Annotated in this window: 45 protein-coding genes, 1 tRNA gene, 1 pseudogene and 1 riboswitch; of the genes and pseudogenes, 34 read left to right on the top strand and 13 right to left on the bottom strand. The window is 32.3% G+C overall.

Features of this window, described 5'->3' with window-relative positions; genetic code table 11:
* Positions 1-38: 38 nt before the first annotated feature.
* The 5 genes from CN925_RS21165 to CN925_RS01945 all read right to left on the bottom strand — a co-directional run bounded on the left by CN925_RS21165 (position 39) and on the right by CN925_RS01945 (position 4,702).
* On the bottom strand, positions 39-179 hold the full coding sequence (locus CN925_RS21165; RefSeq protein WP_180232796.1) for a hypothetical protein: 141 nt from the start codon (positions 177-179) through the stop codon (positions 39-41).
* A gap of 260 nt (positions 180-439) precedes the next feature.
* Complete coding sequence (locus tag CN925_RS01960; protein ID WP_098844191.1) at positions 440-2,734, bottom strand: ATP-dependent helicase; 2,295 nt, start codon at positions 2,732-2,734, stop codon at positions 440-442.
* 182 nt (positions 2,735-2,916) lie between these two features.
* Positions 2,917-3,348 (bottom strand): GNAT family N-acetyltransferase, encoded by a 432-nt coding sequence (locus tag CN925_RS01955; protein ID WP_098844189.1) that lies wholly within the window; start codon positions 3,346-3,348, stop codon positions 2,917-2,919.
* Positions 3,345-3,860: a YjcG family protein gene (locus tag CN925_RS01950; protein WP_098844187.1), complete on the bottom strand. Its 516-nt coding sequence runs from the start codon at positions 3,858-3,860 to the stop codon at positions 3,345-3,347. The genes CN925_RS01955 and CN925_RS01950 overlap by 4 nt, the downstream gene beginning before the upstream one ends.
* Positions 3,861-3,973: 113 nt before the next feature.
* Positions 3,974-4,702, bottom strand: coding sequence for an alpha/beta hydrolase (locus CN925_RS01945; protein WP_098844185.1), 729 nt, complete (start codon positions 4,700-4,702; stop codon positions 3,974-3,976).
* Positions 4,703-4,818: 116 nt separating this feature from the next.
* On the opposite strand from CN925_RS01945, the gene CN925_RS01940 reads away from it, so the two are divergent.
* The 6 genes from CN925_RS01940 (at position 4,819) to CN925_RS01915 (ending at position 9,783) form a co-directional block, all read left to right on the top strand.
* The gene (locus CN925_RS01940) at positions 4,819-5,733 is read left to right on the top strand and encodes a DMT family transporter (protein ID WP_098844182.1); all 915 of its coding nucleotides are present in this window, start codon (positions 4,819-4,821) and stop codon (positions 5,731-5,733) included.
* Positions 5,734-5,878: 145 nt separating this feature from the next.
* Positions 5,879-7,195 carry a potassium transporter TrkG gene (locus CN925_RS01935; RefSeq protein ID WP_098844179.1) on the top strand — a complete coding sequence of 439 codons (1,317 nt, stop codon included), beginning with the start codon at positions 5,879-5,881 and terminating at the stop codon, positions 7,193-7,195.
* 14 nt (positions 7,196-7,209) lie between these two features.
* Positions 7,210-7,866 (top strand): potassium channel family protein, encoded by a 657-nt coding sequence (locus CN925_RS01930; RefSeq protein WP_098844176.1) that lies wholly within the window; start codon positions 7,210-7,212, stop codon positions 7,864-7,866.
* A 99-nt stretch (positions 7,867-7,965) separates the two neighbouring features.
* Complete coding sequence (locus CN925_RS01925; RefSeq protein ID WP_098844175.1) at positions 7,966-9,171, top strand: DUF6944 family repetitive protein; 1,206 nt, start codon at positions 7,966-7,968, stop codon at positions 9,169-9,171.
* Positions 9,172-9,382: 211 nt separating this feature from the next.
* Positions 9,383-9,577: a hypothetical protein gene (locus CN925_RS01920; protein WP_098844172.1), complete on the top strand. Its 195-nt coding sequence runs from the start codon at positions 9,383-9,385 to the stop codon at positions 9,575-9,577.
* Between the two features lie 133 nt (positions 9,578-9,710).
* Positions 9,711-9,783 (top strand) — tRNA-Val (locus CN925_RS01915).
* Positions 9,784-10,103: 320 nt separating this feature from the next.
* Here CN925_RS01915 and CN925_RS01910 read toward each other — a convergent pair.
* Positions 10,104-10,481: a hypothetical protein gene (locus CN925_RS01910; RefSeq protein WP_098844170.1), complete on the bottom strand. Its 378-nt coding sequence runs from the start codon at positions 10,479-10,481 to the stop codon at positions 10,104-10,106.
* A 944-nt stretch (positions 10,482-11,425) separates the two neighbouring features.
* On the opposite strand from CN925_RS01910, the gene CN925_RS01895 reads away from it, so the two are divergent.
* The 9 genes from CN925_RS01895 to CN925_RS01855 all read left to right on the top strand — a co-directional run bounded on the left by CN925_RS01895 (position 11,426) and on the right by CN925_RS01855 (position 19,185).
* Positions 11,426-12,139 carry a response regulator transcription factor gene (locus tag CN925_RS01895; protein WP_098844164.1) on the top strand — a complete coding sequence of 238 codons (714 nt, stop codon included), beginning with the start codon at positions 11,426-11,428 and terminating at the stop codon, positions 12,137-12,139.
* Complete coding sequence (locus CN925_RS01890) at positions 12,140-13,075, top strand: sensor histidine kinase (RefSeq protein WP_098844161.1); 936 nt, start codon at positions 12,140-12,142, stop codon at positions 13,073-13,075.
* A gap of 97 nt (positions 13,076-13,172) precedes the next feature.
* Entirely contained in the window at positions 13,173-14,096 is a 924-nt protein-coding gene (locus tag CN925_RS01885) for an ABC transporter ATP-binding protein (protein WP_098844159.1), read from the top strand.
* The gene (locus tag CN925_RS01880) at positions 14,089-14,784 is read left to right on the top strand and encodes an ABC transporter permease (protein ID WP_098844156.1); all 696 of its coding nucleotides are present in this window, start codon (positions 14,089-14,091) and stop codon (positions 14,782-14,784) included. Before CN925_RS01885 ends, CN925_RS01880 begins: the two co-directional genes overlap by 8 nt.
* 444 nt (positions 14,785-15,228) lie before the next feature.
* Positions 15,229-16,695, top strand: coding sequence for an alanine/glycine:cation symporter family protein (locus CN925_RS01875; RefSeq protein ID WP_098844153.1), 1,467 nt, complete (start codon positions 15,229-15,231; stop codon positions 16,693-16,695).
* A gap of 329 nt (positions 16,696-17,024) precedes the next feature.
* Positions 17,025-17,939, top strand: coding sequence for a hypothetical protein (locus CN925_RS01870; RefSeq protein ID WP_098844151.1), 915 nt, complete (start codon positions 17,025-17,027; stop codon positions 17,937-17,939).
* A 65-nt stretch (positions 17,940-18,004) separates the two neighbouring features.
* Positions 18,005-18,196, top strand: a complete 192-nt coding sequence (locus tag CN925_RS01865; protein ID WP_098844149.1) for a hypothetical protein — start codon at positions 18,005-18,007, stop codon at positions 18,194-18,196.
* Positions 18,197-18,263: 67 nt separating this feature from the next.
* Positions 18,264-18,446, top strand: coding sequence for a hypothetical protein (locus tag CN925_RS01860; RefSeq protein ID WP_098844146.1), 183 nt, complete (start codon positions 18,264-18,266; stop codon positions 18,444-18,446).
* A gap of 403 nt (positions 18,447-18,849) precedes the next feature.
* The gene (locus CN925_RS01855; protein ID WP_098844143.1) at positions 18,850-19,185 is read left to right on the top strand and encodes a dockerin type I domain-containing protein; all 336 of its coding nucleotides are present in this window, start codon (positions 18,850-18,852) and stop codon (positions 19,183-19,185) included.
* Between the two features lie 272 nt (positions 19,186-19,457).
* On the opposite strand, the gene CN925_RS01850 is transcribed toward CN925_RS01855, so the two are convergent.
* Positions 19,458-20,366, bottom strand: coding sequence for a LysR family transcriptional regulator (locus CN925_RS01850; RefSeq protein ID WP_098844141.1), 909 nt, complete (start codon positions 20,364-20,366; stop codon positions 19,458-19,460).
* Between the two features lie 291 nt (positions 20,367-20,657).
* Between CN925_RS01850 and CN925_RS01845 the strand changes: the two genes are divergently transcribed.
* The 6 genes from CN925_RS01845 to CN925_RS01820 all read left to right on the top strand — a co-directional run bounded on the left by CN925_RS01845 (position 20,658) and on the right by CN925_RS01820 (position 28,834).
* Entirely contained in the window at positions 20,658-22,175 is a 1,518-nt protein-coding gene (locus CN925_RS01845; protein ID WP_098844138.1) for an aldehyde dehydrogenase family protein, read from the top strand.
* Between the two features lie 57 nt (positions 22,176-22,232).
* Positions 22,233-23,441 carry an iron-containing alcohol dehydrogenase gene (locus CN925_RS01840; protein WP_286138236.1) on the top strand — a complete coding sequence of 403 codons (1,209 nt, stop codon included), beginning with the start codon at positions 22,233-22,235 and terminating at the stop codon, positions 23,439-23,441.
* A gap of 92 nt (positions 23,442-23,533) precedes the next feature.
* Positions 23,534-25,051, top strand: coding sequence for a long-chain-fatty-acid--CoA ligase (locus tag CN925_RS01835; RefSeq protein WP_098844136.1), 1,518 nt, complete (start codon positions 23,534-23,536; stop codon positions 25,049-25,051).
* Between the two features lie 37 nt (positions 25,052-25,088).
* Positions 25,089-26,993 carry an alkyl/aryl-sulfatase gene (locus CN925_RS01830; RefSeq protein ID WP_098844133.1) on the top strand — a complete coding sequence of 635 codons (1,905 nt, stop codon included), beginning with the start codon at positions 25,089-25,091 and terminating at the stop codon, positions 26,991-26,993.
* A 137-nt stretch (positions 26,994-27,130) separates the two neighbouring features.
* Positions 27,131-28,402, top strand: coding sequence for an MFS transporter (locus CN925_RS01825; RefSeq protein ID WP_098844131.1), 1,272 nt, complete (start codon positions 27,131-27,133; stop codon positions 28,400-28,402).
* Positions 28,403-28,444: 42 nt separating this feature from the next.
* Complete coding sequence (locus tag CN925_RS01820; protein ID WP_098844128.1) at positions 28,445-28,834, top strand: YidH family protein; 390 nt, start codon at positions 28,445-28,447, stop codon at positions 28,832-28,834.
* Between the two features lie 259 nt (positions 28,835-29,093).
* Here CN925_RS01820 and CN925_RS01815 read toward each other — a convergent pair whose 3' ends face one another.
* The gene (locus CN925_RS01815) at positions 29,094-29,882 is read right to left on the bottom strand and encodes a DUF6270 domain-containing protein (RefSeq protein WP_098844126.1); all 789 of its coding nucleotides are present in this window, start codon (positions 29,880-29,882) and stop codon (positions 29,094-29,096) included.
* A 256-nt stretch (positions 29,883-30,138) separates the two neighbouring features.
* Between CN925_RS01815 and CN925_RS21750 the strand changes: the two genes are divergently transcribed.
* Complete coding sequence (locus CN925_RS21750; RefSeq protein WP_483295156.1) at positions 30,139-30,339, top strand: hypothetical protein; 201 nt, start codon at positions 30,139-30,141, stop codon at positions 30,337-30,339.
* An 874-nt stretch (positions 30,340-31,213) separates the two neighbouring features.
* Complete coding sequence (locus CN925_RS01810; protein ID WP_180232795.1) at positions 31,214-34,519, top strand: CDP-glycerol glycerophosphotransferase family protein; 3,306 nt, start codon at positions 31,214-31,216, stop codon at positions 34,517-34,519.
* A 237-nt stretch (positions 34,520-34,756) separates the two neighbouring features.
* Here the strand turns inward: CN925_RS01810 and CN925_RS01805 are convergent, their stop codons facing one another.
* The 3 genes and pseudogenes from CN925_RS01805 to CN925_RS01795 all read right to left on the bottom strand — a co-directional run.
* Positions 34,757-36,190 (bottom strand): right-handed parallel beta-helix repeat-containing protein, encoded by a 1,434-nt coding sequence (locus tag CN925_RS01805; protein WP_180232794.1) that lies wholly within the window; start codon positions 36,188-36,190, stop codon positions 34,757-34,759.
* A gap of 613 nt (positions 36,191-36,803) precedes the next feature.
* Positions 36,804-37,250, bottom strand: a complete 447-nt coding sequence (locus CN925_RS01800) for a YndM family protein (RefSeq protein ID WP_098844118.1) — start codon at positions 37,248-37,250, stop codon at positions 36,804-36,806.
* 94 nt (positions 37,251-37,344) lie between these two features.
* Positions 37,345-37,836, bottom strand: a pseudogene (locus CN925_RS01795) (DUF3231 family protein); the annotation flags it as partial.
* Positions 37,837-38,420: 584 nt separating this feature from the next.
* A riboswitch (SAM riboswitch) is annotated at positions 38,421-38,527 on the top strand.
* A 75-nt stretch (positions 38,528-38,602) separates the two neighbouring features.
* On the opposite strand from CN925_RS01795, the gene CN925_RS01790 reads away from it, so the two are divergent.
* The 6 genes from CN925_RS01790 (at position 38,603) to CN925_RS01765 (ending at position 44,197) form a co-directional block, all read left to right on the top strand.
* Positions 38,603-39,637, top strand: coding sequence for a methionine ABC transporter ATP-binding protein (locus CN925_RS01790; RefSeq protein ID WP_098844115.1), 1,035 nt, complete (start codon positions 38,603-38,605; stop codon positions 39,635-39,637).
* A gap of 31 nt (positions 39,638-39,668) precedes the next feature.
* Positions 39,669-40,268, top strand: coding sequence for a methionine ABC transporter permease (locus CN925_RS01785; RefSeq protein WP_098844376.1), 600 nt, complete (start codon positions 39,669-39,671; stop codon positions 40,266-40,268).
* Between the two features lie 34 nt (positions 40,269-40,302).
* Entirely contained in the window at positions 40,303-41,139 is an 837-nt protein-coding gene (locus tag CN925_RS01780; RefSeq protein WP_098844112.1) for a MetQ/NlpA family ABC transporter substrate-binding protein, read from the top strand.
* Positions 41,140-41,230: 91 nt separating this feature from the next.
* Positions 41,231-42,280, top strand: a complete 1,050-nt coding sequence (locus CN925_RS01775) for an LLM class flavin-dependent oxidoreductase (RefSeq protein WP_098844110.1) — start codon at positions 41,231-41,233, stop codon at positions 42,278-42,280.
* A gap of 13 nt (positions 42,281-42,293) precedes the next feature.
* Positions 42,294-43,250, top strand: a complete 957-nt coding sequence (locus CN925_RS01770) for an ATP-grasp domain-containing protein (RefSeq protein WP_098844107.1) — start codon at positions 42,294-42,296, stop codon at positions 43,248-43,250.
* Positions 43,251-43,483: 233 nt separating this feature from the next.
* Positions 43,484-44,197 carry a hypothetical protein gene (locus tag CN925_RS01765; protein WP_098844104.1) on the top strand — a complete coding sequence of 238 codons (714 nt, stop codon included), beginning with the start codon at positions 43,484-43,486 and terminating at the stop codon, positions 44,195-44,197.
* Positions 44,198-44,640: 443 nt separating this feature from the next.
* On the opposite strand, the gene CN925_RS01760 is transcribed toward CN925_RS01765, so the two are convergent.
* Positions 44,641-48,834 carry a S8 family serine peptidase gene (locus tag CN925_RS01760; RefSeq protein ID WP_098844102.1) on the bottom strand — a complete coding sequence of 1,398 codons (4,194 nt, stop codon included), beginning with the start codon at positions 48,832-48,834 and terminating at the stop codon, positions 44,641-44,643.
* 396 nt (positions 48,835-49,230) lie between these two features.
* Between CN925_RS01760 and CN925_RS01755 the strand changes: the two genes are divergently transcribed.
* Positions 49,231-50,475, top strand: a complete 1,245-nt coding sequence (locus CN925_RS01755) for a helix-turn-helix domain-containing protein (RefSeq protein WP_098844100.1) — start codon at positions 49,231-49,233, stop codon at positions 50,473-50,475.
* Positions 50,476-50,735: 260 nt separating this feature from the next.
* Here CN925_RS01755 and CN925_RS01750 read toward each other — a convergent pair whose 3' ends face one another.
* Positions 50,736-51,920: a Ger(x)C family spore germination protein gene (locus CN925_RS01750; RefSeq protein WP_098844098.1), complete on the bottom strand. Its 1,185-nt coding sequence runs from the start codon at positions 51,918-51,920 to the stop codon at positions 50,736-50,738.
* Between the two features lie 1,229 nt (positions 51,921-53,149).
* On the opposite strand from CN925_RS01750, the gene CN925_RS01740 reads away from it, so the two are divergent.
* The 4 genes from CN925_RS01740 to CN925_RS01725 form a co-directional block, all read left to right on the top strand.
* Positions 53,150-54,577 carry an amino acid permease gene (locus tag CN925_RS01740; RefSeq protein WP_098844094.1) on the top strand — a complete coding sequence of 476 codons (1,428 nt, stop codon included), beginning with the start codon at positions 53,150-53,152 and terminating at the stop codon, positions 54,575-54,577.
* Positions 54,578-54,652: 75 nt separating this feature from the next.
* Positions 54,653-55,798, top strand: coding sequence for a Glu/Leu/Phe/Val family dehydrogenase (locus tag CN925_RS01735; RefSeq protein WP_098844092.1), 1,146 nt, complete (start codon positions 54,653-54,655; stop codon positions 55,796-55,798).
* Between the two features lie 361 nt (positions 55,799-56,159).
* On the top strand, positions 56,160-57,344 hold the full coding sequence (locus CN925_RS01730) for a CaiB/BaiF CoA transferase family protein (RefSeq protein WP_098844090.1): 1,185 nt from the start codon (positions 56,160-56,162) through the stop codon (positions 57,342-57,344).
* Between the two features lie 12 nt (positions 57,345-57,356).
* Positions 57,357-57,671, top strand: a 315-nt coding sequence (locus tag CN925_RS01725) for an acyl-CoA dehydrogenase family protein (RefSeq protein ID WP_142339173.1), incomplete at its 3' end; no start/stop codon positions are given.

Here is a 57,671-nt window from a genome sequence, read left to right as displayed (position 1 = left end):
TGAATATTCCTTTCATATACTATGATGAATAGACTTAATTAGGAGGGAAGATATGTATAATCAAGGTCAAGGTCAAATGACTCCTTTTCAATGGCAACAACTCCAACATCAACAACAGCAATACCAGCTGCAACAACAACAAATGCAGCAACAAATGAATCAAGCGAACTATAACCCATATTATCAAGGCGCTCCGGACGGCTATGTGAAAAAATCAGGTTGTGGCTGCAGCGGAAGAACAACTAGACGTTAATCCATAAAAAAAGGTGAGCAAAACTGCTCACCCCAGACTGCCCGAAAACGCTCGCTTTCTTCGTTGCTTCGCCTGCCTGCGGTGCTCATTACCGTCNNGAAAATCAAGTTTTTTGTACATTGTCTACACACTGAGGTGAGTAAAAAATGCTCACCTTTATTTTTTGAACAATAGTTAAATTCAATCTCATTTCTTATTAATAAAACGTCGAATTAATCTAGATGAATTAGCTTTTTTTCCTCTTCTTTTTTGAAGAATCGATAAGTATAATAGCTTTCTAGCTCGTGTACAAGCAACATATAGAAGACGACGTTCTTCTTCTAGTTGATCTAAGTTACCATTTTTTAAAGATTCTAAAGCATAATCATGAGGGAATCCCCCGTCTACTACACCGAGAATATAGACATAATCGTATTCTAATCCCTTTGATCGGTGAGCGGTTAAAAGCGAAATATTCCCTTGTGATGATTGATTTTTTTTCTGCTTATATTCTTTAAATTTAGCAGAGATATGAAATGCGTGTTCCACAAACTCTCTAATTGATTTGAAATTTTTACTTACGACCTTTAAATCTCTCAAATCATCAGAAGGTCGTTCGATTTTATTCGATTCATTTCCACGCTTTTTAATATAGTCAGTAAATGCTGAACTTTCTTCAATTCGCTCAATTGCTTCTAAAGGAGATGCATGTTTTAAATAGCGTAAAGTTTTAATCAGGTTTTCAATTTTTTTAATTTGAAATGGCGCCGCACTTTTAATCGTCGTAAAGGCTTCTAAGAAAGATAGATTTTGTAATACACTGTTCATCTTTGCATCTTGAAATGCTTGTTGTTTTAGGAAAAAGACAGGTAATATTTCTTTTAATGCTCCTTGGTGATCCTCATCCCCTATTAATAGTAAGAAAGAAATCATTTTTCGAATAATCGGTCGATCATAAAATGAGTCACCATCTTGGTCGATTGTAAATGGTAAGCTTGTTCCAATTAATCGCTCAAAAACGGCCCTTGAAGCAGTATTTGTGCGATATAAAATTGCAAATTGTCCTGGATTTGCACCATTATTAATTTTTTCTTTAATATCATTAATAATCATCGTTGCCTCTTCTTCTTCATCGTATGGAAAGAAGAATGAAGGTACTTGATCGTAATCATATTGGGCATGCATTGATTTTACAAAACGGTTTTTATTAGGCTTAATGACTTCGTTTGCCAATGATACGATCCCGTGGGTGGAGCGATAATTTTCACTTAAATGATAAATTTTAGATCCTTGGAAATGCTCTTTAAAATCTAAGATAAACCTCGGGTCACTTCCTCTAAAAGCATAAATTGATTGATCGTCATCACCAACAGCCGTAATATTTTCGGTATGTTGAAAAAGGATTTTTAGAATATTAAACTGGATTTTATTAATATCTTGAAACTCATCCACTAATAAACATTTAAATCGATTTTGATAATGTAAAAGTAATTCATTATTTTCATTTAACATTTCAAAGCAACCGAGTAACATATCGTCAAAATCAAATTGCCCATTTTGTTTTTTTAAAGATTCATAGCCTTCATAAAGAGAAGCGACTTGTTCTTCCCAAGCATCTTTTGATCTAATTTCATGTGGATAAATACAAGAGTTCTTCCATAAGCCGATTTGTTGAATAGCCTGGTCGTAAGCAAATGACTTTTCATCAATTTCAAGTCGTCGACCAATTTGCTTTAACATGATCTCCTTTTGAAAATCTGATTTAATTAAACGACTCGAATCCCATTTTGCACGATTGAATCGTAAAAGCATTTTATAGAAAATACTATGAAACGTACCAATTTCCATCTGTTGAATAGGGTAACCTAGACCTTTCAGCCTTTCTTTCATTTCTGCAGAAGCTTTTGATGTGAATGTTACGAGCATCATTTCATGAGGGAGGATACCGTTATTCATTAAATGCATTGCTCTAGTTGTTATGACTCGAGTTTTACCACTTCCAGCACCAGCAAGTACAAGTAATGGTGAACCGATATGTGTAACAGCCTTCCATTGCTGTGAATCTAATGAAATTTGATTGATTACAAATTCATCCGTCTTTTGTTCATTTTTTTTATATGGTGGGATATTGTAAAAAGGTAATCTGTTAATAAATTGATTTTCATCTGTTTTTTCGATTGTAGCTGTATTTGAGATTGAACGTTGAGTAGGTAGTTTAATAATACGATCATTCGTATTTTCGGTAGTAGAATGATTATGTTCAAATCTAGCAACTATTTCTTGCTCCAACTCTACGTTATGATTTTTACATGCTAGATTTTGCTCTTTGTTTATATGATAAAAATGAGGAATATCATAAATAGTTAAAGTGAAACTTAATTTTTGGTGGCAATTAACACATTTAACTTCCCCACGAATACTGGCTTGATATATTTCCTCATATCTTGAACGAGGGAATTCAGGTAAATAGATTGATTGATTTTGATAGTTTGCAATTTTCATTATTTTCCCCCTTAAAATTAAAGCAGACTCATCTATGTTACCAAAAAGATTTGTGTACGAAAAGTGAATTTTAATGGGAATAAATTATCTTTTCATATGGATTGAACGAAATACATTAAACACATAGTTTCCAAATCCCCATGAAAAAACTATGATTCAATTGAATCATAGTTTTAGTTTGTTTAATTTAATTTTAGTTTCATTTCTGCATGTGGAATGCCAGCTTCAAAAAATAGTTCGGAAGAGATTTTATAACCTAATTTTTCATAAAAAGGAATTGCAGATTCTTGTGCGTGTAGGACTAATTGATCTAATCCTTTTTCCTTTGCAGTTTTATGAATTAAGTACATAATTTCATTCCCAATTTTTTTTCCTCGATAGTTACTTAAAACGCAGATTCGCTGAACTTTACCAGTCGATTCAATTATTCTAAGTCGACCTGCAGCAATCGGTTGTTCTCCATCGTATGAAACAAAATGTATACATTTTTCGTCTAGGCCATCAAACTCTAATTCTCTTGAAATTTGTTGTTCCTCTACAAAAACTTCTACTCGTACTTTAAGAGCGTCTTGTATACTTTCATCTGTTTGAGCTACTATAGTGCGAAAGCTCATTTTTTTGCTCCTAATTTAAATGTTTCATATACTTCCCAAGCACCGTTTTCTAATTGGTAAACTAGTTTAAAGTTATCTACTACTTCATTGTAATTAAATTGAATCATGCGTAACTGACCTAGAATATCAGCAAATTCAGCATCTTGTAGTTGCTGACCAATTGTAATATGCGGTACGAATGCATAGTCTTTTATTTCTGGGAACGCGCCAGAGTGCATTTTTTCATGAAGCTCTTTTAATGCCTCAACAGGTGTAACTTTTAAATAAATGACATTATTTACTGGTGCAAAAGAACTTACTTTATTAATTTCCAATTCGAATGGTTCAATTTGACTCGCAATTTCATTTAATTGTGAAATAATCGTTGGAAGTTGGTCTTCACTTATTTCGAATCCACTTCTTACTGTTACATGAGGAGAGATTAACGTATAAGCTGGATCAAAACGTTTTCTATACTCATTAGCCTTATCTTGAACGAAATTAGATGGGAAAATAACAACGCCACATTTCATAAAAATTACCTCCTGTTTTCGATACTATATATTTTAATTTGAAAAAATTAACGAAGGAAAAATACCTAATATTAATTATACCAAATTTTTTGAAAATCGCTAAGTTTCATGAATTATTTTGCTAAACTAATTTTTAATACGTCTTCAAGCTGCTTTTCCCAGTTTGTCCATGTATGGTCCCCATCATATTCTGCATAATGTAATTCTACAGGGAATTTAGCTAGATAATCTTTTAATTGTAATCCACCTTTGACAAAATTAACCCATTGCTTACTCGGTGTGAAAACATTTTCTTCTTGTTTTCCAACAGTTTGAACAATGGATAGAATTGAATTTAATTTTGTTTTCTTTAAAAATTCGATCACATCATCGTTCACAAATGGTGATTGCATAATGACTTGTCCAAATGTATTAGGATATGTAAAAGCAGCTTGTAATGAAACTGTACCACCTAATGAATCACCGATTAATGTTCTGCTATGGGCTAAGCCAAGTAAAGGTAAGTGATCATCTAAATATGGAAGTAATTCCTCAGCTAAAAAACGAATATAATTTTTTTGTCCAACTTGAGAAGGGTGATATAGTTTAAAACGCTCCTCTGGTGAAGAATATGGAATTCCTACAATGATTGTAGGTTGAATTGAACCTTCTTTTGTTAATTTTTCAATTACACGATGAACTTTTCCTAAATTAAAATAGTCTTGTCCATCTTGGGCAATTAATAAGTGATGTTTTATTAACGGTGTGTACATGCTTGAATAGTATATTGTAAATGTAATTTCTCTTTTGATGTGTTCACTATATAATGTATGTTCTTCTCTAGTACCATTTGTTTGAATCATAAAATGTCTCCTCTTCTTTTCCCTAGGATGATATAATTAGATGTTACTTCATAGTAAAAATTTAGAAAAGTAAAATGTATTAAACGCTTACAAAATAAGTGTAAAAGAGGTGAAACATGAATAAAAAACAACCTAATGCAATGATGTCTCTATTATTTTTGTCCATTATTGCAATTTCAACTTCAGCTATATTAGCGAAATGGACAAATGCTTCTCCATCTGTTTTAAGCATGTATCGCCTCTGGTTTACGTGTATATGGATGCTTCCATTTGTATTGAAGCGAAAAAATGAATTAAAAGCTTTAAAAAAATCACATTATAAATCATTTGCTTTAGGTGGTTTAATGTTAGCAGTCCATTTTATTTTATGGTATGGTTCATTAGTTTTCACTTCAGTGGCGAGCTCAACGATTATACTAGCTCTCCAGCCATTAGTTGCAATGATTCTTGGATTCTTTGTCTTTAAAGAACGTACGTCTATGCAATCTAAAATATGTATGATTATTGCTATTATTGGTGTATGTCTAATAGGATTCGGTGATATCGGCTTAAGTATGTCAGCGTTTAAAGGTGATATTCTTTCATTTTTAAGTGTAATTGCTGCAGTACTCTATTTAATGGTTGGACAAACAACCGTAAAAAATACATCTCATTGGGTGTATAGTTTTTGGGTATTCGCATTTTCGGCTGCATTTTTAACAATCTATAATCTCGTAACGATGGATAATTTCTTTCATTACCAATCAAAAGATTGGATCATTTTTATCGCATCTGCCATTATTCCTTCATTAGCACATATCATAAATAACTATTTATTAAATTATGTAAATGCTACAACGATCTCAATGAGTATACTCGGTGAACCAGTCGGTGCATCTATTTTAGCATTTTTCCTTCTTAACGAAATGTTAACCTCGTTTCAGTTAATTGGGGGTACAATCGTTATTGTGAGTGTATTCTTGTACTTATATCAACAACAAAAAGAAGTAACATCAATACAAGTCAAAAAAGATAATTCTTCATCAGCTTAAATAATTTCAATAAGGCTTTCAAAACTTTCATTTCGTTTGAAAGTTTTTTTGTTTTTTAACTAAAAATAGGTAGAATAGATAATAGCGATTTGAAAAATATTCCATATATTTTTATTAAGCAATTAAAGGAGAAAAAGAGCTACATATGAAAAAAAAGAAGAAAAAAGCCAAAAATCCTCTCCATTACATATTTATTTCTTATATAATCATTATATTTTTATTTTCATTCTTATACTATCTTCCTTTTACGCGAATTTCGCCTATCAATTATATCGATAGTTTATTTGTTTCAACGAGTGCTATTAGTGTAACTGGATTAACAACAGTTAACTTAGTTGAGACGTTTAATGTTTGGGGGAAGATACTATTAATGATCCAAATGGAAATTGGTGCAATTGGAATTGTTGTATTTATTAGTTATGGTTTTATGATACTTGGTATTCGGATGACGATTTCAAATTTACTAGTTGTATCAAAGGACCAAAACCAAAGCAGCATTAAGTCAATTAGAAGATTAAGTTTGTCAGTTTTATATACAACTTTATTTTTTCAATTTCTAGGCGGTCTCTTTTTTTATAGTCAATTTAGAGGGAAATATGATACTGCATTAGAAACTTTATTAGTTACTGCTTTCCATTCAATTGCAAGTTTTACAAATACAGGTTTTGATTTATTTGGAAATAGTTTAATTTCATTCCAAAAAAATAATTTAGTGTTAATTGTAACGGCAGTATTAATTTTTATAGGTGGACTAGGATATCCAACGATTATGGAGTATATCTATAAATACAATAAGAAAAAATCCTTATTTACAAGGATCAATATGCGTTTGCATTTTTCATTTATGGTTCTTGGAACAATTGTATTTTGGCTTTTAGAAAAAGGACATGCGTTTAAACAATTAAATTTCTTTGATCAACTTACTAATTCATTATTTTTATCAGTAACTAGTCGAAATGGAGGATATGCACCTCTTGATATTGGTGAACTAACATTGCCAGCAATCTTAATCATTTTAGTATTAATGTATATTGGTGGAGCTTCATCGAGTGCAGCAGGAGGGATTCGTTTAACGACAGTTTCGGTATTAGCAGCAAAAATGTTTTCAGTTATTAAGTCACAAGAGGATACAATTATTTTTAGAACAAGTGTAAAGAAGGAAGTTGTTGACCGTGCATTTGTTATAGCGATGAGCTTTATTATATTAATCACTGTAGCAACGATAACAATATCAATTTTTGAACCATTTCAGTTAGATTTTATTTTACTAGAGGTCATTTCGGCAATTACAAATACCGGATTATCATTAGGGATTACAGCAAATATTCATACTATGTCAAAAATAATATTAATTTTATTAATGTTTATTGGTAGAATTGGGATTTTCACGCTAATTTATTTTGTATTAAGAGTTGAGAATCAAAAATTAAAATATGTTGAAAAAGACTTAGCTATTGGGTAAGGAGGAGTGTATGTATGCCAAAGCAATATTTAGTAATAGGTGCTGGACGTTTTGGGCGAGGCATTGTAAAAGAATTTGATCGGTTAGGTCATGAAGTAGTTGTATGTGATATAGATAAAAAAACGTTAGATCAATTAGAAGAATACACAGAATATGCAGTTATTGGTGATTTGCGTGATGAGTCTATTTTAGAGGATTTACATGTCAGTCAATTTGATGCAGTATTTGTAGCAATTGGAACGGATTCATTAGCATCTATCTTAATTACGAGAAGATTGAAAGAGAGAAATGTAAAAAGGATTATATGTAAAGCAAATAATCGTGAAGTTGGTGGCATTTTAGAAAGTATTGGAGCGGATTTAGTAATTTATCCAGAAGAAGAAGCTGGACATAAAGCAGCACGTATGGAAGCGATGAGTGGAATCATCGAATACATCGAAATTACCAAAAATATTGCGGGAGTTGAAACAGTCATCCCTGAGAAATTAGTTGGCAAAACACTAAGAGAAATGAGTTTTTCAATGAAATATGGCATAACTGTTGTCTTAATCATCCGCGACGGTGAGCCAATGGTATCACAAATTGGAGATGTAGTTTTTCAAAGTGGTGATTTAATTTTTATTGTAGGCGAAAAATCAAAAATTGAATGGTTTAAGAAGAAAGTGGGATAAATTTATTAGGGCTCAATTACATTTCCCTAAATGGAACGTTTAAACATCATAGATGAATATACTAATCTTAAATGACATATCAAGGATTGGTGTTTTATTATGAGCCAAGTTATGGAGGTAATTGGGGCCTGGGTGAATGCCATTGGAACAATCAGCTCAGCAATTAGTAGTACACCCATGAGAGGATTAAAAGGAGAAAACCGAAAAAGATGGGAGGATATCAGTTTTCATCTAGATTTTGGTGGGAATTCCTTTCAAGCAATCGGTAACATAATAGAAGCATTTTTAGGCGAACCAAGTATATTAGAAGATTCAGGGGAAATTATCCAAGCATCAGGTAATGTCACAGTATTATTTAGTTTATTAGCTGCAGAAGCGGAGGAAGGAAAAGAAGAAGAAGAAAAAAATGTCGATCGAGCAATAAAACTAAATATGATAGGGAATGCCCAACAAGCATTTGGGGGATTAATTGCAGCCTTAGAAGAAGTAAGCCAAGAAGAATTTGATGTATCTGGATTTATGGGGAATCTCTTACAATCGATTGGAAACACTTTACAAGTATTAGGAGGGGTCGTAGAGCTAGAAATAGAAGATTTAAAAGACTATTTAAAAGAAACCACCGGGCAAGTAGGAGAACCTAGCGATTTATCAGATGGGGTCATATTTGACGTACTTCAAGAATATCATGGCAGTGCACCAGAATCAGATGCTAGTGAACTTTCGGACGGAATTATTTTTGATGAATTGCAAGAATCTCTAGGTAGATTGCCAGAAGATGATACCGTTAAACTTACAAATGAGATGGAAGAGGAAAATGAAAAAATATATGATCGATCAAGTGAATCGTCTAATGAAGAAATAGAATATCTTTTTGGTAGAATACCAGATTACGAACCTGAAGAACCAGATGAAATAATTCCAAGACAACAGGATGAATCAATTTCTAGCAAACAAAGCGTGCCAAGTGAACTATCAGATGGAATCATTTTTAATGTACTCCAACAAGTTGCAGAAGAAACCGAAACAAACCCATTAATTAAAGAATACGAAGAATTAGCATTGCTATTAAAATATAGCGGAAGTTGGATTCAAGCTGGCGGTTCAATCATATCCGTCTACTCTGAACAAAAAGAGTTATTAGAGGTGAATGCAAAACTAAAGGAACAGGAGAAAAAAGAACTAGAAGAGAACGAGAATTCCAAAAGAAGAAATAAAAAGAGAAAAAATTCTGAGGAAAATAGGGTCGAATCAAATCAAAAGAAAAGCAAAACCTCGGAATATACAGAGAGAAAGAAAAAGAGCTAACAAAAATAAGCTATAGTGTGGATGTTAGTTCTAAATACATAAAAGAATGACCAAGGAACTTAAAATAATCTTGTGAAAATAATAATAGTACTGATATTCTAAATTTTTGTTTACATAATAGGCAATCAGGAAAATATTAATAATAAAGGGAGTACATCTTCACCATTTATGGTTAAGGAATATTAATATTTAACTATTGGAGCGATCGCCTATGAAAAGTAGAATAATTAAAATCGTTAAAAACTATAAAGTTCAGACATTTGTATTTAGTGTGGGTGTGTTACTATTGTTCTTAACAATTGTAGTTGGAAGTATTCTATTAAGCAATATACCAAGAGACAAAGATATGAGATGGAAAGATCTAATGCATACAATAAACGAAATAGAAGCAAAATCAGATAGATGAGTATTTTTTCAAAATGAAATCTATATTCTAGTGGATTAAATTCGAAATTTTTTGTTAAATATTGGTTGAAGAGTAGGAGACAAAACAGTATAATAGACTTAATAAGAGAGAAGTATTTCTCCTTAAATATTACGATTCCATAGCTCAGCTGGGAGAGCACTACCTTGACAGGGTAGGGGTCGCTGGTTCAAGTCCAGTTGGGATCATATCTAAACCTCTTGTATATCAAGAGGTTTTTTGTTTTATAACAGAGAAGAGTTAATGGCAGAACAGCTAATCGGGGCAGAATATTGTGTTTATAAAACAGTTCCATACAAAAGAAAATTTCAACAATTTACTGGTTTTTAAATATAGTTACTATCTTCCTATGAAACGGTAAGCTATTTCGGTGTAGTACGCCTAAACACGTCGTGATTTGATCTAGCTTATTATGGGGGAATACTACAAAACAAATCGTACAAATCCCACCTGTTGTTTCTCTTAAGTAATATTTTGGTGATTTATACTGTAAAAAATACTTTTTTAACTATTTTTTCTGAATTATGGTTTTAACAGACATTCCATTAATTTTTTCATTATCGATAGCGGTTTGGTTAGTTTCTTGTTGTAGCATTTCATCAACTTTAATTTTAGTTCGTTCATCTATTCTTAATTCTTTATTAAATATAGGTTTATGAGCGGCTATTAGAAGTATTTCTAATACATCTCGAGCTGCGAATCCTTCGTTAGAGTTTTCAAGTAACCAAACAGTGACCGATTCAATAAATACTGTATTATCATAATTATTTATAAATGCCTCTTTTCTATATTCATCAAATTTAATGTATATTTTGAAGCCATCATTTTGAGCATTATTACGGATGGTTGAATTTGGAGTATCGTAATATTGGCCATTCCCCGACATGATTAATAATTGAAACTTAAGTATACTTTTTCAATTGAAATTACCTCTTTTTAACTTTTATAAATATTATTTGTTTTCATGGTTTTACTAATCTGTAAAATGTAGCTTTAGTCAGGTAGCTATCTTTCATTGCTTGTACCGCTATTATATTGCCTTTTTTCCATTCGTTATAGGCGCTGATAAATTCGTCTGTTATTTAAGTTTTGGATCTACCTAAAATCTCGCTATTAGGGGGCAAAAAAAATTATAAATGATTTATGAATAATTCCAATCTCTGAATTTTCTACTTAATTTTTCTTATGCAACGAAATGGCAGTTTACTTGAACAAGAGGTTTTAAATAATAACTAAATGTATTCCAAAATATGGTAAAATTAATCAGTCAGTAATTAATTTTTAGGAGTTTATTAACTCTCCTTTTACAATTTTGTTTGGATTGAGGTTAAAACCCGGTTTTTGGGCAGTAATTTTGAGATGTCTATGGTTTTGTGGTTATTCAAGTAACTGCGAGTCATTGAATGACGCAAAAATTAGAGCTGAAAAAGCATCAAAATTATTAATAAAATATGCCCAAGACCATACTGATATTGTGATATTGTATTGGTCGGAGATGGATTTTTTAATATTTTGATCGCTAAAGAACTTAAAAAGACTGGTTGGAAAGCAAATAAAAAACAAGTTCGAAACATTGGGATATAACCACATTTTCAGCCAAAAGTTAAAAAATTTTACGATTACTTCTTAAGCAACTAAAGCTAGTCACATATAGAATGTGTATGTAGAATATCAAAAAATAAAAATTACTCTGGATTTCAAAAGTGGAGTAATTTACATGTGAAATATTGTATTCTACAACTACTCCTTAAGATATTTTTATCTTGGGAGTATTTTAGTTTATTAATATAGTTTTTATGAAAAACCAGAATAAAAGTTAAGGATGGGATTATGAACAATCGAATCTTAATTGTAGAAGATGATCATTACATTAGTGAGATGTTAAAGGATACTTTGGTGAAACATGGGTATGCAGTTTCCACCGTCTTTGATGGTGAAGAGGCATTACAGATAGTAGAAGTGAAAAAATTTGACTTAGTTTTACTTGATATTATGATTCCGAAAATTGATGGGATGGAATGCTTAAAGATTATAAGAACAAAAAGCATGATCCCAGTTTTAATTATGTCTGCAAAAGGAGAAGACGTCGATAAAGCGTTAGGTCTAGGGTTTGGTGCAGATGATTACATTGCAAAGCCTTTTTCAATGATTGAACTTGTCGCTAGAGTGAAAGCCATTCTTAGAAGAGAAAAACATTATATGGACTTAACCAATCAAGTGGTAAATCCGACTTACCAAGAAGAAACTATTCAACTAGGTGATTTGATCATTGATATGAAAAATTATTCTGTAAAAAAATGTGGTCATGACTTAAAGCTTACGTTAAAAGAGTTTAATATATTAAAACTCTTTATTACAAGACCAAATCAAGTATTTACAAAAGCACAGGTATACAGTCTTGTTTGGCAAGAAGAATACTATGGTGATGAAAATGTTATTAATGTACATATTCGACGTCTCAGAGAAAAAATAGAAGATAATCCTTCTAATCCAAAATATGTAAAGACTTTATGGGGGATTGGTTATAAATTGGGGGAATTTTAATTGATTTATATTCTTGTATTATTTCTAGTAGCTTCCTTAATTTTTAATATTTATTTAGTTCAACATCAAAGAGTGGCGAATCAAGAAATTTCCTATGTCGAAAAGAAGCTTCAATCCATCATTGAACAAGAAACTGATGAAAATGTTCTACTTTACACAAGCAACTCTCAAATGAAATCTTTATTAATTCAAATCAATAGCCTATTAGAACACAACCAGAAAACAGTGGCCAATTTTCATTCTGTTGAACGCTCAATGAGAAAAATGCTTTCGAATATCTCGCACGATTTAAAAACGCCCCTTACTGTCATTTTAGGTTATATTGAAATCATTTTACACGATGAAACAATCAATCAAGAAAAAGAAAAATCCTTATTACAAACTGTTCATTTAAAAGCAGAAGAAGTTTTAGAGTTAATCAATCGCTTTTTTGATCTTGTTAAACTTGAATCCAATGATGTTCATCTTGAAATGTCCAAAATCGAATTAGGAGAGATTTGCAAAAAAACAATACTGGATTATTATGAGATACTAACAAAAAAAGAATTTGACGTATCTATTAATATTCCGAATGAACAGAATTTTATTTGGGGAAATAAAGGAGCGGTTGAGCGGATTTTAAATAATTTAATCTCTAATGCACTTCAATATGGTTCAGATGGAAAGGTAATTGGGTTACACCTAAGAAGTACAGAGGATAAGGTTTACATAGACGTCTTCGATCGGGGAAAGGGCATTCTGGAAAATGGTAAAGATCGAGTCTTTGAACGATTATACACAATGGAAGATTCAAGAAATAAATTCTATCAAGGTAGCGGATTAGGTTTAACTATAACGAAAAGATTAGTCGAACAACTGGGTGGAAAGATTGCATTAGAAAGCATCCCAAATCACAAGACCACTTTCACCATTGAATTGAAGCGTATGACGTATTAGTCGAAATTGTAATACTTAAGAATTTTGTAAGAAATGGTTAAGAGAAAAGAAAACATTCATCGATAGAATGAAATCAAAAGATGAAGGAGTTAAAAATATGACCTATATAATTCAAACAAATAATCTTACTAAAAATTATAAAGGAACCACGGTCGTTTCCAATGTGAATATGCATGTCAAAAAAGGTGAAATATATGGCTTCTTAGGTCCGAACGGTGCAGGAAAAACAACCGTTATGAAAATGATTATGAACTTAATCAAACCAACGAGTGGGGAAATTATTATTTCTGGCGAAACAATAACCCCAAAATCTTATGAAATATTGAAGCGCATGGGGAGCATAATTGAATATCCTGTTTTTTATGACAAGTTAACAGCACGGGAAAACTTAGAGCTACACTCCGATTATATGGGTTACTACAACAAAAGTGCGATTGATACGGCTTTTGACATGGTACAACTAAAAAATTTTGAAGGAAAAGCTGTCAAAGATTTCTCTTTAGGGATGAAGCAGAGGCTTGGCTTAGCTAGAGCAATTATTACAAAGCCTGAAATCCTTATTTTAGATGAGCCAACAAATGGCTTAGACCCTGTAGGAATTAAGGAATTTCGAAATCTATTTCAAATGTTAAGTAAGGATTATGGAATAACACTATTAATCTCCAGCCATATTCTTGGAGAAATCGAACAAATTGCCGATACCATCGGAGTAATCAAGGACGGAACGTTAGTAGAAGAAGTATTAATGGAGACAATTCGTCTTCAAAATACAGAGTATATAGAATTAAAAACGAATGATGTGAAAAAAGCGTCATACGTCATAAAAGAATTATTGTATATAACGAATTTTAAAATACTCGATGAGGTTACCATTCGTATCTATGACTTGAACACGGTTCAAGGGAAGATATCTAAAACCCTTGTGTTAAATGGTGTATTAGTGGAGTCAATCAATAAAAAAGAGAATACATTAGAAGATTATTTCTTAAAGATGATCAATGGGGGTGTAATCCATGCTTAAACTTATTAATCTTGAAATAAAAAAATTTAAATTATGGCACTACTGGAAAGCTGTTTCTATTTGCAATATCGCATTTATTGCACTTCTCAGTATGATGTTTTTTATAGAGATAGACGGTGAGAAAATAATACCTTTTGAAAGTTTCGATATGGCGGTCAGCATAATAGGTGCAATGGTACGGACAACGTTTACAATTTTTGCATCAGTAATTATTGTGAAATTAATAATAGATGAATTTAGAAATAAATCAATAGATGTATTATTCACTTATCCCATTAAACGTAAAAAAATTATTTCCGCAAAGTTAACAATCGTTTTTGTTTTTACTTTTGTCAACGTCTTGTTTTCAACATTATATCTAGATGGCCTCGTTCATTTAGCGGACGTGAATTTTAATATTCTACCGGGAGCAATCGAATTAGAAGATATCTCAAGACATTTATTGACTGCTTTTATGAATGCTATTGCGACAGCAGGTATCAGTCTTATTCCTCTGTTCTTTGGCATGCATCGTAAATCGTCGCCTGCAACCATTGTATCTTCAATTCTGATTGCTACAATCTTAAATTCAACAAGTGAGGACTTTACCTTATTTTCAATTATAGCAGTTCCTTTATCACTAGGATTGATCGGTTTGTATATCGGATACTATTCAATTCGAAACATAGAAAAGAAAGATTTAGTATAATTCATTGATGATACATATCAGTTAATTATAATTGTCAAATCCGAATCCCAAATACAAAGATTTATGGTTTATAAATTTCCTTCTTAGTGATAATAGAGTGAATTTCTTGCAAACAGTCATAAAGTGACTGTTTGTTTTTATTTATGCAATAGAAAACAAAGCGAAGACGGACACTAAAATTGAAGTATTTAGTGATAATCACATTATAGATGTTGAATTATTATAGAAGATTAGTAATCATATCCCAATCCCAACCAGTTTTTCTTATTAACCTATCAAACTATTGGTTATTAAACCTATCTCTTTTTAACATAATACTAGATGATTAAATAAGGTAATTGACTAAATATTTATTTTGGAATATTGAAAAAATACAAAATATTCCTTTTTTTAATCAATACCCTGTAATATAATAGAAAAAAATCAAGTAAAAGGAGAGATGATATGGAGCAAATAGTAAACTGGCTAAACGGTATAATTTGGAGTCAAGCACTTATCTATTTATGTTTAGGAGTAGGTTTGTTTTATTCTTTAGCAACTAGATTTCTGCAAATAAGGCATATGAAAGATATTTTCAAACTAATGTTCAAAGGTGGAAAATCAGAAGCAGGTATCTCATCTTTTCAAGCGTTGAATCTTGCATTATCAGGAAGAGTAGGAACAGGAAATATTGCCGGAGTTGCAACAGCGATTGCCTTTGGTGGACCAGGAGCAGTTTTCTGGATGTGGGTGATGGCTTTCTTGGGAGCTGGATCGGCATTTATTGAATCAACTTTAGGACAAGTGTATAAGTCAAAAAAGGATGGTCAATTCCGAGGTGGCCCTGCGTTTTACATAGAAAAAGGGCTAAAAATAAAATGGTATGCAATCTTGTTTGCGGTTGTGACAGTTATTTCGACAGGTTTACTTTTACCTGGTGTACAAGCAAATAGTATTGCCCAAGGTGTTGAAAGCGCCTTCGGAATTAGTCCTTCGATAACGGGTATTGTTTTAGTTGCTTTACTCTCTTTCATTATATTTGGAGGAGTAAAACGTATAGCTCGTGTAGCTGAATTTGTCGTGCCATTTATGGCGCTTAGTTATATTTTAGTAGCTATTATTATTATAGTATTAAATATTTCTGAACTACCAGGCATTTTAAAGCTGATCTTTTCAAGTGCTTTTGGTACAGATGCTGCATTTGGAGGAATCCTAGGTGCCGCTATTTCTTGGGGAGTTAAACGTGGAATATATTCTAATGAAGCCGGTCAAGGGACTGGTCCACATGCCGCTGCTGCTGCAGAAGTATCTCATCCTGCTAAACAAGGTATTGTTCAAGCTTTTTCAGTTTATGTAGATACTTTATTAGTTTGCTCTTCTACGGCATTTATGATTTTGATTACAGGAATGTACAATGTTACTCCTGAAGGTAAAACAAAAATAGTTAACAATCTTGCTGATATAGAACCTGGTCCAGGTTATACTCAAGCTGCTGTTGAATCCATGTTTCCTGGCTTTGGCGCTCCTTTTGTTGCAATTTCGTTATTATTCTTTGCATTTACGACGATTATGGCATATTACTACATGGCAGAAACGAACCTTGCCTATATTAATAGTAAAACAAATCGTGTATGGACTGAGTATGTTTTAAAAGTTCTAATTTGTGTGATGACATTCTATGGAAGTGTAAAAACTGCAAGTCTAGCTTGGGGATTGGGTGACATTGGTGTAGGAAGTATGGCGTGGTTAAATATCATTGCAATCCTACTTTTAACGAAACCAACATTAAAAGTACTTAAAGATTACGAATCACAGTTAAAAGCTGGAAAAGATCCTGTTTTTGAACCTGCGAAACTTGGTATAAAAAATGCTGATTTCTGGGAGAAAGAATATAAATATCAAAATTCTAACAGTGATAAAAAGACTGGCTGATTTTTGTGGAAAAGGGCAACTTATAATATGATCCCCTTATAGTAGACACCAAAAAACATCCGTAAAAGGATAGGTAGTCTACTATTGGGGGTTTTTATTATGTCTAAAAATATCCCCCAAAAAATTATCAATAACGAATTCATGTCGGACCAAAACGATATCAGTATGTAAACCGAATCGTTAAAAATATTTTAGTAGGATTTACCAATTGAGATAGAAAAAGCTCAATGATTAATGTATAATTTAGACTAATAATGTATATTTTCGAAAGAGTTTGATTAATTACCTAAAACGTCTATTAAGATAGTAAAGACTAAAAAGGAGATAATATGAAATATATTCTCTTGATATTAATCGGTATACTAATTGGGATTTTTGGGACCAAGTTTAGCGAAAAACATGAGATTAAAAAAGGTATTTCTTACTTATGGTCTGTTAGGGTAGTTATTCTTTGGCTTACTTATTTAATTATTCTAGGATTTATAGTGCAACAAAATTGGAATTTGCTAATGAATCCAAGTCCTATGAAAGATCTTGCAGCTGTAAAATCACAGCTTGGAAACAATAAAGGGAATCTTATTTTGTTAAACTGGGCGGTTTTTTTGGGTCTTGCTGGATTGGTGGCTATAATTGTTAAACTGCCATTCATGAGTTGGGAAACCCTTAAATTCTGGGGCTTTGAAGGTAAGAGGCTTGTTCAAGAAACGAAAGATTCCGCAAGAGAAGAATTATTACGTCAAATTCAAATTGACCAAGCAAGGACTTCATCGATTTTGGAGATGAGTAGTGAGGAAATGTATACAGACTTTTCGTTAAGTATTTCTCCAAATGGAACGATTAACGGTGAAAATGTTATTCAAATGTTTTTAAATGTTTATACTAGTACCATTAGGGATTACCTTGGAATCATAATAAATGCGGGAGCTATTGAGGTAAATAATAATGGACTACGTAATATTGATTTACTTCCGGATCACATTCAAAAAGTTGTTAAGCATTCCTACTCACAAAATGGCCTATCAAAAGAGGTAGATGAAGGAGGACATTCTATTAGAGTCTATCGTATGGCTTTAAACGCAAGTCCTGCACATCCGTATTATCTTGTTTATTTACATAGTAATTCATATCTTTTTGGTGCAAATGATTTTTTTGTTATCCAATATATAGAAAACATGATAAAACAATTTACTAATCGCTTAGAATTGGAAATAAGTTTACAGCAAGGTGCATATGATTTAGCATAATATTAAAAAAAACGCTAATTTTATGTTAGTATAAAAGTAAGTAATATAGTGAGGAGGGATGGAAAGTGGATAGAAGTGATACAAAAAAGAGTGCGAAAAAAGTACTAGTTTTTTCAGCTGCTGAATCGTCGCAAACCAATGAAACTTTTAATACATCCCATCATGTACGAAGGGCGATAGATCGGCTAAGGAATTCTAAACCTGAAAGTTCTTTTGCAATGAAACAACTTGAGAAAAGATTTGCCCAAAATAAATAAACTGTATCGAATTAGGCAAGACTTCATATAATACGGATAAGATAAAATCATTTAGGAGATGGTTATCTTGTCCGTATTTTATTTGAAAAATAATGGTCAAAAAAATCAACTTTCTTTGGATGAAGTTAGTCAACGTGCTACTCAAAGAGCATTGAAGAGGCTATATAATTTACCAGATATTAAAGAGTCCCCCACATTAAAAAGATTCGATGAAATAATGAAAAAAGTGGGAAAAGGTAAATATTATTAAAAGGGTTAGTTTTTAATTTGTAGTGACCCCATAATATTAGGCATGAACTCGGTATTTAACAGGGCTCATGCCTTTTAATTCTGCCTTAATACGTTATTTATTGTTTTAATAATAGTAAATCTATCTCTTTTGATTTCTGGGTCAAGTCTAGTTGGATCATACATAAGAGAAGTCTTAATCCTTTGGGGGAACAAGGGGTTAGGGCTTTTTTTCTATTTTCCAGCAATTCTTCTATTAATGTTAAATGACCAAATGACCACATTCATTTTTTTGATGCAACAATTTTCATAGCTTTTTTTAATTTTAAAGCAGAATCATGTTGCATATCAGGTAATGCATGACTATATAAATCGTGAGTAACACTTGTTTTACTATGATCTAATCTCTCTGATACAATTTTTGGATGTTCATTTACATCGGTACTTTAAAAGTCTTTAAAGATGGGAAAACCATTCGAGGAGAAAAAGACAGTTTACTTACTCGATCATTAAAAGCTGGAGATGTGAATGGAGATAACGTAATCGATATAATGGATGCACTTGCAATCCAAACATATTGGGAAACAAACAAACGAAGCGCAGATATCAACTTTGATGGAAATGTAGACGCTAAAGATTTTGCATTCGTAGAAAAGAACTTCGGACTACAAAATCATGTAGTTCCTAATGCTCCAACACCGAAAAAGAAATATAAAGGTCTTACACTAGCGGATATTAAGAAAGAATTAGGGATTCAATAAAAAATAATGATAGAAAAGTACTTAGCTTAAAATAATATGTTACCCGAATAATAGACACTTAAGATAGAGTCAATTATTCGGGTGATTTTATGTCCTGGGCTTTTAACACTCTTTTATAAACATGAGATTGAGAAAAGATAAGTAAAATTATGTTTAATAGTTTCTAAATAAAACAATTTGAAATAAATAGTCCAGAGAATCTAAATGATTCGTCGGACTATTTATTTTTACGAGGATATTTGTTATGACGTAGAAATTATAAATGATGCTTATTAACTTATATAGTATTCTAATTCGGATTTAATAAACTTCATTAAGTGTTTCTCTATTTTTGAAGGAGCTCTATTCTTACTATAAATAATTCCAAGTGTAACATTTACAGGTTCATAGTTTATCAGCTCAATTTCAACCATTTTGCCTTCAATAACATAAGGGTTACTTTTCGTCGCAAAATCTGGTGCAAAACCAATTGCAAATCCTTCGGAGATTAGTCGTGATAATTCTTCCGTTTGATTTGAAGAAAAAAGAATATTCATTTTTCCAAATTTTAGTTGAAAATTATTAACGAACCAATTGATATAATCACCATTGTATAATACTACCGGCTGTTGAAGGACTTCCTCAGGTGTTATTTTTTTCTTTTTAGCAAAAGGAGAATTGCTACTTACATAAACCTTTAGTGTCCCCTCAAGAATCCTTTCAAAATTTAAGAGCTCTATGCTTTTCAAGATATTTTCGTATATGCATATAAGTCCAATCTCAGCTTTATTTTGTTGAACCGCTTCAACTGTATGCTCAGTTATATTTTCTAAAATTTCAATGTTTAAATTTGAATATAAATTCTTAAATTCAATTAATGGTTTTAATAAATAAGTAAAGAAAGCAGGTATCGTTGAAACCCTTAAATTTCCAGAATGTATTTCTAAAATGATTCTTGCCTCTTCGATCATTTCTTCATATTTTAACAATACTTCATTTGCTTTATTTACAATTTTAGCTCCTTCATGTGATAGAACTACCCCATAGCGAGAGCGATCGAAAATTTTTATTCCTAATTCATCTTCTATTTTTTTTATATCTTGACTAATGCCAGATTGAGTTATATGAAGATTTTGACCTGCAATAGAAAAAGACCCAGTTTTAGCGACTTCAGAAAGAATCTTAAGTTTTTGAATGTGCATATGGTGACCACCTTTTAAAAAGAATACTATATTAGAAAAAAATTTGGGTAATAGAAACCACTAATTTTAGGTATTAAAAAATGCGGACAAGGTATTACAAAACGTAATTTTACTTAGTAAAAGTGTAGTTATACAATTAATTCAGATAATTCTTAATTTTTTAATTAAGGTAAATCCTTAATAATATTTTCTAAAAATTTCTTTTGATTTGCAAGCGTTTTCTTTAAAGGAGGTCAGTTGTTACTGTAATTCAAACTTATTTAATGAATAAATATTTTAGGAGGTTTTTAAATGCAAACGATTCAAAAATTATTGGAATTTCCTCTTTATATTGATGGACAGTGGACACCTGCAAAAAGTGGTGAAACGTTTAGTGTGAAAAATCCTGCAAATGGGGAAGTAATCTCTCTTGTAGCTAAAGCAGGTAAAGAAGATACCGAAGCAGCTATTAATTCTGCTCGAAATGCTTTTGATTCAGGAGTTTGGTCAAAGAAATCACCAAAAGAAAGAGCACAAATCTTAATTAATTTCGGGAATAAGATTGTTGAACATTCGGAGGAACTTGCATTCTTGGAATCTATTAGTTCTGGAGCTACTGTAAGACGAATCTCAAATTTGGATATTTTATATTTAGTCGATTTACTTCAGCAAACAGCGAAATTTACTGTTGAGTATCCATTTGTTGAATCTTTACCTGTACTACCTTTTCCAGGACCTAGTAATAATCAAGTATGGCGAGAAGGCTTAGGTGTTGTAGCAGCTATTACACCATGGAATTTACCGATGCTTTTAGCAATGTGGAAAATTGCCCCAGCTTTGGCAATGGGGAATTCTATTATTGTAAAACCGGCATCAAATACTCCACTGTCCACTTTGAAACTAGCAGAATTAGCTACTGAAGCTGGAATCCCGGCAGGTGTTTTCAATGTTGTATCTGGACCGGGTGCTACTGTTGGAGAAGTGTTAGCAACGCATCCTTTTGTAGATAAAGTTGCATTTACGGGATCTACTGAAGTAGGAAGACGAATTATGGAGTTAGCATCTAAAACAGTTAAAAGAGTCACTCTAGAATTAGGAGGAAAATCACCATCTATCGTTTTACCAGATGCTGATTTAGATATTGCTATTGCTGGTAGCTTATTTGGTTTCTGTCTTCATTCCGGACAACTATGCGAATCAGGAACGCGACTTTTAGTACATGATTCAATCTATGATGAAGTAGTTGATCGATTAGCGAAGTTGGCTTCTTCAATTAAGATTGGAAACCAGCTTGATATGACAACTGGAATGGGGCCAATGGCTTCAGAACAACAACTACAAACTGTTTTATCTTACGTTGAAGCTGGAATAAAAGAAGGAGCTCGTTTAGTTTGTGGTGGTAAACGCTTAACAGGTAAGGGATATGATAATGGATATTTTGTTGAACCAACGATTTTCGCGGATGTTAATAATAAAATGAAAATCGCTCAAGAAGAGATTTTTGGTCCTGTTCTTTGTGTCATTCGATATTCTACGATTGAAGAAGCAATTGAAATTGCTAATGATACGATTTATGGGTTAGCAGCTGGTATTTGGTCTAAAGACGTAAATAAAGCACTTCAAATTTCAAAAGATTTAAAGGCGGGAACAGTCTGGATTAATGACTGGCATATGTTAAGAAGTGACGCACCATTTGGAGGATATAAACAAAGTGGATTTGGTCGTGAGCTTGGCCGATATGCGTTAGACGAATACACGCAAGTAAAACATGTTCATTGTTCACTTACTCCGGAATTAAGCCAAAAACCTTGGTACGGTATTTTATTATAAAAAATAGATTTGAGATTTACGATTATAAAAAAAATATAGAAAAGAGAAGGTGATCCCTTGATAACATCATTTTTCCAGTTTTCGGTTCGTACAGTTGTAAACAGTGGGGCTGGAGCTCGTTCAATGTTACCAGAAATGATTAAAGGACTTGGCGGTAAAAGAGCAGTTCTTTACGTTGATAAAGGAATAACTCAGGCGGGAATTACAGATAAAATTAAGGAACTATTTGAAGAGATTCCTAGTGCAGTACAGTTAGTAGGAGTTTTTGAAGAGATTGAACAGGATGCTAAAGGTGAAATCATAAACCGCGGAGCTAAGTTCTATAAAGAATGTAATGGAGATGCATTAATTGCTGTTGGTGGCGGAAGCGTTTTAGATACAGTAAAAGCAATTAAATGGATGTTACATAATAAAGTTCATGATATTCGTGATGAACTTCTTGTAGGAAATGTAATGGAATTTTGGCCAAAAGCTCAGTATATCCCAATTCCTCACGTTGCAATTGCAACAACGGCTGGTACTGGGGCAGAGGTGTCACCAATCGCTGTAGTATTCAATGAAAAGATCGGAATTAAAACGAATATCCTAAATACATTTATAAGCCCTGATATGGCAATTTTAGATCCAGAACTTACAATCGGTTTGCCTCCAAAAATTACTGCATTTACAGGATTTGATGCGTTAACTCATGCAATTGAGGCATATTTCTCTCCTCAATCGAATCCAATGACAGATGCATACGCACTTCAATCAATTCGAATGATTGTAGAAAATTTGCCTACAGCTGTTCATGATGGGGGAAATCTTGCTTCTCGATCTAATATGTTAATGGCTAGTGCAATGGCAATTTCTGCTTTCAGTCTTTCTGTTAATGCGATTCCGGTTCACAATATAGCACATGTATTTGGGGCAAAATTCGGAATTCCTCATGGACTTGCAAATGCAGTGTTATTGCCAAATGTAATGGAATCATTAGCACCATTTTATTTAAAGCGAATTAATGATTTTGCAAAAGCGCTTGGCCTAAAAAATATACCGGAGACTAAAGAAGCATGTCTAGCAGAAGTTGTATTATTCATTCGTAATCTGCGTGAAAAAGTTGGCTTACCAAGCACGTTTGCTGACTTTAGGGTGAATGTGGATAATATGGCAAATATTGTTACACTAGTTCATAGCGATCCCTGTGGAATATTCTTCAAAATTCCGCCTGAAGTAATTGCAAAAATTTCAAATGAAGTTGTTGGCTCTAACTTAGTGAATTCATAATTTTAAAGTTAAAAGGCACCTTCAAAAGTGATGATGGTGCCTCAATTATTTTCATATTGCTGGTATTACTTGAGAGATCAGGAGGCTTAGTAATGAGTTTGAATTTATATGAAAGTTTAAAAAAAAGTGCAGAGAAATTTCCAAATCATAATGCAATTACATTTAAAAATAAAGATGTTACATATAGTGAATTACTTTCTCAAGTTGAAAATTTTGCATCTATATTAATACAAGATGGAATCAAAAAAGGTGATAGAGTAGCATTGATATTAGGGAATTGTCCAGAATTTGTCACTGCTTACTATGGGATTCTACGCGCAGGTGGAGTCGTTGTTCCGGTAAACCCAATCTTTACCAAAGACGAAATCTCATTTATCTTATCGAATAGCCAAGCAAAGGCTGTTATTGCGGATTCTACTATGGATACAATCATTGATTCTCTTAAACTAGAGTTAAAACAGATTGAAATGTTGTACTATGTGGAATCGAATAAAGCAGAACTTAGTTGGGTGCAATTGCTTGATAAGAAGTCAAATGACAATGAATTCCCACTAATTATAGAAGAAGATCTTGCTGTCATTTTATATACGTCTGGGACAACCGGTAAACCAAAAGGTGCAATGTTGTCTCATCGTAATTTAATTTCAAATGCGCAATCAATTGTAGAATTGGTCGAGTTTAATAAAAATGATCGTATTTTAGCTGTTCTTCCAATGTTCCATGTATTCTGTTTATCAATCTGTGTTAATACTTCAATCATGTGTGGAGCAAATATAGTAATCGTCCCAAGATTCAGTCCGAGTGAAGTGATAAATACAATCTTTAATGAGCAAGTGACATTATTTGCTGGTGTTCCAACGATGTATAACTTCTTATTACAGTTAGAAGAATATTCAGCTGAGTATTTCGCTTCGATTCGTGCATGTTTTTCAGGTGGAGCATCTATGCCTGTCGAGTTACTTCAAAGGTTTGAAGAAAAATATAAGACTATCATTCTCGAAGGATTCGGTCTTTCAGAAACAGCTCCTGTTACGGCATTTAATCCATTAAAAGGAGAGAAAAAACAGGGTTCTGTTGGAATAAACATTCCTGGTGTAATTAATAAGGTTGTTGATAAAAACGGATTTGAAGTGCCAAGAGGAGAAATAGGTGAATTAATTGTAAAAGGTCCAAATGTTATGATTGGCTATCTTGGTATGGCTGAAGAAACAGCTAAGGTCATTAAAAATGATTGGTTTTATACAGGTGACTTAGCAAAGATGGATGAAGATGGTTACATCTATATTGTTGATCGAATAAAAGACATGATTATTGTAGGTGGATATAATGTCTATCCAAGAGAGGTAGAGGAAGTTATTTATCAACATCCGGCGATCGTAGAGGCGGCAGTAATTGGAATTCCTGATAAAGATTACGGTCAAATTGTAAAAGCTTTCGTTGTGTCTAATGAAGAATTCATAACGAACGATGACATTTTGCATTTCTGCAAATACAAACTAGCTAAATACAAACTACCGAAACAAATCGAATTTATGAATGAGCTACCAAAGAATAGTACAGGAAAAATACTAAAGAGAGCTTTAATTGTAGAACAAATGGAAGTTAATTAATTTTAAACTTTTTTTATAACAACTCTTGGAGGTTCTTATGACAAATAAAGTGCTAATTCAATCAAAACCCGCAACTTCTTTTACAAAAGATGTTAATTTATCAGTCTATGATACTCTAAATTTTAATGATCGACAGGACTTCATTGATGCAAACAGGGGATTTATTGCACCACTAGAAGCAAAGATTATTAAAGATGATTCTGGGGAAGTCGTTTGGGACATTGAACAGTTAAACTATTTAAATGACAGTGCTCCTGAGACTGTGAACCCTAGTTTATGGAGAAATGCACAATTACAGGCTATATCTGGTTTGTTTGAAGTTGTAGAAGGAGTATATCAAGTTCGTGGACAATCTTATGTCACTAACATTTTTATTGAAGGAAAGCAGGGAGTTATTGTAGTTGATGCTTTAGGAAGTAATGAATCAGCTAAAGCCGCTATGGAATTATATTATAAACATCGACCACAAAAGCCAGTTACAGCGATCATAATCAGTCAAAGTCACGCTGATCATTTTGGCGGTATTCAAGCTGTGCTTAAATATGCTGAAAATCCTAATATTCCGATTATCGTTCCTCAATATTTTATAGAAGAAGCGTTAAGTGAGAATGCACTTTTAGGTACAATCATGGCACGTCGTGCAGAGTATCAGTTTGGGAAAGATTTACCAGACGGTATAAAAGGCTCCGTATCAGTAGGTATTGGACCAACAATGGGTTCAGGTACTATGAGTTTTCAGTTACCAAATGTAGAAATAAGAAATGAAGTCCAATCGATGGAAGTAGATGGTGTAACATTTGAATTTTTATTAACACCAAACACAGAAGCACCAGCTGAAATGCATTTTTATATTAGGGATTACAAACTATTATTTGTATCAGAGAATGCCAATAAATTGATGCATCAAATTTATACAGTAAGAGGAGCAAAAACGAGAGATGCATTACATTGGGCGAATTCACTCGATAAAACAATCTTATTATTTGAAAATGAAGAAATCGATGCATTACTAATGATTCATGCATGGCCTATATGGGAGAAGGATAATGCAATCAATCATTTAAAACTTCAACGTGATTTATATAAATATATGCACGATCAGACGGTACGCTTAGCAAATCATGGTTATACAATGGATGAGATAGCTGAAATAATCAAACTTCCAAAAGAATTAGATACTTACTGGGGAAATCGTGGGTATTATGGAACTTTAAAGCATAATTCAAAGGGAATTTACAATTATTATTTAGGATATTATAGTGCTCATCCTTCTGATTTGGATCCATTACCACAAGTGGAAACTGGTCAAAAATATGTAGAATACATGGGTGGAGCAGCAATTATTTTGAGACAAGCTAAAGCTGATTTTGAAAAAGGTGAATATCGTTGGGTAGCTCAAGTATTAAAAAATGTCATAATGGCTGACCCAAAAAATTCAGAAGCTAAAAATTTATTAGCAGATGCATTTGAACAATTAGGGTATCAAGCTGAATCAGCTAATTGGCGCAATATTTATCTTGTTGGCGCATCAGAACTAAGATATGGAATTAATAAAGATAATTCTCCATTAGATGTATCAGGGATCATTAAGAATATGCCGGTCAACGAATTCTTAAAATTAATAGCAGTAAAAATAAACGGTCCAAAAGCAGAGGGTAGAAAAATAACGATAAATGTAACCCTGTCAGACACTAACCAGCTATTTACGTTGAATTTGGAAAATTCTGTTTTATTTTCTAGAGCAAATACGTTAGATGACAAGGCAGATGTTTCATTAACAATTGATCAATTCGCATTTTATGGAACTTTCCTTGGTCTTCTTTCACCTGAACAAGCAGTTGGAGCAGGAAAATTGATTATTTCAGGTGATCAAACAAAATTGAACGAATTTTTATCACTTTTAGATGAGTTTGACCGCTATATAAATATCGTAACTCCTTAATAAATAGAAAAAATAATCAATGTAAACAAGCATCTGCACAAGCCATGTTCGAAAAGTTTGATTGTGCAGGTGTTTTCCAAAGTTGTGATTACTGGTTTATTGAAAAAGTATAGATTTGTTGAGAGGCTGGAGTTTGAATGAAAAGTTGGGCGAAATGGATCATTTTATTTTCACTTTTTATTATGGCTATTATTAATTTTGCTGACAAATCAATTTTAGGTTTAGCTGGAATTCCTATTATGAAGGATTTGAATGTAAGCTCTACCGAGTTTGGTCTTTTAAGCAGCAGCTTTTTTTGGTTATTTTCAATATTTGGTATAGTAGGTGGCTCTTTATCGGATCGAATTGGTACTGGGAAATTACTTGCTATTATGGCAATTGTTTGGACAATCGCACAATCTTTGGCTTTGTTTGCATCAAGTCTACCAATTCTAATTATTAGTAGAATACTATTAGGTGCAGGAGAAGGAGCATTTCAAGCAACTGCAATTAGTCATATAAGTAAATGGTTTAAGCCGGAATCACGTGGGTTCGCCATCTCCATCTTTAATTTTGGAAATGTTGTTGGGATAGCTGTTACAGCTCCTATTATCGTTTCTTTAATATTAAATTACGGTTGGCGACAGGCATTTTTTATTTCTGGTATTTTAAGCTTTGTTTGGTTCATTTGTTGGCTTTGGTTAGGAAGAATGAAACCAACTGTTACGTTTGAAGAAGAAGTTAGTACGATGGAAAACATAAACGATAATAATAGAAAAGATGCTTGGAAAGCTTTACGATCTCCTATTTTTATCTTTACAACTTTAATTGCATTTATTGCTTATTCATTCATTGTCTTTGGACTTACGTTTAATCCTGTATATTTAATGAAAGTAAAAGGGTTATCTGAACAACAGTCAGCATCAGTTATTGCTATTTCTGGATTAATCGGGGCAATTTTAGCAATGTTCCTATCTATCATTTCAGATCGATTATACAAAAAAACAAAAAGTTTATGGAAATCGCGTATATTTTTTTCTGCAATTATTATTTTGCTAGCAGGAATTTTGTACTTATTGTATCCACTTATGAATGGATCTGCTTCAATTATCATCGTATTTTCTTTCGTAAATACACTTGTGATTACGATAAACACACTTAGTCCAGCTATTGTAGTTAGTATACTCCCACAGCGAAGAGGAGTTATGACAGGAACGTATTTTGGATTAATGACCTCATCGGGAATTATTACTCCGATTATTTTTGGGAAACTTATTCAAAATTATGGTGCAAATGCAGCAGGTGGATATAACATCGCAATTTATGGAATGTCAATTGCAATGGTAATTGCAGCGCTATTAATATTCCTTTTCGGAAACAGAGATCAACAAATTTCAACAAGAAAGGATAATAAGCTAGTAAACCTATAAGAAGGGTTGATTCAAAAGAGATATAGAAACAGAGGTATGAATATGAATAATGCATTAGAAAAGCAGAAAGAAACAATTGATTCTAAATATATACAACAGCATTTAGCAAATGAAAGAACTTATCTTGCTTGGGTTAGAACAAGTATAACCATAATGGGAATTGGCTTTTTAATCACTAATCTTCATTTTTCAACTCTGGCTTCTAGTGCAAAAATAGGAGGCGTATTATCAAAGATTATTGGATTATCATCGATTATAGTTGGAATTTTTGCTTTAATCATTTCAACACTCAGTTATTTTATCAAGGGAAATGATATTAATAATCAGACGTTTAAGTTTTCAAGGATATTGGTTGTTTATTTATCAGTAGCTTCAATTCTTATTTTTCTTATTTTCGGTGCCTATTATTTAGATGTATGGGGATTGTTTTAAATTTTAAAAGTATTATTATCATGAACTAGCAAAAAATGATCTTCGAGAAGAGGATCATTTTTTTATTTAAGGGTATCTCAGGTAAAATGCCTTACAAAATATTTTAAGCTAATAATTGTAACGTCTAGTTTTTACTAAAAGCTTGAATAATTTAGCACCAATCATTCCCGCGTTACTTCGGGATATACTCTCCAGTTCTATTGCCTTGAAAAATAAAAAGCCACCTTGATTAAGGTGACTTGACTTTGATTTTTATTATTTAAATAAAAACATTCTCTACAAAATCAGATAGAGCGATTTTGTTTATTTCGTTCATAACATTCACTTGATATGATTTTTCTAAGTGCCACGGATTTACACCATAAGGATGCTGGCCATCCCCAATATAATCAACATTAAGGTTGTTAATTATTCTTAAATCATAATTTTCTTCAAGGAATTTCTCTATAACTTCGAAATTGTTGTTCTCCTTGTCTAGATAGGGATACTTATTAAGGTCAAATTCGTATAACTTATTCCCTTTGGCATAATCTTTTGTAAATCTAAATTTATTTAAAACTATTTTAGTATTTGGTAAGTTTTCATTTTTCCATGTAATAAATTCTGCAAACTTTTCTTTAAATATTGGAAAGAACTCATTGAATTTATTGTTTGAATGAATGTGATAATCGTGTTTTTTTTCTTTATAGAATGTTGTTTTGCGTAATGTTGAAGGATTATTTGTAATAAATGTATCTCCTGTTTTTACTATACCATAACGCACGTCAGCATAAAGATCCAAAATTAAATAATCTGGTTGATATTGAACTATTTCGTTTCTAATGTTTTTGTATATATCGCTAGTTAAAACACCTTTTTTATATTCAGATAGTTCTTTAGGAAATTCAATTATTCCTTTTTCTACCTGCTTGCTAATAAAACTTATAATAGATGTCTGAAACGAAACAGGGCCTATTTCATACATTTTTTTGTAATCAGGATTATTATTGGTAGTAAATGCTTCTCTAGAAACACAAGAGCCAATAATTGATACTTTGATTTTGCCCATTTTTATTTTTATCCCCCTTTTATATATGCATGGATATTTTTGACATTATTTATAGTGATAAATTAATTGAGCTCTCCTAACAAATCTTAAATCTTATTTGTGGTTGTACCAATGTAAATTGGTTCCTGTTTTATGGAAGCAGATTTAGCTAGTTGAAAAAAACAGTATAACATGAACCAGCTGACTTTTCCAATGGACATTGAGGTTTTATTCCTACTAATCATCTTGCGTGTTTATTGACACTGCATTCGATCAAATGGATCCTACTATCTTTTCAAACTTTTCATCCGGGTGGTGCTTGTCCGCCATATCATTCAAAAATGATATTAAAAGTTATCCTTACGCTTATTCAAATCGTAGGTATTCTTCTAGTCAAATTGCGGAACAACTGAGAGAGAATATTGTTTTCATATGGATTTCGGGTGAACAACAACCCGAATTCCGTAGTAAAGTATAGAAGAAATAAATTATGAAACATTCTTTTCAATTGTTGATCTTCTTCGAACAGAAGGTCTTGTAAAACTTGAAGACTATTCTCTTGATGGTACCAAAATTGAGGCAAATGCCCCAAAAAATATTTTCGTTCGGCATTTTCGTTCCAAAAAACTGAAAAAATAACAGAATAATAGTTGGATATTCCTCTCCTAAAACCTCCAAGTTTATAAAAACTCTTTAAAAATTGAAAAAATGAAAAAACTACCTCAAAAGGTCGTTATTCAACGAGCTTTTGAGACAGCCTCACTTTTATTTATTTGAAATCATTTAAATTACTAACTAAAATTGTAAGAATTGTCTTGGTTGGATCTTAAGCTGTGACATTCACAAAGATTTATTTATCTAGTGGGAAAGGTAAGAAGTTATTGATTAGTAGTGATAAAGAATAAAGTGTAACAGTTAGTGATTTATTTTTTATGGATTATAAAATTATGTTACAATCATAACTGTTATATTAGAAAAGAATGTTGCTTAAGTAAGTTTTCAATCTTGAAAAACTATGGGCAAAAGAAGACTATATGTAGCTCAAAGACATTTACATAAAGCTTTTATGGTCAAGGAATAGTATTACTAAAAAGAATGATATTAAGAAATTGTAACATTTAAAGGAGTAAGAAATGAAAAAGTATGTAAAACTTGACTACTTTTTTCAATCACTTAATTATAGACTATGAATCGTTTGCTATATAATGTGGAAGTTGTCTTCCATATGTACATTTGGTGATGACTCAAATAATCTTTTAAATTATAACAATGTTCTCAGTACTTATTTATAGAGTTTTCATAGAGATTACTCATTATTATTCGTCTAATTTTATATGAAAAGGAAAGTGAAAATGAAAAAAATTGACTTAGATGCATTTTTTATTAAGGAAGATTCTATAAGAATAAAACTAGTTGAAAGTAATTTTGATGAGTTTCATTTCTTTGTTTTGAGAAATAGGAAAAATAAACAAGAGTATAGAATTCCTATTAAATTTGAAAGTAAAGGTAGTGAATTGGTTTTACCATATAATAAAATTGAATTAATAGAGACTGGACTGAACAGATATGATTTATTTATTTCAAATCAAGAGGGTAGGTTGTTTCGTCCAAATTTTAAAGATAGTAAAGTTGATTTTAAAAGTGTAAAAGCAACGCCTTTTTATTTTACTCACAGTAGTAATGGATTTAAATTCTATATAACAAAGGATAATGATATATCTTTAATAAAAGGCGATTACATAACGATAGTAAAGGAATTTTATAAGAAGAACAATATACGATTGCCAATAAAGGATATCTTACTGACGAAAAATAAACTTCAATTCACTCTACCAAAAGAACATGTAAATACAGAATTATTTTTTTCATTGAAAAATAAGGATACTCGTATCCCTGTTGAGGAATTAGAAATCCTAGATGAACATAATTCATATAAGATTTCCTTTGATGTGGATCTAATGGATTTGGGAAGTTGTGTATTAGAAGTTTCCTTCTTAAAAGATGAAATATTATATGAAGCAAAATTAGTTAATAATGAAGAAATATTGAGTAGTTTAGCTGATAATACAAACATCTTTTGTTATACTAACGCAAAACAAGAAGTATCTCTTACATCAAATCCATTGTTATACATAAAGCAATTTGGAGAAGTAGGAGATAAGGAAATACTGTTTATTGAACAATATAATCTAAATAATGATGAGATTATGTTGAAGCTTCAAACACCCCTTAAAAATAAAAGAGTATACCTATTCTTAGAAGATATTACCAATGGATATTTTACAAGAATAGATGACGTTAAATTGTTTGAAGACCAAATAATTTTACCAAATATTATTATTAAAAAAGATATAGATACAATTGTTGGAAATCGCTATAGATTTATCATGGTCTTGCATGAGAACACTTCCATAAAAGATGAATTAGGGGATATTATTAATCCATATTCTTATATAGGTTTTTATACGAAGAACTATATTTCTTTAAAAAGTGACAAATATAAAGAACCATTAAGTTTAGCGGGAGATAACGTATTGATTCCCTATTGGTCAGTTCATAATGAATTGATATTTCAAGTGTCAAGTTTAGAACAATATTACAAGATTCGTTATGACTTTGTTAATATTAATTATTCTTGTAATAAACTTAGTGTAAACGGAAGTAAAATGAACTTTAACCTCGAAAACTTTAGTAATTCAGATGAAAGCAAAATAAAATTTTATTTAAAAGAACGAAGAACTAAAGAGAGAGTTGATTTAGATTTTGACATACAAGAAGAAAATAAAGTGGAAATAGAATTTAATAAATTTATCGATAGTTTAGAAAGTAAATCTTCTAGATGGGATTTATTTATTGAACTGTATAAAAGTGAAGTAATTATTTATGGGAAAGTTGGCTGCTTCTCTAGTAGTGTAAAGAATAAGTATTCTCGATATTTCTCATCTTTAAATAAGGTAACAGAAGAAAAAAGTTTTGAAGCAGTACCATATTTAACATTAAAAAATGAAATATCACTTATTTGGAATGAAGAAAATAAAATCCGTAATGAGCAGTTGGATTGTAATGTTAAAGTTATTGGAAGTCAAGTCAAAGATAATTTAATTGATATAAAGGTTAAATTAACAGATGTTGGCGTGGAGAATTACACTGTAGAATCTGGAACAATAATGCTTAGAAATAAGGCTATTGATATGAAATATGAGATTCCAGTGGAAACTATAGAAAAACAGGAAAATAATTGTCAGTTACTACTATTAATTGATCCTGCTAAGTATTATTTGATTCCTTTCTATTGGGATATATTTATAAACATTAAAGTAGCCGATAAAATATATCCAATTAGAGTGAAAAATCCAATTAAATCTGTAAAAAATCATATAGATAATAATATAAATGAGAACGAAATTGACTTGGCTGATAATTTTATGATTTATCCTTACATTACTGCTGATAACTCTTATGCGCTTTGTTTTAGAGAAAGAGAAGTATATGAAAATAAAATAAATCGCTTCAAAGAAAAATTGGCATACCATGTTTACAAGACATTTAAGGGTTATTTTGATAAAAAAGATATTTGGTTAGGTTTTGAAAAAAATGCGTCAACTGCCCAAGATAATGGATATCAGTTTTTTAATTATTGTTATAAAAACAAAAAGAAAGAAAACTTTTATTATATTATCAAAAAAGATGCGATAGATTATAAAGATATTAAACATCAGAGAAAAAATATCCTGAATTTTATGAGCTTTAAATATATGCTTTATATGTACGCAGCTAAATTATTGATTTCATCAGAATCAAAAGGACATGGTTATGATATTCGTATTCAAAAAGGTAAATTAAAGGATAATTTAGATAAAAAGAAACTTATATTTTTACAACACGGAGTTATCGCTTTAAAGAAGGTAGATTATGTCTTTAAAAAGAAAAAGAACAATCCTATTATGCTTTTTGAAGTAGTATCTGACTATGAAAAAAATATAATAAAAGAATATTTTGATTACAAAGATTCAGAAATAATGGTTACAGGTTTAGCTAGATGGGATGTATTGAAAGATAAATCTACACAAGAGAATAGAAAAATATTTATGATGCCAACTTGGAGATCTTGGATGGATGGAGTAATTGAGGCGGAATTTTTAAATAGTACTTATTACAAGAAATATAAGGAAGTATTAGAATCTAAGGAATTGAATAACTTGCTAGAAAAAAATAATATTACTCTTCATTTTATGCTTCATCCTAAATTTCTTGAATATAGCAATAAATTTCATTTTGGTGGCAAGAATATTGTAACTCATCAATTTGGAGAAGTTAAAATTAATGAAATGATGATGGAAAGTTCTTTGTTAATAACAGATTACTCAAGTGTTTCTTGGGATTTCTACTATATGAAAAAACCAACTATCTTTTATCAATTTGACAGAGATGAGTATTCTAAATATCAAGGAAGCTATCTAGATTTAGAGACTGAATTGTTTGGTGACGCTCCTCAAGATATTAATGAATTATTATCAAATATTAATTATTATATTAATAATGATTTTAAAGAGAAAGATGAATACGCAAAGATGAGGAAGAAATATTTCAAATACGTGGATAGAAAGAATTCAGAAAGAACATTTAAAGAAATAATGAAAATTAAAAATAAAATTTAAAATAGTTAACCAATTTATTGATAAATAAGAAAGAAAAATAGACATATTCTTTTACAAGTATTGTAAATAGAATAATGTCTATTTTTCTTCAACATCAAATAAATATAAATTTATAAAGGAGATTCACATTATTTGGCTATAATATGCTACTAGCGAAAAGACCTTGAACATTCAACCTTCTCTTTTGATTCTCAATCGAAAGAGAAGGTTGGATGTTATTTTTTTGAAATTTTTTATTTATCTTGTTATCGTAGAATTCCTTGTGAGAATTCCTTTTTTTTGTGTATTAATAATTATGTTATCAGTAATCATACTATTTTTTACACGGAAAGCATATATACCATATCCACCTGCATATTCAATTCTGTTGTTTTTCATCACTAGATTATCAAATGCAGTAAAATTTAACATGTTGTCAATAGAGTATATAAACTTGGAATTTTGTATTCTAACATTTTTTGAATAGATAACTGCTCCTGTTCCATATGTCCCATCACTATGGGTACCGATAGCACGAATAACATTTTCAAATATACAATTATCAATAACTATGTTTCTTGATATAGTCCTGTCATAGCCCCCAAATGTTGGAAAGCTTTTTTTAGTCGCAACTTCAATTTGTATCACTTCATAATTCATATCATTAGTTGAAGAATTATGGTAAACATCTTTGAATGTACAGTTTTTAAACCGAACATTAGCACTAGATGAGATTTGGAAGTAATGACCATTTTGACCGTTTTTAACTGTTAAATTTGTGAAAGAGATATTCTTTCCGTGCCCTAAATCAAATGCACTAATATTTTTATCTACCCCTACTGGAGCATCTTGAGAATTTAGATCGATTGTTCCTCCAGAAAAATGAATATTTCCCTCGCCGTTATAACCATTTGCGTATGATTTGTTTCCCAACTGTCCATTGATAAATACTTTATAACCTGTTCCTAGACGCTTAATGACAGCTTCTGGGTGCATCCTAATGGTCGTGTTTTTGTATAAACGTAAATAACCACTCATAGAATATACACCTTTTGGGAAATACAAGTGAACCGAACCTCTAGTTTTGGCAAGATTTAATAATGCTTGTATGGATTTAGTCTCGTCTGTTCCGTCTCCTTTTAGATTATACGGTGGTAGACTTACGTTAATTTCACGATTTTTTAAATTGGATTTATTAGCAACGTATAGGTCATTGCCATCAAATCTAACAGAATGTATTTGTTTTTGATTATTCAAGTATAAGATAACATTGTTCAACTTTGAAGTTCCTACTCTATACCCTGTTCTATCAGAGTGATCTAATAAGTCATCGTGCTCAACACTTTTAATATCTTCTAAACCTACTTTATTAAGAATACTTAATATAGCTGCAGCTTGTTCTTTTGAAGTTTTTGTTGCAGACATTATTAATGTTACTTCATTTGAATTATTAAATTCAAAGCTGTTTTCATTTTTAGCTGAAGTGTCAACAGAAGAAACGTTACTTCCATTTTTACTTGTGATAAAAGTAATTGATACAACTAGACAAACAAAGAAAACTCCCATTCCTACTATCAGCTTTTTTGAGCGTGTTTTCAACCATAGAAGTATTAAAAATGCTGGTGGAATCATAAAAAACATTAGTATAAGAAACCATGTTTTTAGATAAAATGGTTGTTCTTCTTTATACAACTTAAAAAACATCTCCTTATTCAGTATTCGTTAATATTTGTCATGTCTATTTATTGTGGTAATTAAATTAACAATATTTATGTCAATAAAAAAAAGTGAAAAAGTTCCTTTTTGAACATGAAAAAACTCCTTATAAATAGGTTGGGTAGTTCGGTCAAAATGCCTATTTATAAAAGAGTGTGTATAGATAAGAATATCACATATTTTTTATTAAATGAACGGTTATTAATCAATTTGATAATTCGTGTAATTGTTTTTAAAATGTTAATGACTTAGCAAAAGTTTAACTGACAAAGAAATAGTTTATACTTATGTTTTAATAATAATATTTTAATCAATACTTATGTGGTTAAAGTATTCGTCCACTAAATACTAAAGCACTGTCAAAAACTAGATATAAGGGGTCAATAAATGAAAACAATCAAGAAAGTATCAACAATGCTGCCACGATTTTTCATGAAGATGAAGATTTATTAATATGGGGACCTACGAATAAAAAAAGAGAAACCTTAAGTTTCTCTTTCATGCAAATGATATTTAGTAATAAAAAATACTTGTTATATTTGATTAAAATCGAAGAAAAAAAATATATAGAAAAATCGACTATATGAGGCTATTCTTTAATTTTTTCTTCTTTAATATCAGGAGTCAATTCTTCTGATGCCTCTGTTTGATAACGTAAATTCCCAGTTGATACATTCTCTCGATGCTCTGTATTTTTAATAACATGATTATAAACATATTTATGAAAAAAGATTTCAAACAAACCTATTCCAATTGCAGAAATTAAAGCTGGTGTAAACATGCTACCACCATATGTTAATTTAGATCCCATATACCAAATGATTAAGAATGCTATTCCTACATCGGCTATTGTTGCTACTGTATTATTTGTTTTAGATAAGATCAACATATCACCAACGATATATGCGATTACCCCTAAAACTAACGTTATTAGAAATACATTTCTAAATGCCATATCGTATCCGATACCTAAAATTATATATAGTAATGCAAGACAGGCAATAAATTTAATGACAAATGCTTTTATATGTTTCATAGAAATCCCTCCTGAACTTATTATGAGAAATTTGTTTCACATATATTCTGTTCATATATAAAAAATCCACCTATTTAATAGGTGGACAAATTTCTTAATGTTGTTGTTGTTTTGTTTCAAAATGAAGAGGTGGTGGAACTAACCAACCTTTAGTTTTCATGATTTGTAGTAGTGCCGCTCCATCTTTTGCTTTTTTTGCCCCAAAACTAGCAAACATAGTGCCAATATCTTCACGAATTGATTGGCTCATTAATGCAGCATCGGCCGATACTCCAGCTGCTATTCCAGCAGCAACCATGTAAGCGATTTGAGCATCTTGAAACCTAGCTCCTGCTGGAATTTGTTCTAAATCGGCTTCTGGTCGTTCTGATGGAGTAGGAGGAACTGCAATATCATTATGTAAAAGAACTTCCTCAATTTCTTTTATTGCAGGTTTCATTGAATTTTCAATTACTTGTTTTAAAAATGCTCTTAACTCTTCATCACCAGTATGGTTAATATAAACTTGGTACGTATCTACACCAGCTTTAGTAGCTGATAGATGACTCCATAGACCGTATACTTCTCCGTAATGTAAAGGCTCATTTTGTGGATTGCCACTTTATACTCCCATTATAAATTTACTTCCCTTCTCAAATAAATTCATACTAATCTCCTTATAAAGAGGTAGGTACGAAAATTATTATGGAACCTTTGGATTGTTTTATACTATTTATTTATATGAGCAATGTCTCATATTAAAAAGGATTGCATTACCTTTTATATTTTAACTAGCTAAATGCACAGAACTTAGATTAGCTTTTTTTAGATATAGATAACATGAATTATAAATCAATTGAAATCGACTAGTGTTTAAAAGATTATCTATTTTTTGATTGAATTTAAAACGAGATATTGGGAAAAGTATGGTTTGTTTGGTGAGAAATTAGTTACTGATTTTCCTATTAAGAGTTCATATTTTCCAAATCATGATTATGGGGAAGAAATTTATCCAATTAAAAAGAATTAGAACGATGTATTAAATATTCAGTAATCAAAAAAATTTTAAAATTTTATTTTTTCTAATAAATCCAACAATGAAAGCGTTATCTTAATAAAAACGTTTGAATTCGCATATTGACAATCTGTTTACTAGGATTTATGATTCTTTTAAAGAAATTACATAACTCAAACTTATCGAGAGTGACTGAGGGATCAGGCCCTATGACGTCCGGCAACCTCCTTTTTAAGGAACGGTGCCACTTCCTGCAGAATGAATTCATTCTGAAAGATAAGTCGAAAACAATTGTTTCCGATGCCTCTTTCTGAATGAAAGAGGCTTTTTTTTACCTAAAACTAATAGGAGGTTATTCATGATTCGTGTAGATCATCTAGTAAAAGAGTATAAAACGAAAAAAAATACAATTATAGGCGTACATGATGTCTCTCTTACGATTGAAAAAGGCGAAATATTCGGTATAGTCGGATATAGCGGAGCAGGGAAAAGTTCACTTCTAAGATGTTTAAATTTTTTAGAAAAGCCTACTTCGGGAAATGTATATATTGACGGTGTGAATTTAAATTCACTTTCAACTAAAGAGTTAAGGAAAGAGCGTCAGAAAATTGGCATGATTTTTCAACACTTTTATTTAGTTTCTTCTAAAACTGTGTTTGAGAATATAGCATTTGCTTTAAAAGCTGCTAACAAATCCAAGGTGGAAATTGAAAAAAGGGTACTGGAATTACTTGAATTAGTTGGCCTTTCTGATAAAAGGGATGTTTATCCTTCCCAGCTTAGTGGTGGTCAAAAGCAGCGTGTCGGGATTGCTCGAGCACTAGCAAATGAACCGCATGTACTTCTTTGTGATGAAGCAACATCAGCGCTTGACCCAAGCACAACAAAATCGATCCTACAATTACTTAGAAAAATAAACAAAGAACTAGGATTAACGATTGTTCTTATTACACATGAAATGGATGTTGTAAAAGATGTCTGTGACCGAATTGCTGTAATGCAAGATGGCAGAATAATTGAAATTGGCCCAGTATACGATATATTCGCAAAACCAAAAGAGGCTTTAACAAAGGACTTTATTAACACGATTTTACAATTTGAACTACCTGAACATTTGCTAAAAAACAGCAAGGGAACAGTAATCAAAATAACGTTCAAAGGAAATGTAGCGGAAGAATCCGTTGTGTCTGATATGCTTCAACAATTTAAGGTAAAAGGGAATATTCTTCATGGGAAAATTGAGTATATTCAAGAAACTCCACTCGGAATTTTTATAATGGAGATTTCAGGAGAACAAGCAGAAGTATTAAAAGCAATTGCGTATATTCAAGATCGAACAAACAACTTGGAGGTGATTTTAGGTGATCGAATCGCTATTAACGTTACTGCCTGATTTAGATAAAGCATTTTTTGAAACGATATATATGGTGCTGATTGCTCTTGCAGTTGCCATCATTATTGGACTCCCACTTGGCATTCTTTTATTTGTTACAGATAAAGATTTATTTTTAGAAAATAGAGGACTTAAATCTATTTTAGGATTTATTGTGAATATGGTTCGTTCCATCCCATTTATTATTTTGCTAGTCGCACTTTTACCAATTACGAATTTTCTAACAGGAAGTACAATTGGTCCAACGGCTGCTAGTGTATCTTTATCTGTTGCTGGGATTCCGTTTTTTGCTAGAATCGTAGAAACATCTCTAAGAGAAACAAATAAAGGGATCATCGAAGCCGCAGTAGCGGTAGGAGCAACACCTTGGATGATTATAAAAGATGTATTACTATCTGAAGCTCGTCCAAGTATTATTCAAGGGATTACACTTACGACGATTAGTTTAATTGGATATTCTGCTATGGCTGGAATTATCGGCGGTGGGGGGATAGGAGATCTTGCTATTCGCTTTGGTTACTATCGATACGATAATACTGTCATGTTAACAACAATTGTTGTGTTAATTTGTTTAGTTCAGCTAATTCAACTTGCAGGTGATCTAATTGCCCGAAAAGTAGATAAGCGTTAAGTACATACTATTTCTGATTTGGAGGATCAATCAAATGAAAAAATTACTACTTGCTTTAGTCTTTCTATTGTCTATAAACCTTTTTGCAGCATGTGGCAAGACAGATAAAACTTCGTCAAAAAATAATACGGATAAGAAGAACATCACAATTGGTGCGACTTCTGGACCATACAGTGACATGGTTTCAAATGCAATTAAGCCTATTCTTGAAAAGAAAGGTTATAAAGTAAAGGTTGTTGAGTTTAGTGATTATATTCAACCAAATATCGCATTAGGAAATGGTAATTTAGATGCTAACCTATTCCAACATAAAATTTATATGGAGAATTTTGCAAAAGAGCATAATTTGAAGTTGTCTGAGTTGATCGTAGTACCAACAGCACCGATGGGTGTTTTTTCGAATAAGTTTAAGTCTGTTGATAAAATTGCTGATGGCGCAACAATAGCAATCCCTAATGATCCTGTAAACCTTGCAAGAGCATTAGGTGTTTTAGAGGATTCGAAATTAATTAAAATTGATCCAAAAGTTGATCCTTTAACAGCATCTGAAAAGGACATAAAGGATAATCCTAAAAAACTTCAATTCAAACCAATTGAAGCAGCACAACTACCAAGAGCAGTACAAAGTGTAGATGTATCACTTGTACCAGGTAACTTTGCACTTGCAGCAAAAATGAAATTATCTGATGCATTGGCACTTGAAAATATGCCAGATCTTTATCGAAATAGAGTTGTTGTTAACACAAAAGACGCGGACTCAACTTTTGCAAAAGACATTAAAGCAGCTGTAGAATCTAGCGATTTTGAAAAAACAATTGATGAGCAATTTAATGGATTCGGAAAACCTAAGTGGATGCTTGAACGAAAATAATGAATAGTCTTTAGTTTAGAGAAAGAGTTTTTAATTATAAATCCAACTTAATCTATTGGAAAACTGTAGTATAATAGAGGAGAGATTAATAGTGAAATATGGATTTTGGTTACCGATTTTTGGGGGCTGGTTACGTAATGTAGAAGATGAAAATATGCCACCTACTTTTGATTATGCAAAGGAAGTCATTCAGTCGGCTGAAAAATGGGGTTTCTCAACTACTTTAATTGCTGAGTTATATTTAAACGATATTAAAGGACCAGAGAGCGATTCCCTTGAAGCGTGGTCAACAGCAGCGGCATTAGCTGCTGTGACGGAAAAAATCGAAATTATGACTGCAATTCGTCCAGGTTTCCATAATCCAGCAGTAGCAGCAAAAATGGCTGCAAACATTGATCATATCAGTAACGGTCGTTTTACACTTAATGTTGTATCAGCCTGGTGGGCAGAGGAAGCTCGACAATATGGCGGTATTTTTACAGAACATGATGAGCGTTATGCTCGTACAGATGAGTTTATTGACGTACTTAAAGGGCTATGGACAGAAGAAACATTCAATTATTCTGGTAAATATTACGATTTAAAAGACACGAAGCTTGCTCCAAAACCTGTTCAAAGACCAAACCCGATTCTGTATGCAGGTGGGGAAAGTGAAAAAGGGAAGCAAACAATTGTTGAAAAATGTGACGCATATGTTATGCACGGGGGAACAGTTGAAGAAATTAAACAGAAAATAGCAGATATGAAGGTACGTCGTGAACAAACTGGCAATGCACCATTAAGTTCTTTCGGTATGGCCGCGTATGTTATTTGTAGAGATACAGAAGAAGAAGCTTTGGCTGAACTAGAGAAAATTACGACTGTGAAAGATTCAAGTGGTTATGCTGGATTTAAAGACTTCACGACAAAATCACAATTAGAACAACAAATCCAATTGCAAGATTACTCTGTTTCTAATCGTGGTCTTAGACCAAATCTAGTAGGAACACCTGAGCAAATTGCAGATCGAATTTTACAATATGAAGAAGCTGGCTTAGACTTATTATTATTACAATTTTCACCTCAACTAGAAGAGATGGAACGCTTTTCTAAGCAGGTTATGCCATTAGTAGAACAAAAACGTAGTTTAATAAAAAGCTAGAAGGGGATATAAAATGAGTAAGGTTTACGTAATACATGAAAACAGTGAGTGGACAATTCATTTAACAAAAAGATTAGAGGAGCTTGGCGTTCCTTATGAGGAATGGCATTTAGACGAAGGTACGGTAGATTTATCAACAGAACCACCAGAAGGGATCTTTTATAGCCGAATGAGTGCTTCATCTCATACACGTGATCATCGTTTTGCAGCTGAATTTACTAATCAAGTATTAGCTTGGCTTGAAGCACATGGTCGTACGGTGTTAAATGGAACGAATGCGCTAAAGTTAGAAGTTAGTAAAGTACTACAATACTTAGAGCTAAATAAGTATGGTGTTAAAACTCCAAAAACGATTGCAGCTGTTGGGAAAGAAAACATTCTTAAAGCAGCTAATAGCTTTGTGGGACAATCGTTTATCACAAAGCATAATCGTGCTGGTAAAGGCTTGGGTGTCCAATTATTCCATAGTGTTGAAGCTTTAAAAGCTTATGTCGAAGGACCGACTTTTGAAGAACCAGTCGATGGTATTACACTTATTCAAGAATACATCAAATCACCTGAAAGCTACATCACTCGTTGCGAGTTTGTTGGTGGAAACTTTGTTTATGCTGTTAAAGTAGATACTTCAGAAGGTTTTGAACTATGTCCAGCGGATGCATGCCAAATTGGTGATTTATTCTGTCCGGTAGGAGAAGAAGTAGAAGAGAAGCCTAAATTCCAAATTGTTGAAGGTTTCGACGACAAAATTATAGAGAAATATAAAGAAGTTTTAGAAAAAAATAGGATACAAGTTGCCGGAATTGAATTTATACGAGATGCTGAAGGTGAAATTTATACTTACGATATCAATACAAACACAAACTATAATTCTGATGCCGAAGCAAAAGCTGGAAAATTTGGCATGCTAGAATTAGCTTTATACCTAAAGAAGACTCTGGAAGAAAAATACAGTACCACAACAGCGTCTTAGTTTGCATTGATACTAAAGGCTCAAACTTAAGTGAAAACAGGGTTTGGGCCTTTTTATGTTTAGATTTTTTAGTAACTTTTGCCGTTTCCAACTTTTTTCTTGGAAATGCTTTTGTAATAGCGATATTCTTAAAGCTATTAAAATAGGAAATCCTTACTAGTTTTTAGTATAATAGCGATATATGTTGCAATATGCCTAAAAATACTTCATATTTGTTAAAAAGGAGGTTCGATATGCGAAGTGATATACAACCGAATGAACGAGCTTTTTCGTCCAAGGAAGTAGCAGAAGAACTGGGGATTGCAACACCTACTGTTCGAAAGTATGGACAAATTTTAGAACGAAATGGATATGAGTTTTTGAAAGATGGGGATCGGCGTATATTTGTTCAATCTGATATAAGAGTGCTTATAGCGTTACGCGATTCAGATAAGCCACTGGAAGAGACTGCAAAAGACCTCGTATTTCAACAAAAAGAAAGATTAGAGGGTTTGGATGAAACACAAATTGCGATATCCGATACCGATACATATGAAAATTTACCACATGACCCAAATCAACTAAAAGAGTTTTTTAAGTTTTTAGTTAGTGAACTCGCAGCTGCACGTGAAATGAATCTTCAATTGAAAAATGATATGACTGAACTTAAAACGGCCGTTTCCAGGCTTCAACAAGATCATCATGATATAAGTGCAAATATTGGTAATTCATCTCAAAAAACTTATATCAAAATTGAAAAATTAGCCGAACAACAAAAAATCCAATACGAGACATTACTCGAACAAGAAAAACAAAAAATTGATTTTTTACAAGAAGAAATACAAAATATGCGAGAAGAACAGAGAAAAGAATGGCGTTCACAAGATGATTTTAATAGACGTTTAGAAGTTGTGATTCAAAAGCCGAAAGAAAAATGGGCATGGCTATTCTCTTTATTTAAAAAATAAAGGATCTATTAAACTCTTTTTATGCAAAGCTTGTAAAAATTACTATAAAGTCGATACTTGCATAAGGCTGTATCGGCTTTTTGTTTTATATCGTTTGCTGATACGAATTGATATTAGTTCAACAGTGGTTTTAATAGTAAAAATTCGTAAACTTAACAAAATAAAGTTCCAAAACGATACAGCAGAAATTCCTTGGAAAGTGACATATAACTAGATAATGGACGGGTAATAGTTCTCTAATAGTCATAACGTATATAGCATCAAAACCAGAATATATATTTAAGAAATTTGTAGATATTTCCCGGGAATTTGTAAAAATTTGATATAAAATAAAATCTAAAAACCTGAGTGTTCGTGCTTTTTCAATATTGATTACAATCTTTTGCATTACAAAAAAGCCCCCAATTAGCATAGGGGGCTTTTGTAAATATAAGAAAGATAGATTATTGTACGCCTAAAGCAATTTTAATGCTTTCTAAAGTAGCAGTTTTATATTGTTTTTGAGGTTCAGGTGCATTTTCTACATATTGATTTTGTTTCAGATAATTCTTTTCTACAAAACTCAGATCAGTAGCATCAACTTTTCCATCAAAGTTAATATCTGCCTCTCGTTTACTAGTGCCCCAATATGTTTGGATGTATAATGCATCTAAAACATCAATTACATTATCTTGATTCACATCACCAGCAACTGCTTGTTTAATAAAGTAGTTACTGATGAGTATCTTTTGTTGACCATAGAGAGTGCCTTTATATTCCAAACCGGACATCACCGGGATTTTGACCATAAAGTGACCAGGTAAAGTGAATTCCCATGTCCATGAATCGCCAGTTAGAGGTAATTTTGAAATTTTAAATCGATTAATATCCTTTACTAAATTCTTCGTAATATCAAATACATTTCCATTTGATTGTGTCAGTTTAATGGATGCACCTGAGTTTGGCCAATCCACATTTTTATATATATTTGTTGTACCTGGATTTAAAAATCCTTCAACATTTATCGGACCTTCTAGTTCAGAGAAGGAAGATAATAATCCCCATGTATAGCCTGCTTTAATTAAATTTGTACTGCCTTCTGATGTGTTAATCGTAACTGTTGGGTCTAGTTTAATAGATGTACTAAAAGTAGTATCCTTCACTTTTAAAGTAAGATCGACAGCAGCCACTTTATCGTCTATTTGAGTCGCTGATGGTAGATCCAATTTTACAGTTGGACTACTTGAATTCGTAAGAGTCACTTTTGCATCTCCGTATTGACTTAACTCCGCATTTGGTTTAGCATCGACAATCTCAAAGTTTTTATCTAGATTAGCGAAAGTCCAACTTGCCGATGATAGTGAAGAAATATTATCTAATTTTAAAGTTGCTTTTACCGTATCCCCCATCGTTACTTCATTGAGTGGGCTGGTGATATAAGCGTTTGGTGTACCTTCTTTGATAAAATAAAATTGTTTTTTTACAGGACTGTTTCCAGCCACATCTTTACCTTTTACTGTAAAACTTTGAACTGGGTATTCTGGATGCATAACAATATCTTCAGTAAACTTTCCATCTTTATCCATGGATATAGGATTGGATTCAGCTGAGCTAATAAATGAATATTGGAAGGCAATATCGGTTAAATCTACATCCATACCCGCATCTTGCATTTCCTTCACCTGTGGATCGGTTACTTGCATTGAAAATGGATAACTTGCTTGGCCAGGTTTGTATTCGTGAAATGGTGATTCTTGATCTAAAGAAGTAGTAACTTCTGGTTGTTCAATATCTACATAATGATCAAGATAGCTTGTAAAAGTTTTACCCGTCAATGAAGTTGAAATCAACTTTATCTTGTAGTAACCTGGTTTTGCGTTTTGAGCAATACTAGAAATCGGATGATCAGGATCACCAGTAAATGGATAATAACTACCAAGTATACTAAGCATTGAAATAATCCATGTATCTGGATTAAGTTTAGAAAGATCAATTGATGTTGCATAACCTAGATCTTGACCTGTTTTTCCATCTTGCCACACGATATCCATTTTTTTCATAGGTGTTTTCATTATAAAAGATAGTGTAGGTGAAACATTACCAGAAGCCATTCCCATCGGTTCTGTTTGCGAAATTCTATACTCTAGAGTAGTAGAGGCTTTATTTAACGCATATCCATAAAAGCCTTCTTCTATTGCTCGTATACTAAATGGGACACGATATTGCTCGTTTTTATCTTTTTGGTTTGTTAGGATAATATAACCAGTATAGATGCCTTCTTTTGCTGTTTTCGGAAAAGTAAGCGATACGTTAACTTTTTTCGTTTCATTTTTCTTTACTTGAATCACTGGATTAATCGCTAATTTTACGCCATTTGTTGTTGGATCAGAGCCACCTTTAATTAATTGGAAATGAACATTTGCACTAAAGGTTTTATTCTCATTCTTAAAGTTTTGCAAAGTGATTGGTTTCTTAATTGAATGATCAGTACCTGTATAAAGCTCACCAAAGCTTAGGCCACCTGTTTGTTCTTCTATACTGATCATTTCTTCTCCATAAGGAATAAGCGTTTCATCTTGAACTTGAACTTTCATACTAGGATGAATTGCTTCGTAAGGGTCAACTCTTCCTGCCCCTTGCTCAAAAGTAAGATAGTCTCCATTTAGTGGTTCAGCTGTATTCATTAATAGAGTTTTGATATCACTTGGTTGTAGGTTTGGATTTGCTTGCAACATTAATGCCGATATACCCGCTACATGTGGTGTTGCCATTGATGTTCCATTCATTCGAGCATAAGCACCTGAGTAATCAGTTGATGTACTTGAGTTAGTAATATAAGCAGGTACAGTGGACAGAATACTCACACCAGGTGCAACTATTTCTGGCTTTACATCAAACGTTTTTAATGCCGGACCACGTGAGCTAAAATCAGCTAGCTTATCTCCCTCAGTTTTAGAAACTGTTACATCCGTAAAGGTAAACTTGTTATTACCTGCAGCTACTTTCGTCTTTAAGACCTGCCCATCTTGTTGCGTTACAGAGAAAGTAGGAATAAAACCACTTGCCTCGCCAAGATATGCTCCAACATGACCTTCTACATTGTTATAAAGTAAAACTGCTTTTGCCCCATATTTTTTTGCAAATTTAATTTTATCAACTAGTGCATAGGAACCGCGTTCAACTAATGCGATTTTGCCTGTTACATCTTTATTTGCGTAGTCAGCATCTCCACCTAATCCAACATCAACCATTTCAAGACTTTTCCCTTTGAATGTTGTTAGATCATCGGAAAAACTTCTTGCCATCGTTTGTAGTTCAATTGAAGATTCAGTTCCGATATTGCCCTTTAAAGTTGTAATTGGCATGGAAACATCACTAGCACCAACAGTAAGTGCTAAAGCCGCTGAACCTGGAGATCCTATTGAATAGAACCCAGGTCCAGAGTTTCCAGCTGCGACCACTGCTGTTACACCACTTAAAACAGCATAGTTAATCGCTGTACTAGTTGGAAAATATGGATCATTAAGAGCAGCACCTAATGAAAGATTCATAACATCCATATCTGCTATTACTGCTTGATCGATTGCAGCAATAATATTTGAGGAAATGCCAGAACCGTATGGACCTAATACACGGTATACATAAAGGTCCGCGTCTGGAGCTATACCTTTTACGGAAATATCACTATTATTTTTTGCCTGTGAAGCGATTGTACCAGATACATGTGTACCATGTTCCGTGTAATAGGCAGAACCGTTTGCATCAAATTCAGCTGATCCTGATTTTTTCCAATCTTCATAGGTTGTTTCCATCGGATCATTGTCATTATTTACGAAGTCATATCCGCCTTTGTAGGCATCTTTTAGGTCAGGATGATTGTAGTCAATACCTGTATCAATAACAGCTACTTTTACTCCATCACCAGTTATGCCTTCTTTATGTAACTTATCCACACCTAAAAATGAAACAGGATCACCAGTCACAGTAGACTCCGTTTTTTCCGGTTTACCGGATTTCCCTTTAGACTTCAAAATAGAAGGGGGCTCGATCGTAAATGTTGTATCCTTGTAAATTGCTTGTACAACATCTGACTGCATGAGTGATTCAACCTGATTTGCCGGTACTGTCATGGAAACTCCATTATAGGAATTTTTGAATGAATGCTTGATTTGATAAGGCGTATCTACTATATTTAAACCTTTTCCAGTAGATGGAGCTGATCGTTGCATACTTTTATTTGCAGGGAGTATTTGTTTGAGATCATTTATAAATGTTGTGTGTTCTTCATCTACTTTGCTTTGTGCTACCTCTCTTGTTAATGATTTTCCCTCCAAAGCAGCATTCAGAACAGCTATTTGTTCTGGTTTTGATTTAAACTGAACGATAACAGAAATCGCTTTGTCTTCTTTCAGCTCTTTTTCATCAAATCCTTGGAGTCCATATTGTTCCTTTGCTTCAGATTTGTGTAAGGCCGCTCGTTGTTCATCCGTTAAGGATGCTAGAATTTTTTCGGCATTGCTTTGTGTAATACTTTTAGTTTTTGCTGATGCATGAATTAAACCAGTGTGCGTCGATGGGAGAATTAGTCCTAATGTTAATACTACAGGGGTTGATTTTTGGATTGTTTGACTAAGCCATCGATGTTTTTCCTTTTTCATAGTTTTCCTCTTTTCATTGTGTAATTAAAAACTTCCAAAAAGTTTGTTTTAAATTTTCGGAAAATTTCTACACTATTTACTTTAATAATCAGATTAATAGTTTGCAAAGGGGGTTATTGTAAGGACTATTAACCTAGTATTCTCCTGTAAAATGCTTTAAAGTTAAGTTTAAATGCTTTGCAGTATTTAAAAAGGTTAGAAAAGTAACAATCTGTTTTGGGGTTTTTGTCTTTATCTCTAGCTATTTTTTATGTTAGAAGGCAAAATGAAACTTGATAAGAATGAAGATATTATTGAAAAAGACAAAATTAGTGATTTAATATAAAAGACAACGATTTAGTATAGGATAAATTAAAGAAAGAAGTTCTTTATCACGTTAAACAATGGGAGGACAGCATGATCCAAGGGAAAATTATAAAATTTTACCGTGAACTTCAAGGTTTAAGACAAGCTGACTTGGGGAATCAAATTTGTTCAAGTACGCACATAAGTAAGATTGAACGTGGTATTACAGAGGTATCTGATGAAACAATTGATTTATTAGCAAATCGACTTCAAATAAATATGCAAGTAGAAATTGAAACCTATTTAAGTTTGAATTCATTATTAAATGAATGGCATGATTCAATTATCTTAAAACTAAATTCTAAAGCAACAAGTATAAAGACAAAGTTAGAAGGAATCTTGCTTTTGAAAATCCAAGATTTTTATCGCTTATTCACTTTAGTTTTAACTAGATATTACTTATTAATTGGGGAACAAACTCTTGCTAAAGCTTTGATAGATGAGATGGATTGTTGGCGTGAACTTTCGCCTTATGATCAGAATATGCTTTACCACATAAAGGGGAAATTTTATCTCGATTATCAAGGTGAATATAAACTTGCGATTTCTTATTTAAAGAAAATAAATGTAACTTACTATAATAATCCTGAATATTATTATGATTTAGCTGTTGCCTACATGTGTATGAATTCCCAAGTACTTGCTTACCATTACGCTAGTAAAGCATTACAATTTTTTGGAAAGGAGAACTGCTTTAATCGAATACTTGAAACTGAAATGTTAATGTTGATTCAAGTTGAACAAGAAGAAACATTTGACATAAAAGATTCTGGTTATCCAAGACTAATTGAAATGGCTGATAACTTAGGTTTAAATGATCAAAAGGCGAAATTACTTCATAATTATGCTTATCTACAATTTCGGAATGGAAACTATGAAAAGGCATTTGATTATTACAGTCAGTCCTTAGATTTACGTGATCGTTCACATCCACATTATCTAGTAACATTAGAAGGTTATTTAAATGCAGCTACGAAGCTAGGCATAAAATCTGAACAAAGCTTAATAAAATTAGCAAAGAAAGGCCAAGCATTAGCGAAAAAAACAAATGATACTATGTATTTTCACTATTTCCAACTACATCTATTTAAGATTCAACATTTAATAGACGAATACTATCATTATCTAGAGACAGTAGCATATCCGTTCTTTAAGGAAATGGGCTATGGTCTTGCAACGGAAAATTATGAAATTAAATTGTTTGATTATTATATAGAAAGAGGAGAGGTTGAACTTGCTAATCGCTTAACACTCTCAATTGTTGAGCGATATCGAAAAAATAGCAAGCTCGTTTAAGTCAAATTGATTCTTTAGGGCCTTGTATGTAATATAGGGCTTTTTATTTTAAGTAAGAAAATTAATTTTAAGAACTGTTTGAACTAAAAAAGGCTGTCTAATTAGACAACCATTAGGAAGACTTATTGAACAAACGCATGATGAACAAAAAGTAATTTATGACTATTTGAATATATTTTCTAACCATGAAAATAATTGTCTTATAAATTTGCGAAACACTGTAAATCTTTATTTTTCCCAATCACTAAAATAGCGGTCTCTTAATCAGTAGGATATGGTTTCGATCTCATTCCGACATTATTAATTTGAACGTCGACAGTCACTGTAACTTTTGCTTTTTTAAATGTTTCATTCCAATTACGTTCATATTTTTTATAAACTTTTGGATTAACCATGTATAATTTTTCACCAAATCCAAATGCATCTCCACCGAGTTTTTTAACTTCAGATATTCCTTTTTCGATTGATTGTTTTATAACATTTTCAGCAGACTTTTCGTATTTATGAAGAGTGATTGCTTTATCAAAATTGTCATTACAAAGTACCTCGTCAATATGACCAATTGATTTAACTTTTATATTTATGATTGGAATATCGTTCTTCATTTTTATTTTGGTTTTTGATTTTACCCGAGAAAGCTCCATCGAATCATAATCTTTTTTATTACATGGTATTTGTATATTCATTTCGTTGATCAGATTATCAATAATTTGGATTGATTTTGCTGGTGGTCCATCTAACCAACCGGCTAATTTTCCGTCTTTAAATATCCCTATGCCATTTATAAGATCGTAACTTGACTTGATTCGTTCCATATTTTCAAGTGTCTGTGATGTTTTCGTTTCATTTTTAAAAATTACACCATTTATGACGGGTTCTCTTCCACTACTAGAAATTGCAGAAATAGCCTCATGCATTAATGTTTCATGGTTCTCACCTAAAAGTGCTGATGTATTTTTAATTTTACCTACAATTGATTTAGCAGATATTTTATCAAGTGGTGCAATATTATTCATTATTTTATCTACGCTGTCATTTCTTGCAATAATGACAGGAATATTTACACGAATTTTAGAATCCCTTTCAAACACATCGAAAATATTTTTCAGTGATTTTTCTTTTGCTAATGTTTCACCTATAATAACAAGGGCAACATGTGAATAAATATTTGATCGAGATCCTTTCTTTGAGATATTTCGTGCAGCTTCCGAAATTGTTCTACCTTTCTCCATTAATGCAATGACTGGAATACCTTGAGAACCTTGCTGTGTTGCAAGTGCACTAGGATTAATAATTTGAATGATTGTTTGATATTTTTTTTCTTTTGGTAAGTAATCAATCCCCATTGCATTCACAATCGAAATTTGGTTTAATTCTTTATAGTTAGAGCAACCACATAAAAGTATACTTACAATAAGAAATGAAATAAAAAATTTCTTTTTCACATTTTATTCTCCAATATCTTGGCTTTTTTGTATTCCTCAAAAGGTTCATGCTTATAATTTTTCCATTTTTTATAATAAAATGTATCATGTTTTAAAGTCCGGAGTAGAAACAAATTCATATATAACATACAAATGAGTGATTCAAAGAGTGAACAAGGATCAAAACCCTCTCTGTAAAACCCCACTTTACTGTCAAAATTTCACTTTGAAATATCCTCTTTTAATCTAAAGTTGCAAGTTTCTAGCATTAATAACCCCCCATTGAAGAGTAATTTCCTAGAGATTATGATTAGTTCAGAAAGATTTTTCAGAATATTAAGAAAGGGAAGTCTCTCTATATATTTAAGTCTTCTAGGAGGAAAAAGATGGGGAAAAATAGACAAAAACATAAAACTGTAAAAAGTTTAGCAGTTTTCGCTTTAACATCTTTTGTCAATTTAAATAGAAAGACTTTTTAATAATTGGTGCAGCAAAAGACTCATGGAATAATTCATGAGTTTTTTTTATTAATCATAGCAAATAAAGGGTTAATGACTTAATTTACAAAACTCATAAACAAAATCAAGGTTAAAATATCCTAATAAACTCTTGGGAGGTATGACATAGTTTTTGTAGAATTTTATCTATTTATGGCATTGTATAAAAATGGAGACCAAAAGGTAGAGAACTACTATTTTAGAATCAATATTAAGTAAAAGACAGAAATAGATCATTGAGGAAAACCATTACTTGAAAAAAATAATTGAGTCTAAAATAAATAAATTGAGTAGATTTTAAAATAAAGTAAGTAGGTAATAGATGAATGGCACGGTTTTTTAATTGATTTTATCATGTTTTTTTGTTGGCATGATTTTTGCTTAATGATTAGTAGGGAGAGATAAGGTTATACTCTCATTTGTTCCTGTAAGAGATGAATCAGAAGAAGGAGGTGTTTTAGAAGAAAAAAATTCATAGGTTCTTACTCACTCGTTTTAAAGGCAACTAGAAATTTGTTTAATAACGTAATTAAGTAGAAGAGAAATATCAAAAAATGGGACAACCCTCTATTCTTCTTTTTATGCGAAATCTATAGCCTTTTTAACTCGGCTTTTCTTTGTTTAGTTTCTGTAGTGTTTTTAGAGTGTATTAGAAAATGTAAAGGCTTACAAAAGTTTGTGCTATTTTAGTAATATGTTTTCTATTATTTCGTTTTATTTTTTCTGAATATTCTAAAATAAAGGTGGGTCAATATGGAATCTAATAATGGAAAAGAGCAGTTACAACGTTCCATGAAAAGTAGGCATTTGTTTATGATTTCACTCGGAGGAGTAATCGGTACGGGTTTATTTTTAGGTTCAGGTCTTACGATCAATCAGGCTGGTCCAGGGGGAGCGATTGCTGCGTATTTATTTGGTGGATTGGTCATGTATCTTGTAATGGTTTGTTTAGGGGAGCTGTCAATTACAATGCCAGTGACGGGTTCATTTAAGACTTATGCTACTAAATATATTGGTCCCGGTACAGGGTTCACAATTGGCTGGATGTATTGGCTTAGTTGGGCAACAACGGTTGGATTAGAATTTACTGCGGCTGGTATATTGATGCAAAGATGGTTTCCTCATGTACCTGTTTGGATCTGGTGTCTTGTGTTTATCGTTCTTTTGTTGGGTTTAAATATTCTTAGTGTAAAAGGTTACGCAGAGGCAGAGTTTTGGTTTGCGGGAATAAAAGTATTTGCAGTAATAGCTTTTATACTGATTGGAGCAGCTACTATTTTTGGGTTTGGTCATAAAGGGAGTTCGGCACCTTTGTTTACTAACTTTACTAAAGATGGTGGACTTTTCCCACATGGGTTTTCAGCTATATTTTCAACTATGATGGCAGTAGTATTTGCATTTCAAGGGGCAGAAGTTGTTGGAATTGCAGCTGGTGAAAGTCAATCGCCAGAAAAGACTCTTCCTAAATCGATTCGTAGCATTATTTTTCGAGTCCTGATTTTTTACGTGTTAGCAATTTTCGTTTTAGCTGCTTTAATTCCATGGAGGCAAGCAGGAGTAGTAGAAAGTCCATTTGTTGCGGTATTTGATCATGTAGGTATTCCATATGCAGCTGATATTATGAATTTCGTTATTTTAACGGCGTTACTATCTGTAGGTAATTCTGGATTATATGTATGTTCTCGCATGCTATGGTCCCTGTCAAAAAGTGGGATGGCACCTAAAGCTTTAGGTAAAGTAAATTCTCGAGGAGTTCCGTTTAATGCAGTATTGTTTAGTCTTCTTTTTGCACTAGTTTCATTACTTACAAGTGTAATATCTGCACAAACGGTGTTTGTCGTTTTGCTTTCTGTAACTGGACTAGCAGGTACATTTAGTTGGATGGCAATTGCCTTGTCACAATATAACTTTAGAAGACAATTTATTAAAAATGGAGGAAATGTTAAGGAGTTAAAGTACAAAGTTCCACTATTTCCATTAATACCGATTTTATGTTTAGTTTTATGTGGAATTTCCATCATATTTATGGCTTTTGATCCTACACAACGATCTTCTTTAATAGGTGGTTTAAGCTTTATGGGTGTAAGTTATCTTTATTACTTTCTACGGCATGGAAAAAATAAAGGTAAGATTGCAATGAAGAATGAACACGGAGAAGTACCGCCACAGCCAAGTATTTGAACCGTAAATATATTACCTTAGATTCTGACATAAGCAAACTATTACAAATGATAATCTTTAAGGAGGCTAAATAATATGAAAAAACCTTACCTAGTTGTTGAGTGGAATGATAGTGTAACAGATGCAAAGGGATGGTTAGTAGTACATAACTTTGTCAAAGGGTATGCAGGTGGAGGAACACGAATGCACTCTACCGTTACAAGAGAAGAAGTAGAACGATTGGCAGAAGCAATGGCCTACAAGTATATGGCTTCAGAAAGTGTCACAACAGGTGGGTGTAAAGCCGGTATTGCATATGATTATAAAGCTCCGGATGCGTACGAAGTATTAAGAAGATTTTTGATTGCAATGATGCCATATGTAGAAGCGGGAGTATCTTTAGGGAGTGATTTAGGTACGAAGTATGAGGATGTACTAAGAGTATTTGATGAATTTAGTGTAGGAATACCATTAACGAAATCGATGAAAGAAAATGTAAGTGTTCAAAATGGAATAAAAGATTTTAATAATTTACTAGCTACTAAAATAGATTGTTTCCTTTTAAATGATGCAGTAACAGGCTACGGTGTAGCATATTGCGCAGATGAAGCGTGGAAGTTTAAAAATAAAAATAAAGAAGCGAGAGTGGTTATTCAAGGATTTGGTTGTGTAGGAGCAAGTTGTGCGTTGAAATTATCACAGTTAGGCTATAAAATTGTCGGCATTTCGGATGCAAACCTACTGGTTACTTGTGAAGAGGGATTAGATGTTCAAAAATTAATTGATCACAAAAATTTACATGGAGAAATGGACCAGGAGTTTTTTGAACCTAATTATGTGGTAAGAAGTAACTCAAAATGGCTAGATGTAGATTGTGACATCTTGGTTCCTGCGGCTTTGGAGGATGTAATTAATATATCGAATGCTAATAAAGTAAAGGCGAGTTTAATCGTAGAAGCTGCAAACATTCCAATTTCTGCTGAAGGTGACAAAATCATCAAACAAAGAGGGATTGATGTGGTAAATGATTTTGTGGCTAATTTAGGAGCAATTAGATTTTATGATGCCGTTATTTTTGGATTAGTGAAGCCTGATCCTCAGGCAGTAATAGATGATATTGAAAAATTATGTAGAAAGAATACCTTTAGCTTATTTACAGAAGCTAAAAAGCAAAATCGATATCAAAGAGATATTGCTTGTGAATTGTTTGAGCCAACGGTAAGAGATTTGATAGAGTGCTAAAGTATTACTTTGTAAACTAAATGGCTACAAATTAAAAGGGGATCCCATTAAGTTGAATTTTTAACTTTGGGATCATTTTTTTTTGAGTGTTGAAATAGTACAGTTCAGTTTTTATATGTATATGAGTTAAATTTGACCGTTTTGAGTGGATTTTAATTTTATTTTTCTCTATTTAGGACTGTAAATACTATCTATATAGTGTTTTGAAGTTGGCATGGTTTTTGCTTTATGAAAGGTATATAGAAAATGAAGGACAAACTATCCCATAAATTTTCTAGAAACCAAAATACAAAAGTCCCTATTTTAGTTTTGTGGAAACTAGAAATTTAGCGGAGGACAAGCAGATAAAGAGGTGATCAAATTGTCGGGGGCATTACATGGTGTCAAAATAATTGATTTAACTAGAGTACTAGCTGGTCCCTTTTGTACGATGATCCTTGGTGATCTCGGGGCTGAGGTAATCAAAGTTGAAAGTATTAACAGTGGGGATGAAACAAGAGGTTGGGGACCGCCTTTTGTTGAAGGTGAAAGTGCATATTATTTATGTGCGAATCGAAATAAGCAAGGTATAACTTTAAACTTGAAGGATGATAAGGGGAAAGAAGTTTTAAAAAAGCTTATTTCAGGAGCAGATGTTGTTGTCCAAAACTTTAAACCAGGAACATTAGCGAAACTAGGTTTTTCTTATGAAGAAATGAAGGAGATTAAAAAAGACATTATTCTTGCATCAATTAGTGGATTTGGTAGCAAAGGACCTAATTCTTCACTTCCTGGATACGATTATATCATTCAGGCGATGTCCGGTTTAATGAGTATTACTGGAGAGAAGGATGAAAAGCCAACAAAAGTGGGAGTTGCGATTTCCGATGTATTAACGGGGTTATTTACATGTATTGGCATTCTTGCCTCATTACAGCACCGAAATCGTACAGGTGAAGGACAAGAAATTGATATATCACTATTTGACTCTCAATTAGCTGCTTTAGTTAATGTGGCTAGCAATTATTTATGTAGTGGAGTTATTCCTGAACGATTGGGAAATTATCATCCTAATATTGTTCCTTATCAAGTTTTTTCAGCTAGCGATGGCGAGATGGTGATCGCAGTTGGAAATGACAATCAGTTTAATCGATTTGCTTTACTTATTGAAGAACCGACTTTATTAGATGAATCATATAGGACCAATGCTAGTCGATTGCAGTATAGAAATCAAATTGAAGAATTGGTTTCAAATAAATTAAAAACAAAAAGTAAAGATGAATGGAAAGTCCTTTTAGATAAAAATGGCATTCCAAACGGGCCCATTTATAACGTAAGTGAGGCTCTGCAGTCTGAACAAGCTAGATCAAGGGATATGGTGGTCAAAGTAAATCACCCTACTGTAAAAGATCTTAAGTTAGTTGGTTCACCTCTAAAATTATCAAAAACACCAGTTGAAGTTTTAAGACATCCTCCGTTGCATGGTGAGCACACTAATGAAGTTTTGAGTAAACTTGGTTATTCCCAATTAGAAATTGAGGAAATGAAACGAAATAAAACAATTTGAGGAGGAAGTAACATGAATTTTTCATTAACAGAAGAACAAAAAAGTGTCAGAAAGGTAGTTAGATCATTTGTAGACCGTGAAATTATACCGTTCATTAAGGAATGGGACGAAAAAGGTCATTTTGAAGCAAATATTTTAAAAAGACTTGCTGATTTAGAACTAATGGGCGTATGTATTCCTGAGCAATATGGTGGAGTTGGAATGGACTATAATACTTTAGCAATCATTTGCGAGGAATTAGAGCGAGGAGATACAGCTTTCCGTACTGCTGTTTCCGTACATACCGGATTAAATAGCATGACATTATTACAATGGGGAACAGAAGAA

Origin of the sequence: Bacillus sp. AFS055030, from assembly GCF_002574545.1 — a bacterium.
Classification (GTDB): Bacteria; Bacillota; Bacilli; order Bacillales; family Bacillaceae_G; genus Gottfriedia.
This window is presented reverse-complemented; position numbering and strand designations above follow the sequence as displayed.

Coding starts and splice junctions, on each gene's coding strand:
- CN925_RS01875 (WP_098844153.1), top strand. CDS start 15,229: ATGGAGCAAATAGTAAACTGGCTAAACGGTATAATTTGGAGTCAAGCA.
- CN925_RS01800 (WP_098844118.1), bottom strand. CDS start 37,250: ATGAAACATATAAAAGCATTTGTCATTAAATTTATTGCCTGTCTTGCA.
- CN925_RS01790 (WP_098844115.1), top strand. CDS start 38,603: ATGATTCGTGTAGATCATCTAGTAAAAGAGTATAAAACGAAAAAAAAT.
- CN925_RS01780 (WP_098844112.1), top strand. CDS start 40,303: ATGAAAAAATTACTACTTGCTTTAGTCTTTCTATTGTCTATAAACCTT.
- CN925_RS01880 (WP_098844156.1), top strand. CDS start 14,089: ATGCTTAAACTTATTAATCTTGAAATAAAAAAATTTAAATTATGGCAC.
- CN925_RS01735 (WP_098844092.1), top strand. CDS start 54,653: ATGAAAAAACCTTACCTAGTTGTTGAGTGGAATGATAGTGTAACAGAT.
- CN925_RS01895 (WP_098844164.1), top strand. CDS start 11,426: ATGAACAATCGAATCTTAATTGTAGAAGATGATCATTACATTAGTGAG.
- CN925_RS01885 (WP_098844159.1), top strand. CDS start 13,173: ATGACCTATATAATTCAAACAAATAATCTTACTAAAAATTATAAAGGA.
- CN925_RS01935 (WP_098844179.1), top strand. CDS start 5,879: ATGAAAAAAAAGAAGAAAAAAGCCAAAAATCCTCTCCATTACATATTT.
- CN925_RS01830 (WP_098844133.1), top strand. CDS start 25,089: ATGACAAATAAAGTGCTAATTCAATCAAAACCCGCAACTTCTTTTACA.
- CN925_RS01770 (WP_098844107.1), top strand. CDS start 42,294: ATGAGTAAGGTTTACGTAATACATGAAAACAGTGAGTGGACAATTCAT.
- CN925_RS01740 (WP_098844094.1), top strand. CDS start 53,150: ATGGAATCTAATAATGGAAAAGAGCAGTTACAACGTTCCATGAAAAGT.
- CN925_RS01785 (WP_098844376.1), top strand. CDS start 39,669: ATGGTGCTGATTGCTCTTGCAGTTGCCATCATTATTGGACTCCCACTT.
- CN925_RS01810 (WP_180232795.1), top strand. CDS start 31,214: ATGAAAAAAATTGACTTAGATGCATTTTTTATTAAGGAAGATTCTATA.
- CN925_RS01850 (WP_098844141.1), bottom strand. CDS start 20,366: ATGCACATTCAAAAACTTAAGATTCTTTCTGAAGTCGCTAAAACTGGG.
- CN925_RS01820 (WP_098844128.1), top strand. CDS start 28,445: ATGAATAATGCATTAGAAAAGCAGAAAGAAACAATTGATTCTAAATAT.
- CN925_RS01760 (WP_098844102.1), bottom strand. CDS start 48,834: ATGAAAAAGGAAAAACATCGATGGCTTAGTCAAACAATCCAAAAATCA.
- CN925_RS01845 (WP_098844138.1), top strand. CDS start 20,658: ATGCAAACGATTCAAAAATTATTGGAATTTCCTCTTTATATTGATGGA.
- CN925_RS01855 (WP_098844143.1), top strand. CDS start 18,850: ATGTTCATTTACATCGGTACTTTAAAAGTCTTTAAAGATGGGAAAACC.
- CN925_RS01960 (WP_098844191.1), bottom strand. CDS start 2,734: ATGAAAATTGCAAACTATCAAAATCAATCAATCTATTTACCTGAATTC.
- CN925_RS01835 (WP_098844136.1), top strand. CDS start 23,534: ATGAGTTTGAATTTATATGAAAGTTTAAAAAAAAGTGCAGAGAAATTT.
- CN925_RS01910 (WP_098844170.1), bottom strand. CDS start 10,481: ATGTCGGGGAATGGCCAATATTACGATACTCCAAATTCAACCATCCGT.
- CN925_RS01940 (WP_098844182.1), top strand. CDS start 4,819: ATGAATAAAAAACAACCTAATGCAATGATGTCTCTATTATTTTTGTCC.
- CN925_RS01925 (WP_098844175.1), top strand. CDS start 7,966: ATGAGCCAAGTTATGGAGGTAATTGGGGCCTGGGTGAATGCCATTGGA.
- CN925_RS01955 (WP_098844189.1), bottom strand. CDS start 3,348: ATGAGCTTTCGCACTATAGTAGCTCAAACAGATGAAAGTATACAAGAC.
- CN925_RS01815 (WP_098844126.1), bottom strand. CDS start 29,882: ATGGGCAAAATCAAAGTATCAATTATTGGCTCTTGTGTTTCTAGAGAA.
- CN925_RS01945 (WP_098844185.1), bottom strand. CDS start 4,702: ATGATTCAAACAAATGGTACTAGAGAAGAACATACATTATATAGTGAA.
- CN925_RS01765 (WP_098844104.1), top strand. CDS start 43,484: ATGCGAAGTGATATACAACCGAATGAACGAGCTTTTTCGTCCAAGGAA.
- CN925_RS01950 (WP_098844187.1), bottom strand. CDS start 3,860: ATGAAATGTGGCGTTGTTATTTTCCCATCTAATTTCGTTCAAGATAAG.
- CN925_RS01920 (WP_098844172.1), top strand. CDS start 9,383: ATGAAAAGTAGAATAATTAAAATCGTTAAAAACTATAAAGTTCAGACA.
- CN925_RS21750 (WP_483295156.1), top strand. CDS start 30,139: ATGGATCCTACTATCTTTTCAAACTTTTCATCCGGGTGGTGCTTGTCC.
- CN925_RS01870 (WP_098844151.1), top strand. CDS start 17,025: ATGAAATATATTCTCTTGATATTAATCGGTATACTAATTGGGATTTTT.
- CN925_RS01930 (WP_098844176.1), top strand. CDS start 7,210: ATGCCAAAGCAATATTTAGTAATAGGTGCTGGACGTTTTGGGCGAGGC.
- CN925_RS01755 (WP_098844100.1), top strand. CDS start 49,231: ATGATCCAAGGGAAAATTATAAAATTTTACCGTGAACTTCAAGGTTTA.
- CN925_RS01825 (WP_098844131.1), top strand. CDS start 27,131: ATGAAAAGTTGGGCGAAATGGATCATTTTATTTTCACTTTTTATTATG.
- CN925_RS21165 (WP_180232796.1), bottom strand. CDS start 179: ATGGGTTATAGTTCGCTTGATTCATTTGTTGCTGCATTTGTTGTTGTT.